The organism is Pseudomonas sp. 22082, assembly GCF_052046055.1.
Lineage (GTDB): Bacteria > Pseudomonadota > Gammaproteobacteria > Pseudomonadales > Pseudomonadaceae > Aquipseudomonas > Aquipseudomonas pharyngis.
Genome location: NZ_JBQEQB010000024.1, coordinates 57,672 through 115,342 on the forward strand (window position 1 = coordinate 57,672; position 57,671 = coordinate 115,342).

Sequence of the window (57,671 nt, forward strand, 5' to 3'; positions counted from 1 at the left end):
ACTGTTGTGATCGAGATTGCCGTAACGCACCACGGCTTCGGCGCCGTTGACGGGCATGATCTGCTTGATCAGCGGCAGGGTGGCGAGCACTGCGAGGTCGTCGAGGGTGATGATGCCCTGCGGTGCACGTGGGTGCGGAGGGACGCCACCCAGGTAAATGATGTTCGAACCGAAAGCGCCCATCTGCGCCATGACCTGACGCTTGCTGCCTTCGCCCACTGCGAGCATGACCACCACCGAGGCTACGCCGATGATGATCCCGAGCAGGGTCAGCGCCGTGCGAAAGCGGTTGATCCACATCACTCGCCAGGCGGCATGCAGAGCGTCCACCAGCTCGCCTTTCCAGGCACCGGAGGCTTGCGCACCTTCGCTCAGGCGCTTGCGCAGATCGACGGCTTGCAGGGCGCCGGGGTTGGCCGTGGCCTGGGCTTCGGGGTTGTCCCGGGCGCTGTCGCTGATGATCAGGCCGTCGCGGATCTCGATGATGCGCTTGGCCCGCGCTGCGACTTCGCGGTCGTGGGTGATCAGGATGACCACGTGGCCCTGGCTCGCCAGCTCGTCGAGCAACGCCATGACTTCCTTGCCGCTGTGGCTGTCGAGGGCGCCGGTGGGTTCGTCGGCCAGGATGATGTGGCCGCCGTTCATCAGTGCCCGGGCGATCGACACCCGCTGCTGCTGGCCGCCCGACAACTGATGTGGACGGTTGCCGGTGCGCGAGGCCAGGCCGAGGCGATCGAGCAGGGCGGCCGCGCGGGCGTGGCGTTCGGCGGCGGGGGTGCCGGCGTAGATTGCCGGCATCTCGACGTTCTCCTGGGCCGAGCCGGACGGAATCAGGTGATACCCCTGAAACACGAAACCGAAGGCTTCACGCCGTAGCCAGGCCAGTTCGTCGGTGTCGAGGCCGGCGACGTTTTCCCCGGCAAAACGGTATTCGCCAGAGGTGGGCCGGTCGAGGCAGCCGAGAATGTTCATCAGCGTCGATTTGCCGGAGCCGGAAGCGCCGACAATCGCCACGAACTCACCGGCGTGGATCGACAGGTCGATCCCGCGCAGCACATGCACTTCGGGGGCGTCGCCACCGCCGTAGGATTTGCGGATGTCCTGCAGGTCGATCAGGGGCGTCTGCATTCAGCCTCCGCTGCCGTCGGCCGGGCCGATCAACAGGTGATCGCCCTCGTTCAAACCTTCCAGCACCTGGACTTTCAAGCGATCGCTGATGCCGGTGTGTACTTCGCGGGACTGGATGTCGCCATTGGCGGCGATCACCTGCGCGGTCTGCCGGTTTGCCGTGGCAGTGCCTTGCAGGGCGGCAACCGGTGCGGTGAGAACGTCTTTTGCCTGACTGGCGACGAAGAATACCTGGGTGGTCATTTCCGCCATCAGTGCGTTGTCGGCGTTGTCGACATCCAGCAGCACGGTGTAGAGCACCACGCGGGCGCTGCCGCTTTTGCTGGAATTGGCAGGACTGCCGCCGCCCTGGCTGGTCTGGTCCAGCGGCTTGGGCGGCACCGGCAGGATTTGCCGCACGGTGCTGCTCCAGCGCCGCTGGCCGCCGCTGAGGGTGGTGAAGTAGGCGGTCATGCCCGGTTTGACGTGGCCGATGTCGGCTTCGGAAACCTCCGCCCACACGGTCATTGGCGACAGCTTGGCGATGCGCAGGATCAGCGGTGTCTGTTGTTGTGCGTTGAGGGTCTGGCCTTCGCGGGCATCGAGGGCCACCACGGTGCCGGCCATCGGCGCATAAATGCGGGTGTAGCCGAGTTCCGCCTGATCGCTGCGCAGGCTGGCTTCGGCCTGACGGATCTGGGCCTGGAACATGTCGATGCGTGCCTGGGTGGCTTTCAGTTCGGCGCGGGCGGTCTGCACGTCTTCTTCGCGGGTGGCGCCGCCAGCGGCGAGATGCTGCTGGCGCTGGTATTTCTGCTGCGCGAGTTCGTGCTGAGCTTTCTGTTCCTGTAATTGGGCCTTGAGGTTTTCGATGGAAAAACGCCCGGCGTCGAGTTTGGCTTTCTGGGTCGACGGATCGATTTCCACCAGCAGCTGACCTTCCTTGACCACGTCGCCGACCTCTACATGGATCTTGCGGATCTGCCCCGACGCCTGGGCGCCGACGTCCACATAACGCCGTGGTTGCAGGGTGCCCAGTGCGGTGACGCTGCTTTCGATATCGCCGCGGGTCACTTGTACGGTGGCGAACCTGTCCCGCCCGGGAGGCAGGATCTGCCAGGCGGCGTAGGCGATAACGGGGATCAAGCAAAGGACTACGAGCAGGGCGCGTCGGGCGGGGCGGGGACGTTTCATGCAGGGTTCCGGCCAGTGGAAATCGGCCCGTCGTTCAGAGGAGTGCGCGGGGTCAGGCACCGTTGAACGCTGCCGCAGGGCGCGACAGACACGGGGAGCTGTCCTGTAAACGAAGAAAGCGGAACGGAATTTAAGTGGCGACACAGGTTGTTACAGCAATCTGAAGTTATAGCCGGCCACTATTTGTCGGGCAACGACAAACACTACTTTAAATCTATATGAGAATTACTATAAATTACGCACCTCAAGTTGCCACTATCTTGCTACTGCCTCGGGCGGCTCGGCAGAACAGTGTGCTCAAGGACAAAACCCGCACTCGAGCGGCCGGGAGTCATGTTGGAAAACTACTATCGTGAGCTGGTGTGTTTCCTGAACGCCAGGCTCGGCAACCGACAGGTGGCCGAAGATGTGGTGCATGACGCTTATGTACGGGTCCTGGAGCGTTCCAGCGATACGCCGATCGAACAGCCCCGGGCCTTCCTTTATCGCACCGCGCTGAACCTGGTGATCGACGACCATCGGCGCAATGCCCTGCGTCAGGTCGAATCGCTGGAAGTGCTCGACAGCGAAGAGCGCTATTTCACGCCGTCCCCCCACAGCACCCTCGATCATGGCCAGCGCCTGGACATGTTGCAGCGTGCGCTGGCCGAGCTTTCGCCGCTGTGCCGCGAGAGTTTTCTATTGCGCAAGATCGAAGGCCTGTCGCACCCCGAGATCGCCGAGCACCTTGGTATTTCCAAGGCCCTGGTGGAAAAGCACATCGTCAACGCCATGAAACATTGCCGCCTGCGAATCAAACAATGGGATGCCCATTGAGCCGTCGCCGTTAAATTTTATTTCACTGTCCTCGTTCCTACTCAACAGACGATCTGCTGTCCTGCTCCGGGCCGGCCGGTCACCCAAGCTCTTCCTCCGCGCTGTTCGGGGGTTCATCCAGAGGACACTGGAAATGACACAGGCAATTGCATCGCCCATCGTTCACGACCTGATCGGCGTCGGTTTCGGCCCTTCGAACCTGGCGCTGGCCATCGCTCTGCAAGAGCGCGGCGCGACCCAGGGCGAGCTGGATGTGCTGTTCCTCGATAAACAACCCAACTACAGCTGGCACGGCAACACCCTGTCGACCCAGAGCGAGTTGCAGATTTCCTTTCTCAAGGATCTGGTCACCTTGCGCAATCCGACCAGCCCGTACTCGTTCGTCAACTACCTCAAGCACCACGGCCGTCTGGTGGACTTCATCAACCTCGGCACCTTCTATCCGTGCCGCATGGAGTACAACGACTATCTGCGCTGGGTGGCCGCGCAGTTCACTGAGCAGAGCCGCTACGGCGAAGAAGTGCTGACCATCGAGCCGGTGCTGCACAATCATCAGGTCGAAGCCCTGCGGGTGATTTCCCGCGGCACGGACGGCCAGCAGTTGGTGCGCACCGCGCGTTCGGTGGTGGTCAGCGCCGGCGGCACGCCGCGCATTCCCGAGGCGTTCAAGGCGCTGAAGGGTGACGCTCGGGTTTTCCATCACTCGCAATACCTGGCCGAGATGGCCAAGCAGCCGTGCATCAACAACCAGCCGATGAGCATCGCAATCATCGGTGGCGGCCAGAGTGCGGCGGAAGCCTTCATCGACCTGAACGATTCGTTCCCGTCGGTGCAGGTGGACATGATCCTGCGTGGCTCGGCCCTGAAGCCGGCGGACGACAGCCCGTTTGTCAACGAAGTGTTCTCGCCGGAGTTCACTGACCTGATCTTCCAGCAGAACAGCAGCGAGCGTGAGCGTCTGGTCAACGAGTACCACAACACCAACTATTCGGTGGTCGACATCGACCTGATCGAGCGCATCTACGGCATCTTCTATCGCCAGAAAGTCTCCGGCGTCGCACGTCATGCGTTCCGCACCCTGACCACGGTCGAGAAAGCCACCGCCACCGAACGCGGTATCGAGCTGACCGTGCGCAACAACGCCACCGGTGAAGTCACCGTGCGTGCCTACGATGCAGTCGTGCTGGCCACCGGTTACGAGCGTCAGATGCACCGCAAACTGCTGGCGCCGCTTCAAGAGTACCTGGGTGACTTCGAAGTTGATCGCAACTACAAACTGATCACCGACGAGCGCTGCAAGGCCGGTCTGTACATGCAGGGCTTCTGCCAGGCCAGCCACGGTCTGAGCGATACGCTGTTGTCGATCCTGCCGATCCGCGCGGACGAGATTGCCGGCTCGCTGTATGAGCATGGCAAGAACCGTGGGCACAGCCGTTCGGTGATGGACTTGTTGTTGGCGACTGCCAGCTAAGTTTCACGATCGCCATCGCGAGCAGGCTCGCTCCCACAATGAATCTGTAAATGCAGGAAAAATGTGGGAGCGAGCCTGGTCCGGGCGGCGATCCGACGATGACTCTTCCAGAGCACCGGAAGTTTCCAATCCTGAACCCTTCCTGAACACCCGCCACATTCCCCGACACACTTCCTTTCGCGGGTTTACTCTCCAGACATCGGGGCGTAAGCTTCGCGCGTTTTCATCAATAGCGGAGACCCACAGTGGGTACTTGTTCGAGTGACAGTTGTCGGCCGGTCCTTGTAACCGGCGGATTCTCGGCAAGATAACGCGCATTCCTTTGTGCCGTTGTCTCGCCGAACAGCGAGCAGCGGCATCCCGATCATGACCGGTCCCGGTCATGTCCCGACGTCCTTCTCATCGACACTGAAAAGCCTGTGAAGTCGACTTCATCGTCGTCATTGCAGCCCTATCGACACGCCTGTCTTTTCTGACCGGCGCGCCACGCCTTGCCGTGCCGGTTTTCCGGTGCCCAGGACGAGGACGTACCTGCTCGACGGTTTCCCGGCTGACCATAGGGGCAACAGCCATGAAACTTACGCTCAAGGAATTTTTCGCAGGCTTCCTGCGGACCCGCCACATCGCCCGGCACTTCCGTCGCCTGGCCTTGCTGGAAACCCTCAGCGACACCACGGTCAGCCGTGAAGTGCCGCCCACCCTGGCCAATACACTGGTGGACGCCGCCCATTGCGACAGCGGCGTGCTGTTGTCGAACCTCGGCACCCACACCGATGGCCTCACTGATTTCGAAGTCGATGTACTGCGTGCGCAGCACGGCCTCAACGAAGTCGAACACGAGCAACCGCTGCCGTGGTGGACCCACCTGTGGCACTGCTACAAAAACCCGTTCAACCTGCTGCTGACTCTGCTGGCGGTGATCTCCTGGCTGACCGAAGACCTCAAGGCCGCCATCGTGATTTTCTCGATGGTGGTGCTGTCGACGCTGCTGCGCTTCTGGCAGGAAAGCAAATCCAACCAGGCCGCCGACGCGCTCAAGGCGATGGTCAGCAACACCGCCACCGTGCTGCGCCGGGATGCGCCGCGCGCTGAACTGCCGATCAAGCAACTGGTACCCGGCGATCTGATCGTGCTCTCGGCCGGCGACATGATTCCTGCCGATTGCCGGGTGCTCAGCGCCAAGGACCTGTTCGTCAGTCAGGCGGCAATGACCGGTGAATCGATGCCGGTGGAAAAATTCCCGCGTCAGGCCAATCGCGACACGCGCAATCCGCTGGAACTCGAGAACATCCTGTTCATGGGCACCAACGTGGTGTCCGGCACGGCGGTGGCGGTGATTCTCACCACCGGCAACAGCACCTATTTCGGTGCACTGGCACAGCGGGTCGGGGCGACGGATCGTGCGGTGACTTCTTTCCAGCAAGGGGTGAACAAAGTCAGTTGGCTGTTGATCCGCTTCATGTTCGTCATGGCGCCGCTGGTGTTGTTCATCAACGGTTTCACCAAGGGCGACTGGACCGAAGCGCTGCTGTTCGCGCTGTCGATCGCCGTGGGCCTGACCCCGGAAATGCTGCCGATGATCGTCACCTCGACGCTGGCCAAGGGCGCGGTGTTCCTGTCGCGCAAGAAAGTCATCGTCAAACGCCTGGATGCGATCCAGAACTTCGGCGCCATGGACGTGCTGTGCACCGACAAGACCGGCACCCTGACCCAGGACAGGATCTTCCTGGCGCGTAATGTCGACGTCTGGGGCGAAGACTCCGATGACGTGCTGGAAATGGCTTACCTCAACAGCTACTACCAGACCGGCCTGAAAAACCTGCTGGATGTGGCGGTGCTGGAACACGTGGAAATCCACCGTGAGCTGAAGGTCGGTACGGCGTTTCGCAAGGTCGATGAAATCCCGTTCGACTTCAACCGCCGGCGCATGTCGGTGGTGGTCGAAGGGCGCGGCCAGCCGCATCAACTGATCTGTAAAGGCGCAGTGGAAGAAGTATTGGCGGTGTGCAGCCGGGTGCGTCACGGTGAAGTCGACGAAGCCTTGAGCGATGAATTGCTGGCGAAAATTCGTCAGGTCACCGCAGCATTCAACGCTGAAGGCTTGCGTGTGGTAGCAGTGGCGGCACGGTCGATGCCTGAAGGTCGCGACACTTACAGCCTGGGCGACGAGCAGGAACTGACGCTGATCGGTTACGTGGCGTTTCTCGATCCACCGAAGGAAAGCACCGCCCCGGCACTCAAGGCCCTGGCCGAGCACGGCGTGGCCGTGAAAGTGCTGACCGGCGACAACGAACTGGTGACCGCCAAGATCTGCCGCGAAGTGGGCCTGGCCCAGCAAGGCCTGTTGATGGGCAACGACATCGAACGCATGAGCGACGCCGAACTGGCGGTGGCGGTAGAAACCACCAACGTGTTCGCCAAACTGACGCCGTCGCACAAGGAACGCATCGTGCGCATCCTCAAGGGCAACGGCCACGTGGTCGGGTTCATGGGCGACGGCATCAACGACGCACCGGCGCTGCGCACCGCCGACATCGGAATTTCCGTGGACAGCGCGGTGGACATCGCCAAGGAAGCGGCCGACATCATCCTGCTGGAAAAGAGCCTGATGGTGCTGGAGGAGGGCGTGCTGGAAGGGCGTCGGACCTTCGCCAACATGCTCAAGTACATCAAGATGACCGCCAGTTCGAACTTCGGCAACGTGTTCTCGGTGCTGGTCGCCAGTGCGTTCATTCCGTTCCTGCCGATGCTGCCGATGCATCTGTTGGTGCAAAACCTGCTCTACGACATTTCGCAGATCGCGATCCCGTTCGACAACGTCGACGACGAGATGCTGAAACAGCCACAACGTTGGCAGCCAGGGGACGTCGGGCGCTTCATGCTGTTCTTCGGGCCGATCAGTTCGATCTTCGACATCACAACGTTCGCCTTGATGTGGTACGTGTTCGATGCCAACACCCCGGATCACCAGACCCTGTTCCAGTCCGGCTGGTTCGTGGTGGGGCTGCTGACCCAGACGCTGATCGTGCACATGATCCGCACGCCGAAGATTCCGTTCCTGCAAAGCCGCGCGGCGATGCCGCTGCTGGTGATGACCGCAATCATCATGGCCGTGGGCATCTTCCTGCCGATGGGGCCGCTGGCGCACTACTTCAAATTGCAGGCGCTGCCGTCGATGTACTTCGTGTTTCTGCCGGTGATCCTGCTGGCGTACATGGCGCTGACCCAGGCCGTCAAAGGCTTCTACATCCGCCGGTTCGGCTGGCAGTAACAGGCCAGATTCCCCCCTTGTGGGAGCAAGGGGGGCGGTTTCAAGGAGTTCGACATGCAAGCGATCAACAATCTCAACCTCAGCTCATTGCTCGATACCCTGGTCAGCCTCAGCGCGGCGTTCATTCTCGGCGGCCTGATCGGCTTCGAACGCCAGTACCGGCAGCGCACGGCGGGCTTGCGCACCAACGTGCTGGTGGCGGTCGGCGCGGCAATTTTCGTCGACATGGCCAACCGTCTCGCCGGGGCCGAAGGCGCGGTGCGGGTGGTCGCGTATGTGGTCTCCGGCATCGGTTTTCTCGGTGCCGGGGTGATCATGCGCGAAGAGGGCAACGTGCGTGGGCTCAACACCGCCGCCACGCTCTGGACCTCGGCGGCGGTTGGTGCCTGCGCCGGTGCCGACCTGCTGGCCGAAGCGGTGCTGGGCACCTTGTTTGTGCTGGCCGCCAATACCTTGTTGCGGCCGATCGTCAACAACATCAACCGTCAGCCGCTGGACGTGGTCTCGGCAGAAGTCACCAACATTGTTTATGTCATCGCTCGGCGTTCGCAGCAGAAAGCCGTTTTCGCCTTGCTCGAGGCCGAGCTGGAACGCAGCAATTACCCGGCCAGCGATGTCGATGTACATGCCTTCGGTGCCGATGAAATCGAGATCGAAGCGACGCTGGCCACCACCTCGGTGGACGGTGATGAACTGGATGCGCTGGTGGCGCGAATCTCGACGTCGACGCTGGTGGTGCAGGCGTTCTGGAGTCCGAGCACCACGGAGTAACTTTTTCAATCCCGATGAGTGACCGTGTTTTTCGGAAAAGTCCTACAGAGTGTATCCCGATGCTTGGGTAGTCTTGCCGCCACTTGAAGCGACTACCCGGACTTCCACATTGACCGACAAAACCCTGCGCATCCTGATCGCCGACTTGCAGCATTTTCAGCGGATGAAGATCGAGCGCCTGTTCAATGGCCTTGATTATTACCGCATTGCACCGGTGCAAAGTCTTGCCGAACTGTTGACCCTGGTCGATTACGGCTGTCAGCCGTTCGATGTCCTGGTGGTTAATGCCGAACTGGCGAGCGGGATCGCGGATCTGCCCGGTGTTCTGTTCGATCACCCACAAGTCCGACGGGCCCTGGTCTATGGTGAGCCGGCGGATTCCACAGGGGTTCCCGGGCATTTTGGGGCAAAGGTCATCACCAGCCCTGCAGCGCTGCCTTCATTCGACGAAATCGAACAGCTGATGACCTCGGTCGAGGCATCGCTTGGGCGGTCATCGCGTGCGCTATCACAGATCGGTCTGGCGCGCACCTGTCAGATCTGACAGGTGCTTCATCGTACAGTCTGTGCAACAGTTGTAGCGCAGCTACCAATAGTCCCGTTCATGCAAGATCGGTGGCTTCATCACTATGTAATCGCACCGGGAGTGGTCATGGGTCGAGTACTGCTTGCCGAAGATCACCCGGTGGTCGTCTCTGCCATCCATATGCTGTTGCATGGGTTGGGCTATAAGCAGATTCACGTGGTGTCGAGCGGCGTCGACGTCGTGCCGATGATTCGTGAACATGCGCCGGATCTGATGATTCTCGACCTGAACCTTGCAGGTATGGGCGGGCTGGATGTATTGGAGCGTATCAGGGCTATCGGGCTGGTTTGCAAAGTCGTGATTTTCACCTCGGCTCCCCGGAACAGTTTCCTGATGCGTTGCCGGCGTGCCGGAGCGATGGCCTTCGTGGAAAAGTCTGCCGACCTGAAACAGCTCGAGAATGCGATCAAGGCTGTGCGTTCGGGCTACACTTTTTTTCCTGAAATGCACGGTGTCAGTTCAGGACAACTCGATGCACTGAGTGATGAGCGGCAGTTGATTGATCGGCTGTCCGACCGCGAATTGCATATTCTGGTGCAACTGGCTCACGGCAAGTCCAACAAACTCATCGCCTTGGAAATGAACCTGAGTCACAAAACCATCAGCACCTACAAGACCCGATTGATGCTCAAACTGGGAATAACGTCCTCAGTGACGTTGCGAGAGCTGGTCGTGCGCAACGATCTGTTCTGAGAGGCTTTCCATGATGAGGCCGTTGCGGTTGGTTTTTCTCTTGGCACTGTTGTTTGCAGGCACAGCTCAGGCGGCGACGAGTGCGCAAAGACTGGAAATTGTTTCCCGCACCCGCCTGGAAGGCGTGCAGGTTCGCCTTGATGATCAGGATAAACAGTGGCTGAGCGCGCATCCGGTATTGCGCATCGGTGCCTCCTGGCCGGATTACCCGCCCTTTGAACTGACCCGCAAGCGCCATGAGCTGGAAGGCCTCACCGCCGATTACGCCGATGCGATTGCACAGGTACTCAATCTCGCCGTCGAAGTCTGGTGCTATCCCGACCGCGCAAGTGCGATGGCCGCGCTCAAGGCCGGTGATCTGGATTTGCTGGGCACGTCGAACAACTTCGAGATCGCCGACCCCGAACTGATGCTGTCCCGTGCCTACGCCGAAGATCAGCCGATGTGGGTGACCCGGCTCGACGAACCATTGCCCGACGATCTGGCCGGCAAGCGAATCGCCATGGTGGACGACTACCTGCCAGCCTCGACCATCGAGCAGGCTTACCCGCAAGCCTCCCTGCAGCGTTATCGCTCGATTCTCGATGCCCTCGGCGCGGTGGCGTTCGGTCGGGATGCGCTCTACCTTGGCGACTTCATCAGCGCCAGCTATCTGATCAACACTCATTTTTATAACGACCTGCAACTGGCGGGCCCCTCGGGCCTTGACGCCAACCCGTTCGGCTTCGCCCTGACCCGCAGCAACACGCGGTTGAAACGTCTGGTCGACAAGGCCCTGCTGGCGATTCCCATGGAGCAGCGCCTTGCGATGGAGCTGCGCTGGAGTGCCGGGCGCGCCGACAGGGCAGCGCAGTCGCGGGTAAGTCTGAGCGACAGCGAGCAGCAATGGCTGGATCAGCATCCGGTGGTGCGGGTCGGTGCTATCGACGATTTTGCGCCGCTGGCATTCTTTGATGCCGATGGCCGGTTCAGCGGCCTGACTGCACAACTGCTCAACCTGATCAGTCAGCGCAGTGGCCTGACATTCGAGGTGGTCCGAGGTCAGTCTCTGGATCGTCAGGTCGAGCAGCTCAGGAGCGGGGAGCTGGATCTGTTGCCGGTGCTGACACCGAGCCGCGAGCGTGAACTTGAAATGCGGTTCACCCGGTCGTACACCAACAGCCCCTTCGTCTTGATCACCGATTTGAAGGCACAGGCGCCGCGCAGTCTCGAGGAGATGGCGGGTAAACGTCTGGCGCTCTATCGCGGTAATCCGCTGCGCGAATATCTGTTGGAGCACGTGCCGCAGATCAGCCTGATCGAGTTGCCGAGTCCGGCGGACGGTACGCGGGCGCTGCTTGATGGTCGGGCTGATGCGACATTGAGCTCGTTGCTGGTGGCGCGTTATCAGATCGATCACCAGTACCGTGAGCGCTTGCGGATTGTCTCCACGCTGGGTGATCAACCGGCCCGGATTGCCATGGCCACGGCGCCCGATGCCCCGCAACTGCAATCGATTCTGAACAAAGCGCTGCTGGGCATTGCACCCCAGGAAATTGATGGCCTGGTCGCGCGCTGGAGTCGTAACGTGGTGTTGCAGGACAGCTATTGGCAGCGTCATAGAGAGCAAATCCTGCGCGGGTTTGCCATTGCCGCCGGGTTGCTGTTGCTGGCGTTGGGCTGGATCGCCTTTCAGCGTCGGCAGATCCGTCAGCGTCAACAATGGTTAAGACAGTTGCAGGAGGCCAAGGAGGCGGCCGATGAAGCCAATCGTGCCAAGAGCACGTTTCTGGCGACCATGAGCCATGAAATCCGCACACCGATGAATGCCCTGATCGGCATGCTTGAACTGGCCCTCAAGCGTGCCGATGAAGGCGTGACCGATCGCCAGGCGATCGAGGTGGCGTCCAGTGCCGGGCAGCAATTGCTGGCATTGATCGGCGATATTCTCGACATCGCGCGCATTGAGGCTGGGCATTTGTCGCTGGTTCCCGAACGGGTCAATCTGCGCGAGGTGGTGCAGTCGGTGTGTCGGATTTTCGAAGGCCTGGCCCGGCAGAAGCAATTGTTGTGGCATGTGGAGCTGGATGAACGCAGCAACGTCGAGGTGATGATCGATGCCCTGCGTTTCAAACAAGTGCTGTCGAATCTGTTGAGCAATGCCATCAAGTTCACCGATGACGGCGAGGTGAGCCTGCGCTTGCGCGTATTCGGCGAACAGGACGGGCTGATTGAAGTGGGTGTAGCCATTGAAGACAGTGGCCGGGGAATCAGCGCCGAGGATCAGCAACGCTTGTTCAGCCCGTTTGTGCAGGTCGGCGATCATCAGACTGCGGCGCAGGGCGGTTCTGGCCTGGGGTTGGTGATCAGCCGCAACCTGTGCCGGATGATGGGGGGTGATTTGTGGATGACCAGCGAGCCGGGCAGGGGCACTCAGGTCATGCTGCGACTGGAACTGCCAGTGCTGCAGCCGCTGGTGCAGGAGGCTGCACCGGCACCCGTGGCGACGGCGGTCAAGTCGCTGAACGTGCTGGTGGTGGATGACCATCCCGTGAATCGCCTGTTGTTGTGCCGACAGTTGAGTGAACTCGGCCATCGCCCCGTTGAAACCGAAGGTGGTGAGAGCGGGCTGGCGCTGTGGCGCAGGCACTCCTTCGATGCACTGATCACCGATATCAACATGCCGGGGCTCAATGGATATGAACTGACGCGCGCGGTGCGTCAGGAAGAAGCCGCAACGGGCAGGGGGCCCTGCCTGATCCTTGGATTTACCGCCGATGCGCGGATGGAACAGAAGCACCGATGCCGGGCGGCCGGGATGGACGATTGCCTGTTCAAGCCGGTTCTGCTGCGGGAATTGAGCCAGGCGCTGATGGTCGCCACATCCGGGGGAACGCAGGTCGAGAGTGTGGACGATCCGGCAGTGGCCGCGTTCGACCTGAGTGCGCTGTTACAAATGGCAGGCGCGGACAACCCGCTGATCGGGCAATTGCGTGAGGAGGTGCTGAGCAGTCTGCGCATCGACCTGAAGCGTCTGGATGAATCAGGCCGCAAAAATGACCGCGCCGATTTGCGTGATCTGGCGCATCACATCACGGGCGGGGCGCACATGATCGGTGCCGAGCGTGTGGTCTCGGCGTGTCGGCTGCTCGAACAGGCCTGCCGGGCCGATCAGCCCGAAGCGGCATTGATGGCCGCCATCGATTCGCTGCGCGAGGCCATGCACGACCTCGCGCAGCAGCTTCAGGCCTGATCGATCAGTCCCACTGCGGCGCGATGCCTTTGGGGCTGGTCAGGCGATGGCCGCGCTCCAGTGTGGCGATCAGCGCCATGTCGGCGTTGCTCAGGGTCAGCGCCGTGGCACCGAGGTTGCCTTGCAGGTTGGCGCGTTTGGTCGACGACGGAATCACCGCGTAACCCGATTGCATCGCCCACGCCAGCGTGACCTGCGCCGGGGTGGCATGCAGGCGCTCGGCGATCTGCACGATCAGCGGATCCTTCAGCACTTCGCCGTAGGCCAGGGTCATGTACGACGTGATCTGGATGCCCTGACTTTGCGCGAACTCGACGACCTTGCGGTTTTGCAGGTATGGGTGCAGTTCAATCTGGTTGGTGGCGATGTTTTGCGCACCGACCGCAGCAATCGCCTGTTTCATCAGGTCGATGGTGAAGTTGGACACGCCGATCTGCCGGGTCAGGCCCAGGCGTTTGGCTTCCAGCAACGCGCCCATGAATTCCTCCACCGGCACCTGATCTTCCGGCGACGGCCAGTGGATCAGCGTCAGGTCGAGGTAGTCGGTCTGCAGCTTTTGCAGGCTTTCCTTGAGGCTTTCGATCAGACGATCCCCGGCGAAGTTGGCGATCCAGATCTTGCTGGTGATGAACAGCTCTTCACGGGCAATGCCGCTGGCAGCGATGGCTGCGCCAACGTCGGCCTCGTTTTCGTAGATCTGTGCGGTGTCGATGACTCGGTAACCAAGTTCAAGGGCAGTGCTCACCGAATCGATGACCACCTGGCCTTGCAGGCGAAACGTACCAAGACCGAAAGCGGGAACAGACATGCAGGACTCCAGGGTTGCAGTGGGAATGGGCAGGAGTATCCGCGTCTGATTCCTTGGGAAAAACCGCTGTCGGGGCAAAGTACTGTTGACTGAAAGTCACGAATCACGCCAATCGGTCATTGTTCCATCAGTAGGACGATGAGGACGGTTTTGGCTGACTAGTACTAAATAGGTGGCGAATTTATGATTGGCCCATGATCAACCTGATGACGGAGTCCACCATGAAAAACCTGATCGGTATCTACACCAGCCCTCGCGGCCACTGGGTCGGCGATGGGTTTCCGGTGCGCACCCTGTTTTCCTACGACAATCTGGGCAAACACATCAGCCCGTTCCTGCTGCTGGATCACGCCGGGCCTACACAATTCACCCCGACTACTGAACGCCGCGGCGTGGGGCAGCATCCGCACCGTGGCTTCGAAACCGTGACCATCGTTTACGAAGGCGAAGTGCAGCACCGCGACTCCACCGGCAGCGGCGGTACCATCGGCCCGGGCGATGTGCAGTGGATGACGGCGGCTTCCGGCATCCTGCATGAAGAATTCCACTCGGAAAACTTCGCCAAAACCGGCGGCAACCTGGAAATGGTGCAACTGTGGGTGAATCTGCCGGCCAAGGACAAAATGGCCGCGCCGGGTTACCAGACCATTCTGGACAGTGATATTCCGCAAATCGCGCTCAAGGACGGTGCCGGCAACCTTCGTCTGATCGCCGGTGAGTTCGACGGCCACAAAGGTCCATCCCGCACGTTCACGCCTATTGATGTGTGGGATCTGCGACTGAACACTGGCAAGTTGCTCTCGCTGGATCTGCACGAAGGCCGCAACACGGCGCTGGTGGTGTTGAAGGGTTCGGTTCAGATCAACGGTGGGGAGTCGATGCGCGAAGGCCAGTTGGCGCTGTTCGAGCGTGATGGCGATCGCATCACCCTTGAAGCCAGCGCGGACGCGGTGGTGCTGTTGCTCAGTGGCGAGCCGATCGACGAGCCGATTGTCGGCCACGGCCCGTTCGTGATGAACACCGAGCAGGAAATCCACCAGGCTTTCGCCGACTTCCAGTCCGGCCGCTTCGGCCAGATGCACGGCTGAAAATCCCGGCAGGCGCCACGTGCGCCTGCCGGTTTTTTTTGAGCGCGCGCAGTGGCGCTCATCCCGCCAAATCAATTACTCCTACACTGAGGCCAATCTGTGCGATCTTCTCGCGACTGGCCCCTGTCGGAGTTGTTTGATGCTGTCTCTGCTCACCGATCATCCGTTGTTTTGCGCCTTGATCCTGATCCTGGTCGATCTCGGTCTGTGGCGCCTGATCAGCGCCCACGGCAGCGCGTGGAAACTGCTGGTGCGGGTGCTGATTTTTGCCCTGTTCAGCATCCTGCTGTTCAACGAAGGGCTCAATCCGATGGAGCCTGCGCCGTGGGCCGACAATGTACCGTTGCACCTGGCGGCGACCGGGTTGCAGATCGGCTGGTGGCTGTTCGGCGCGCGCACCCTGACGGTTCTGATTGGCGCGGTGATGATGCAGCGGGTCGGGCACACCGGGCGGCTGTTGCAGGATCTGCTCGGTGCGGTGATCTTCCTGATCGCCATTATCGCGGCGCTGGCCTACGTGCTGGATCTGCCGGTCAAGGGCGTGCTGGCAACCTCCGGGGCGCTGGCGATCATCGTCGGTCTGGCGTTGCAGAGCACCTTGAGCGACGTGTTTTCCGGGATCGTGCTCAACACCACCAAGCCTTATCAACTGGATGACTGGATTTCCATCGACGGCACCGAAGGCCGGGTCACCGACATCGACTGGCGCGCCACGCGCCTGCAAACCAGTCAGGGCAGCATGGCGGTGATTCCCAACTCGCTGGCGGCCAAAGCCAAGATCATCAACTTCAGCCGGCCGAGCAATATGTTCGGGGTTGCCGTCAGCGTGCAGGTCAGCCCCCATGCGCGGCCCAGTTCGGTGATCGAGGCCCTGGAGCGGGCGATGCAGGGCTGTCGCCAATTGCTGGAGAGTCCCGCGCCGAGCGTCGCACTGAAGAACTCCAACAGCGCCGGCGCCGAATATGAAATCAGCGGGTTCGTCGCCTCGATGAGCGAAAAGCGCGTGGTGCGCAATCAGCTGTTCGACCTGGCGTTCCGGCACTTGCAAGCGTCCGGGGTCAATCTGCTATCGAGCGATGAGCCCGGCGTGGCGAGCAATCTCTCGCGCCCTCGGGCGTTGCTCGACAGCTCGCCGATTTTCTCCACCCTGCGTCAGGAAGAGAAAGAAACCTTCAGCCAGAACATGACCCTGCAAACTTTCCGGGCCGGTGAGATGATCCTCGCGGGCGGCGAGGTCAGCGATCACTTGTTCATCATCGAGTCCGGTGTGGTCTCGGTGACGCTCAAGCGCCATGGCACGCCGTTCGAGTCTGGACGGATGGGGCCGGGTGAGGTGATCGGCGAGGCGGGGATTCTGTCCGATACGTCGTTGCCGGCCGACTTCTCCGCCAAGACCTTCTGCGCGCTGTATCGCATTGAAAAGTCTTATCTCAAGCCGTGCCTGGACGCTCGTCACGACATCAACGACGCGATGCAGGCGCTGCTCGATTTCCGCCTGCACAAGGCGCAATCCCTGACGGAAGAAACCCCGGTGCTGGCGCCGAAAAAAGGGTTCCTGCAATGGCTGCGCAATCGCGTCTGAGCCTTCAGCGCAGGCCGTAATCCGCCAGTTTGCGTTCCAGGTTCAGGCGCACCTGCGGCCATTCGTCATCGATGATGCTGAAGCGCACCGAGTTGCGCTTGCGGCCGTCCGGCATGATGCGTTCGTGGCGGACGATGCCTTCCTGCTGCGCGCCGAGCCGCAGGATCGCGTTGCGCGACTTCTGGTTGTTCTCGTCGGTGGTGAACTGCACCCGAACACAATCGAGTACTTCGAAGGCGTGGCGCAGCATCAGGTACTTGGCCTCGGTGTTGACGAAGGTCTTCTGAAAACGTGCCGAAATCCAGCTGCTGCCGATCTCCAGCTTGCGGTTGAGCGGGTCGATTTTCCAGAACCGGGTCGAGCCGATCAGCTCGCCGGTTTCCTTCAATACGATGACAAACGGCATGACCGTCCCGGCCTCACGGCCGTCGAGGGCCTTCTTCAGGTAAGCGTCGACGGTGGTCGCCGACGGCACCACGGTGACCGTGAGGTTCCACAGTTCACCGTCGGCGGCAGCGCGGAGCAGGGCATCGGCGTCGGCGTATTGAAGCGGGCGCAGGATGATTCCCTGGCCTTGCAGCGTGGTTTGCATGAGCGGGTTCTCGGCGAATCGGGCGAGGGCCCATTACGCCGCACGGGAAGGATCCGACGCAACCGTCGCAGTGGGCGGATGTCAGAGTTTTTATCGGTCAATGGCAGGAACCCCGACGATGAAAAAAATGCGCATTGCCACGTTCAACGTCAACGGCCTGCGGGCCCGACTGCCAAACCTGCTGGAATGGCTCAGGCGCGAGCAGCCGGACATCGCCTGTTTGCAGGAGCTGAAACTGGTGGACAGCGCGTTTCCCGCCGCCGATCTGGAGGCCGCCGGCTACGGCGCCATCTGGCACGGTCAGGCTTCATGGAACGGCGTGGCGATTCTTGCCCGCGATGCGCAACCGCTGGAGAGCCGGCGCGGTTTGCCCGGCGATCCCGACGATAAACACAGCCGCTACCTCGAAGCGGCGGTGCACGGGGTGTTGGTGGGATGCCTGTACCTGCCCAATGGCAATCCGCAACCGGGGCCGAAGTTCGACTACAAACTGGCCTGGTTCGAGCGCCTGATCAAATACGCCAAGGATCTGCAAAGCAGCGATCACCCGGTGGTGCTGGCCGGCGATTACAACGTGGTGCCCACCGATCTGGATATCTACAACACCCGTTCCTGGCTCAAGGATGCGTTGTTGCAACCGGAGAGCCGCGAGTGCTATCAGCGTCTGCTGGATCAGGGCTGGACGGACTCTTTGCGGCATCTGTATCCCGAAGATCGGCTGTACACCTTCTGGGACTATTTCCGCCAGCACTGGCAGAAGAACTCCGGGCTGCGGATCGACCATCTGCTGCTCAATCCAAAGCTGAGCCCTTATCTGCACGAGGCCGGTGTGGATGCCTGGGTGCGCAACGAACCGCATGCCAGTGATCACGCACCGACGTGGATTCGCATCGATTCGCGTAAAAGACGCTAGCCGGTGATTGGTTAATTCAATTGTCGATTCGAGGCCCGGATCCCGTATACATGGCGACCATCGGCGGAACGATCCGCGCCCCATGCAAAAGGACCCAGCCATGAGCGAGCCACGCCTGACGAATCTGAAACAGTATCTGCAACGCCTGGGATTCGATACGCCCCCGACACCGACCCTCGAAACCCTGCGCCTGTTGCAACTGCGCCATACCGGCGCCTTTGCTTTCGAAAACTTGTCGACGCTGAGTGGCGAACCTGTGCTGATCGATCTGCCCTCCATTGAGCGCAAGGTCCTGAACGACGCCCGTGGCGGTTACTGCTACGAGCTGAACAACCTGTTTCTGGCCTTGTTGCTGGAGCTGGGGTTCGATGCGCGGGGCATCAGCGGGCGAGTGGTCATGAATCAGCCCGAGGGCAGCTGGACGGCGCGCACCCACCGCTTGAGCCTGGTGACCATTGACGACGTGCGCTACATCACCGACGTCGGCTTCGGCGGCATGGTGCCGACCGCGCCGCTGGTGCTGGATACCGACGCCGAGCAATCCACGCCTCACGAACCGTATCGCATCGAAGTGCAGGCCGATGGCTACATGCTACGGGCCAAAGTCGCCGGCGAATGGCGGCCGATGTACCTGTTCGACCTGCAACGCCAGGAAGACATCGATTACACCCTCGGCAACTGGTACGTGTCGACCCACCCGGACTCACCATTCGCCCAGCGCCTGATGGTGGCGCGTACCGGCGACGGCTGGCGGCGTACGCTGAACAACGGCAGTTTCGCCATTCACCGCATCGGCGCCGAGAGCGAGCGGCGCGAAGTGACAGATGTCGATGAACTGATCGAATTGCTGGAACGGGAATTTGGCCTGCACTTGCCGCACCAGCCCGGTGCACGAGAGGCTCTGGCGCGCTTGATTCAGCCAGTTTGAACGCTACGGTTTGACGTCCGGTTCCAGCACCCGCCGGATCTCGTTCACGGCCGCCGACAGTTTTTTCTCAAGGCTCTTGAGGTCGGTGGCGGTGATGCCTTGCTTGAATTGCCCGCTGGAATGTTCGAGTTCATCGGTTGCGTCTCGGCTGTTAAGCAATGCGTGGCGCAGGGTGTTGTTGATTACCGTCTGATAGCCAAACCCTTCCTCTTCGGCGACCGCACGTGCCGCTTCGATGACCGCATCATCAAGCATGATGGTGATGCGCGTTTTGCCCTTGGTGGGCGCCAATGCGCCGCGTTTGCCCTGAGAGAAGTCGTACTCGTCTTTCATCGGTCAGCCTCCAGAAAATATTCGCGACGTTCACTCGGTGTAGCGACACGTGCGGAAATGATTCGAACGAAATTCGGTTCGCGGTAACTGTACGCAACAACCAACAAACGTCCTTTGCCGTCGTTGCCGAGTGTGATCCAGCGTTGCTCGTCATGGTCGTTGTCTTCAATGGTCAGTGCTCGGTCGTCGTAGAAGACCGGTTCGGCCTCGGCGAGGCTGATCCCTCTGTGCTTGAGTTTGTTGGCAGCATTCTTGCTTTTGTCGAACTGAATCTTGAATGACTTCATTATGCATACTTTATATGTATAAAAAAGAGTGCGGCCGCGCCGTCGGTCGCCGTGAACACTTCAGCCTAGGCGGATAAAGCGTGGACTCGATTGGGGATGTGTTGCCGAATTTGTGGGATGAAAGCAGCGGGATAGAAGGTTGGGTGGCTAGCTAACCATTATGTGACTGACAAGTTGTATACAAGTCTATGGACATTTGTCCTGACTCTTGCATACAGTGTGTGCATAACAAAAACCAGGGAACTCCCCCACCATGAAAACGCCCCATGTTTCACACCAACGGCCCGAGGACGAGAATCTCGGGGTCGGCGCGAATATGGCTTACGGCCTGCAACACGTTCTGACCATGTATGGCGGTATCGTCGCGGTGCCACTGATCATCGGTCAGGCCGCCGGGCTTTCGCCGGCGGACATCGGTCTGTTGATTGCTGCTTCATTGTTTGCGGGGGGACTGGCCACGTTGCTGCAAACCCTGGGTTTACCGTTTTTCGGCTGTCAGTTGCCGCTGGTGCAGGGCGTGTCGTTCTCTGGCGTTGCCACCATGGTGGCGATTGTCAGCAGTGGCGGGGAGGGCGGCTTCCAGTCGGTGCTCGGCGCGGTGATAGCCGCGTCGTTGATCGGTTTGCTGATCACGCCGGTGTTCTCGCGAATCACCAAGTTCTTCCCGCCGCTGGTAACCGGCATTGTGATCACCACCATCGGCCTGACGCTGATGCCAGTGGCCGCACGTTGGGCCATGGGCGGCAACAGTCACGCCCCTGATTTCGGCAGCATGCAGAACATCGGTCTGGCGGCGGTCACGCTGGTGCTGGTGTTGCTGCTGAGCAAGGTCGGCAGCTCGACCATCTCGCGTCTGTCGATCCTGTTGGCCATGGTGATCGGCACGGTGCTGGCGGTGTTCCTCGGCATGGCGGACTTCTCCAGCGTCACCCAGGGCCCGATGTTCGGCTTCCCGACGCCGTTCCATTTCGGCATGCCGACCTTCCACTTCGCTGCGATCCTGTCGATGTGCATCGTGGTCATGGTGACTCTGGTGGAAACCTCGGCGGACATCCTGGCGGTCGGTGAAATCATCGGCACCAAGGTCGACTCCAAGCGTCTGGGCAACGGCCTGCGGGCGGACATGCTATCGAGCATGTTTGCACCGATCTTCGGCTCGTTCACCCAAAGCGCCTTCGCCCAGAACGTCGGGCTGGTGGCGGTGACCGGGATCAAGAGCCGCTATGTGGTGGCGACCGGCGGTATCTTCCTGGTGGTCCTCGGCCTGCTGCCGTTCATGGGCCGGGTCATCGCAGCCGTGCCGACCTCGGTACTCGGCGGCGCCGGTATCGTGCTGTTCGGCACCGTGGCGGCGAGTGGCATCCGCACGCTGTCCAAGGTCGATTACCGCAACAACGTCAACCTGATCATCGTCGCCACCTCGATCGGTTTCGGCATGATCCCGATTGCCGCACCGAACTTCTATGATCACTTCCCGAGTTGGTTCGCGACCATTTTCCATTCGGGCATCAGCTCGTCGGCGATCATGGCGATCCTGCTGAACCTGGCGTTCAACCACTTCACAGCGGGTAACTCGGATCAGCAGTCGGTGTTTGCGGCGGCAGAAGAGCGGACCCTGCGTTATCGCGATCTGGCAGCGCTGCGTGAAGGCGACTACTTCAGCGACGGCAAGCTGCATGACTGCGACGGCAATGAAGTGCCGGTGATCGATCCGGATGCGGATCACGGTCATGGCGTACCGAAGGCACATGCCAAGAGCAGCGAGCACGTCTGACCGTTGTAGTTGAATGAAAAGGGCCGATCAGCTGGAAAACTGATCGGCCCTTTTTCTATGTCGCCGTTTTTTTCAGCGCCCACTAAAAAGCCCCTGAATCTTTCGATTCAGGGGCTCTGTATTTGGCTCCACAACCTGGACTCGAACCAGGGACCCAGTGATTAACAGTCACTTGCTCTACCAACTGAGCTATTGCGGAATTGGTGCGTATGTTACTGATTTAAAAAGACTAGTCAAGCGCGAGATGTAAATTTGTTGGAAAGGTCAGGACGGGCGGCGGTTTATCGGCGATTGGCGGTTACCAGAACTCCACCAGAGGTCTACCATGGCCGCCCGGAAGTGGTCACACGCGCTGCCGGCCATTCGCCGAAAAGGTACGCGCCATGAATAGTCCCATCCTCACCCATTGTCCTGTCGAGGTGTTCGCATGAGCACCGCGCAAATCAGCCTGCCCAAAGGCGTTGGCCCACATGCCGAAAAGCTTTACGACGCGATCACTCAGGCCGGTACGGCTGAAGAGCTGAACCGCGCAGGCGGCAAGGCCGAAGGTTTTGTCCTCGGCCTAGAAAGCACCAAGGCCATCAAGAGCCAGATCGCCGAATCGCTCTACGTCGTTTATGACGATGCGGCGACTCAGCGTGCAGCGGAACTGGCTTAACCGCCGAACGTGAAGGTGCCGAGCATCAGTTTGGCGTACAGCATCGTCGCACCCAGTTGCACCAGCCACAGCGCCAGCCCGCCGAGAAACACCCCGGCCGCGACTTGCAGCACCAGGTTGTTGCCGCGTTTGGCCGGGGCGCGGGGGATGAAGTCATCCAGATCGTCGCGGTCAGCGCGCAGGTCATCGTTTTTCATGTCGTCTCTCTGAAATATCGTTTGGGTGCAGTCTAGAGGGTGTAGCGGCTTTTCTTCAGACAAATAAAAAACGGGAAGCGCGAAGGCTTCCCGTTTTCAGTGCGGCGCCGGATCAGATGACCTGAACGATGGCGTCCGTCACGGCTTCGATGTTGCTCTGGTTCAGCGCAGCGACGCAGATGCGGCCGGTGTCCAGGGCGTAGATGCCGAACTCGTTGCGCAGGCGATGAACCTGTTCGGTGGTCAGGCCGGAGTAAGAGAACATGCCGCGCTGACGACCGACGAAGCTGAAGTCACGCTGCGGGGCTTTCTTGGCCAGCAGAGCAACCATCTGCTCGCGCATGCCGCGAATGCGCAAGCGCATTTCAGCCAGTTCGGCTTCCCACTGAGCGCGCAGTTCCGGGCTGTTCAGCACCGCGGCAACGATGCTTGCGCCATGGGTCGGCGGGTTGGAGTAGTTGGTGCGGATCACGCGTTTGACTTGCGACAGGACGCGGGCGCTTTCTTCTTTCGATTCGCTGATGATCGACAGCGCACCGACGCGCTCGCCGTACAGCGAGAACGACTTGGAGAACGAGCTCGATACGAAGAAGGTCAGGCCGGATTCGGCAAACAGACGCACGGCAGCGGCGTCTTCGGCGATGCCGTCACCGAAACCCTGGTAAGCCATGTCGAGGAACGGCACGTGACCTTTGGCCTTGACCGCTTCCAGCACGTTGTTCCAGTCCGTCGGGCTCAGGTCGACGCCGGTCGGGTTGTGGCAGCAGGCGTGCAGCACGACGATCGAGCCATTCGGCAGGGCGTTGAGGTCTTCGAGCAGGCCGGCACGGTTCACGTCGTGGGTGGCGGCGTCGTAGTAGCGGTAGTTCTGCACCGGGAAACCAGCGGTTTCGAACAGCGCGCGGTGGTTTTCCCAGCTCGGGTCGCTGATGGCCACAACGGCATTTGGCAGCAGTTGCTTGAGGAAGTCGGCACCGATTTTCAGTGCACCGGTCCCGCCGACGGCCTGGGTGGTGACAACGCGGCCAGCCGCCAGCAGTGGCGAATCATTGCCGAACAGCAGCTTTTGCACGGCCTGGTCGTAGGCCGCGATGCCGTCGATCGGCAGGTAGCCGCGCGAGGCGTGCTGAGCGGCGCGAAGGGTTTCGGCTTCGATGACGGCGCGCAGGAGTGGAATTCGCCCCTCTTCGTTGCAGTACACACCCACCCCGAGGTTGACCTTATTGGTCCGGGTATCGGCGTTGAATGCTTCGTTGAGGCCCAGGATTGGATCGCGGGGTGCCATTTCGACAGCGGAGAACAGGCTCATTTTTACGGCAGCTCTAATGGAGAGTGGAGGGACGTGTGGCGCTCCAGCCGAATGCACTAGAGCGGTGCACAAACGGGGAGCTAGTATAGAGGCCATCATCGATCAATGGCGACAGGCGAATCGGCTTTTAAGGTAAGTTTTTCCGATTATTTCTCGACCGTTAGTCGAATGGACTTGTCGGAGACTTTACCGGATGTAGGACGTTTGCCTTGAAAGGCGAGGCAATCGGCTCCACATTCAGCACAATCTTCGTTTTTTCTTGCGCGACATCGGTCGTTTGCGGTCATTCTCATGGTGCTGCGGTTTGCCAGCAGTGTCGTGATTCCAGAGGTGTTTATGTCTGAATTCCAGCTCGTCACCCGATTCGACCCTGCCGGCGATCAGCCTGAAGCCATTCGCCTGATGGTCGAAGGCATCGAAGCCGGGCTGTCGCACCAGACGCTGCTCGGGGTGACCGGGTCGGGCAAGACCTTCAGCATCGCCAACGTCATCGCCCAGGTGCAGCGCCCGACCCTGGTGCTGGCGCCGAACAAGACCCTGGCCGCGCAGTTGTACGGCGAGTTCAAGTCGTTCTTTCCGAACAACGCCGTCGAATACTTCGTTTCCTACTACGACTACTACCAGCCCGAAGCCTACGTGCCATCGTCCGACACCTTCATCGAGAAGGATGCGTCGATCAACGACCACATCGAGCAGATGCGCCTGTCAGCGACCAAGGCACTGCTCGAGCGCAAGGACGCGATCATCGTCACCACGGTCTCGTGCATCTACGGTCTGGGCAGCCCGGAAACCTATTTGAAAATGGTCTTGCACGTCGATCGCGGCGACAAGCTCGACCAGCGTGCGCTGGTGCGGCGCCTGGCCGACCTGCAATACACCCGCAACGACATGGATTTCGCCCGGGCGACCTTCCGGGTGCGCGGCGATGTGATCGACATCTACCCGGCGGAATCCGACCTCGAAGCGATCCGCATCGAGTTGTTCGATGACGAAGTGGAGAGCATTTCCGCGTTCGACCCGCTGACCGGCGAGGTCATCCGCAAGCTGCCGCGCTTCACCTTCTATCCGAAAAGCCACTACGTGACGCCTCGGGAAACCCTGCTCGACGCCATCGAGGGGATCAAGGTCGAGTTGCAGGAGCGCCTGGAGTATCTGCGCAACAACAACAAACTGGTGGAAGCCCAGCGCCTGGAGCAGCGCACCCGATTCGACCTGGAGATGATCCTCGAACTCGGTTATTGCAACGGCATCGAAAACTACTCGCGCTATCTGTCGGGTCGTCCGGCCGGTGCGGCGCCGCCGACGCTCTACGATTACCTGCCAGCCGACGCCTTGCTGGTGATCGACGAATCCCACGTCAGCGTGCCGCAGGTCGGCGCGATGTATAAGGGCGACCGCTCGCGTAAAGAGACCCTGGTGGAATACGGCTTCCGCCTGCCATCGGCGCTGGACAACCGGCCGATGCGCTTCGACGAGTGGGAAGGGGTCAGCCCGCAGACGATTTTCGTCTCGGCCACGCCCGGCAACTACGAAGCCGAACACGCCGGCCGGGTGATCGAACAGGTTGTGCGCCCGACCGGTCTGGTCGACCCGCAGGTTGAAGTGCGCCCGGCGCTGACCCAGGTCGACGATCTGCTCTCGGAAATCACCAAGCGCGTCGCGGTAGAGGAGCGAGTGCTGGTCACCACGCTGACCAAGCGCATGGCCGAAGATCTGACCGATTACCTGGCCGATCACGGCGTGCGTGTGCGTTATCTGCACTCGGACATCGACACCGTCGAGCGGGTGGAAATCATCCGCGACCTGCGTCTGGGTACTTTTGATGTGCTGGTGGGGATCAACCTGCTGCGTGAAGGTCTGGACATGCCGGAAGTGTCGCTGGTGGCGATTCTCGACGCGGACAAGGAAGGTTTCCTGCGTTCCGAGCGGTCGCTGATCCAGACCATCGGCCGGGCGGCGCGTAACCTCAATGGCCGGGCGATTCTCTACGCGGATCGCATCACCGGTTCGATGGAGCGGGCCATCGGCGAAACCGAGCGTCGTCGCGACAAGCAGATCGCCTTCAACCTGGCCAACGGCATCACGCCGAAGGGCGTGTTCAAGGACGTCGCTGACATCATGGAAGGCGCCACCGTGCCCGGTTCGCGCAGCAAGAAGCGCAAAGGCATGGCCAAGGCCGCCGAAGAAAACGCCAAGTACGAAGCCGAACTGCGCTCACCGAGCGAGATCACCAAGCGCATCCGTCAACTGGAAGAGAAGATGTATCAGTTGGCCCGCGACCTGGAATTCGAAGCGGCAGCACAGATGCGCGACGAAATCGCCAAGCTGCGTGAGCGGCTGTTGGCCGTTTGACGGATCGTTCCCACGCTCTGCGTGGGAATGCAGCCCTGGACGCTCTGCGTCCGCTCAAGGTTAATGTGCCTCGCCGGCCTTCAGTCCGGCGGGCAATTTCTTGGTCAGCAAAATCGCCAGCATGCTGATCCCCAGCGCAATCCCGACAAAGTGAAACGCATCGTTGTAGGCCATGATCAGCGCCTGCTGATGGACGATTTCGCTCAATTTTCCCAGCGCCGCCGTGTCACTGCCGAACCGATCAGTCATCGACGCCAGGCGTTCGGCCACCTGCGGGTTGGTCGGCACCACCGCTTCACGCAGGTAATCGAAGTAGGTCTTGGTGCGCGCATCCAGCAGGGTGGCGAGCAGGGCGATGCCGATGGCGCCGCCGAGGTTGCGCAGGATGTTGAACAGGCTCGATGCCGAACCCGCGTCCTGCGGCAGGATATATGCTGTGGCGATCAGCGAAATGGTCACCATGATCAGCGGCTGGCCCAGCGCGCGGATGATCTGGATCTGGTTGAACTGCGGCCCGGCGAAATCCGGGTTGAGCACCCCGGATGAAAAACTCGCCAGCCCGAACAGGCCGAATCCGATCGTGCACAGCCATTTCGGCGAGACGAATTTCATCAGTTTCGGCACCAGCGGAATCAGAAACAGCTGCGGCACGCCCATCCACATGATCACTTCGCCGATCTGCAGGGCGTTGTAGTTCTGGATCTGCGCCAGATACAGCGGCAGCAGATAGATCGAACCGTACAGCCCAACGCCCATGCCGAGGCTGGAAATACTCGACAGCCCGAAATTGCGGTTGCGCAGGATACCCAGGTTGATCAGCGGATTGGGCTTGGAAATCTGCACGATCACAAAGGTGATCAGGCTCAGCAGGGCGATGCTGCCCAACGTCACGATCAGGCTCGACTCGAGCCAGTCCTTGCGATGGCCTTCCTCAAGAAAAACCTGCAGGCAACCGAGGCCGATACCCAGGGTGAGAATGCCGGTGTAATCGGTGCTTTTCAGCAGCTCCCAGTGCGCTTCTTTCTTCTCCAGCCCGTACATCAGCCCGGCGATCATGATCAGCCCCGGCGGGATGTTGATATAGAAGATGTATTCCCAGCCCCAGTTCTCCGTGAGCCAGCCGCCGAGGGTCGGTCCGATGGACGGGGCGAAGGTAGCGGTCATGGCAAACATCGCCATGCCTTTGGCGCGGTGATGTTCGGGGAGTTTGATCAGGGTCAGGGTGAATGCCAGCGGGATCAGCGCGCCGCCGGTGAAGCCCTGCATGGCGCGAAACACGATCATGCTCTCCAGGCTCCAGGCCATTGAGCACAGCAGCGACGAAATCAGAAACCCCAGCGACACCCACACCGCCAGCCGCCGTGCCGACAGCAACTGCACCAGCCAGGCGGTCAGCGGGATCATGATGATTTCCGCCACCAGATAAGACGTCGAAATCCACGAGCCTTCTTCCAGCGTCGCCGACAGGGCGCCCTGAATATCCTTGAGCGAGGAGTTGGTGATCTGGATGTCGAGCACCGCCATGAAGGCGCCGAGCATCACGCTCATCACCGCAATCCAGTCCCGCCGGGTCGGTTCGCCGACCGGGCGGATCAGTGAATCACCGGCCATTGTCGGCGGCGTCTTTGATATTCACGGTGGCGGTGACGGACATGCCCGGACGGATCTTGCCGTGCAGCGGGTTATCGGCCTTGAAGGTCAGCTTGACCGGAATCCGCTGCACGACCTTGGTGAAGTTGCCGGTGGCGTTGTCCGGCGGCAACAGGCTGAACTGCGCGCCGGAGGCGGCGAACAGGCTGTCGACCCGGGCCTCGATCGGCGTATCGCCGTAGGCATCGAAAAGCAGCTCGGCTTTCTGGCCCGGCTGCATGTGACCGATCTGGGTTTCCTTGAAATTGGCCTGCACCCAGATGTCTTCGTCCGGAACGATTGAAAGCAGATAGGCGCCGGCCTGCACCACCTGACCATTGCGCGCGGCACGCTGGCCGATCAGGCCGCTGATCGGTGCGTGGATTTCGCTGCGGGTCAGGTTCAGTTCGGCCTGGGCGAGGTCGGCGCGGGCGTTGGCAATCTGCGCATCGAGGCGTTTGATCTCGGCGGTCAGCGCGTTGACCTGCTGGCGCTGGCTCTGGGCATCGGCCTGGGCCTTGGCCACTTGCGAGCGAGCGATGTGGGCGTCGGCGGAGAGGGTGGTGACCCGCTCCTCGGAGACGTAGCCGGGTTTACGCAGGGTTTCTGCCCGCGACAAATCCATCTGCGAGCGCCCGAGGGTGGCTTGTGTGGTTGCCACTTGTGCATCGCTGGCGGCGATCAGGCTCGATTGCTGAGTTAATTTGCTCTGGGCCTGCAGGCGTTCGGCTTCGCGGGTGGCGAGGGCGGCATTGGCGCGATCGACGGCGAGGCGGAAATCATTCGGTTCGAGACGAATCAGCAACTGGCCTTTTTCCACATGCTGGTTGTCCTGCACCAGCACTTCCTCGATGCGTGCGCTCAACTGGCTCGACACGCGGGTGATTTCACCCTGGACATAGGCGTTGTCGGTGCTTTCATAAAAGCGTCCCTTGAAAAACCAATGGGCCAAAAAGCCCCCGGCAATCAGCAGGACCAGCAACAGGAAAATGAACAGACGACGCTTGAGTTGGGCAGGCATGGGCAAACTGTAGTCGAGGAATTGTAAGGAAAGTTATCAGCAGGCGAATCTGGCACACAGCCGATGAGCGGTAAATGCCGTCTGTTGATATTCGGCCATTCACCACGGCCAACGGGCGTTCCAGACGCAACCTTGGCTTAAATGCCCTGCCCGCTGGAGCGGGGCGGGTGTCGCCTGTTACCATTCGCCGCTTGATCGTTCTTTGCTTTTCATTCTTTTCGAGACATGCCATGACCACCGTCCGCACTCGCATCGCGCCATCGCCTACCGGGGATCCCCACGTAGGTACCGCTTACATCGCACTGTTCAACTACTGCTTTGCCAAGCAGCACGGCGGTGAGTTCATCCTGCGGATCGAAGACACCGATCAGTTGCGTTCGACCCGCGAGTCCGAACAGCAGATCTTCGACGCCCTGCGCTGGCTGGGTATCGACTGGAGCGAAGGCCCGGACGTCGGCGGTCCGCACGGTCCTTACCGTCAGAGCGAGCGCGGCGATATCTACCAGAAGTACTGCCAGCAGCTGGTCGACATGGGCCACGCCTTCCCGTGCTTCTGCACCGCTGAAGAACTGGACCAGATGCGCGCCGAGCAAATGGCTCGCGGCGAAACCCCGCGTTACGACGGCCGGGCGCTGTTGCTGTCCAAGGAAGAAGTCGCCCGTCGCCTGGCTGCCGGCGAGCCGCACGTGATCCGCATGAAGGTGCCGAGTGAAGGCGTCTGCGTGGTGCCGGACATGCTGCGTGGCGATGTCGAGATCCCGTGGGATCGCATGGACATGCAAGTGCTGATGAAGACCGACGGCCTGCCGACGTACTTCCTGGCCAACGTGGTCGACGATCACCTGATGGGTATCACCCACGTGCTGCGTGGCGAAGAATGGCTGCCGTCGGCGCCGAAACTGATCCTGCTTTACGAGTATTTCGGCTGGGAACAACCGGAACTGTGCTACATGCCGCTGCTGCGTAACCCGGACAAGAGCAAGCTGTCCAAGCGCAAGAACCCGACTTCGGTGACGTTCTACGAGCGCATGGGCTTCATGCCTGAGGCGATGCTCAACTACCTGGGCCGCATGGGCTGGTCGATGCCGGACGAGCGCGAGAAGTTCTCGCTGCAGGAAATGGTCGACAACTTCGACCTCAAGCGCGTGTCGCTGGGCGGGCCGATTTTCGACATCGAGAAACTGTCGTGGCTCAACGGCCAGTGGCTGCGTGATCTGCCGGTGGAAGAGTTCGCCGCTCGCGTACAGAAGTGGGCGTTCAATTCCGAATACATGATGAAGATCGCGCCGCACGTTCAGGGCCGCGTCGAAACCTTCAGCCAGGTTGCACCGCTGGCCGGATTCTTCTTCGCCGGTGGCGTGAACCCGGATGCCAAGCTGTTCGAATCGAAAAAGCTGTCGGGCGATCAGGTTCGTCAACTGATGCAGTTGATCCTGTGGAAGCTTGAGAGCCTGCGTCAGTGGGAGAAGGACAGCATCACCGCGACGATTCAGGCGGTGGTTGAATCCCTCGAGCTGAAGCTGCGTGACGCGATGCCGCTGATGTTTGCTGCAATCACCGGGCAGGCGAGTTCGGTGTCGGTGCTCGATGCGATGGAAATCCTTGGGCCGGACCTGACCCGTTTCCGTCTGCGCCAGGCGATTGACCTGCTTGGCGGCGTGTCGAAAAAAGAAAACAAAGAGTGGGAAAAGCTGTTGGGCGCCATCGCCTGATTGCGTTTGACTCTGCAGGACGCGCCGAAGGTCATGATCTTTTGATCATGTCCTTCGGCGTTTTCCCCCGAATTTACGGGGGGAGGGCGGTAAGTGATTGTAATGCCGACAAAAAATTTTGAATTTTTTCAAAAATAAGTTTGACAGCCTTTCGATACGCCCTTAAGATTCGCCCCGTCCTCAGCGATGACATCAACGATGAGGGGCTATAGCTCAGCTGGGAGAGCGCTTGCATGGCATGCAAGAGGTCGACGGTTCGATCCCGTCTAGCTCCACCAATTTACACTTCGAAGCCTGGCCACACCGGCTTCGAAGCGATCAACACTCAGCGTTGATCAGTTGTATAGAAGGGTTTGCGTCCCCTTCGTCTAGTGGCCTAGGACACCGCCCTTTCACGGCGGTAACAGGGGTTCGAGTCCCCTAGGGGACGCCAGTTTTACAGAAGCGATGTTGCAAGATGTCGCTCCGCCGAGAGGCGAAAAATCCGGGGCTATAGCTCAGCTGGGAGAGCGCCTGCATGGCATGCAGGAGGTCAGCGGTTCGATCCCGCTTAGCTCCACCAATTTACAGTTCAAGGTCTGGCCACACCGGCCTTGAATCGATCAGTACTCAGCGCTGATCAGTTGTACAGAAGGTTTGTGTCCCCTTCGTCTAGTGGCCTAGGACACCGCCCTTTCACGGCGGTAACAGGGGTTCGAGTCCCCTAGGGGACGCCACGATTACCCGCTCTGCGGGATTTTATAAGGGTCATTCAATTATTGAATGGCCCTTTTGTTTGTCTGGCGTTTGGCCAAATCCTCTTTTTCCTTAACACTGTGCTTCAGACCAGCGGTCACGCGTGTGACTTGCGGAATATTATTATGAGAATAATATTGCTATCGTAATATTCGGAGGCGACGATGAACGACAAGAAAGCTCAAACCCGCGAACGCATTCTCAAGGCCGCCAGTGCTGCACTGATCCAGCGCGGTCCGGCTGAACCGAGCGTGGGCGAAGTGATGGGTGCGGCGGGCCTGACCGTCGGCGGCTTCTATGCCCACTTCGAAAGCAAGGACGCCATGATGCTTGAGGCGTTCAAGCAATTGCTCGGTCGCCGTCGCGACCTGATTGCCGACATGGATAGCGAGCTGACTGGTGAAGAGCGCCGCGCTCTGGTAGCCGCGTTCTATCTGTCGCGCAAGCATCGCGATTCCAGCGATTCGGCCTGCCCGATTCCGGCCTCCATTGGTGAGCTGGGCCGTCTGCCGGAGGCCTTTCGGATCGCGTTGAACGAACACTTGGAATTGATGATTGCGCAGTTGGCCGCAGCGCCGGAAGACACCGACAAAGCGTTAGCCGACGTGGCCTTGATGGTGGGTGGCCTGGCGCTCGCGAGGGCGTTGGGTCCTGGGGATTTATCCGATCGATTGCTGCGCGCCGCCAAGTCGGCGGTGCGTTGACCTGAAGGCTACAAGCCCGGGGAGAGAGCGATGAGCACGTTGAAGTGGGTTCGCGGCGTTAATGGCACCTTGGGCTGGTTCGCACCGAAACTGGTGGCGAGCAAAATGCGGTTGGCGTTCATGACGCCGCGCGTGAATAAACCGAGGGACTGGGAATTGCCGCTGCTGGCGAAATCCGAACGCATCACCTTGCGCTTCGGTCTTTCGGCCCTGCGCTGGGGGCAAGGCCCGACTGTTTTGCTGATGCACGGCTGGGAAGGGCGGCCCACCCAGTTTGCCGCGTTGATCACCGCGCTGGTTGAAGCGGGTTACACCGTTGTCGCGCTTGATGGCCCGGCCCACGGTCGCTCGCCGGGGCGTGAAGCCAACGTGGTGCTGTTCGCTCGGGCGATGCTTGAAGCCGCTGCCGAATTGCCCCCGTTGCAGGCTGTCATCGGTCACTCCATGGGCGGCGCCAGCGCCATGCTGGCGGTGCAATTAGGATTGCGCACCGAAACCCTCGTGAGCATTGCCGCTCCGGCGCGGATTCTCGGGGTGTTGCGCGGGTTTGCCCGTTATGTCGGCATGCCGCCCAGGGCTCGCTCGGCGTTCATTCGTCAGGTCGAACAGGACGTCGGCATGCGCGCCGCCACCCTTGATGTCGCCCACTATCAACTGGATATGCCAGGCCTGATCGTGCATGCCGAGGACGACACCTTCGTTTCGGTCAAGGAATCCCAATTGATCCACGAATCCTGGTTCGACAGTCGCCTGCTGCGCCTGGAAGCCGGCGGCCATCAGCGCGTGCTGGCCGACCCCCGAGTGATTGATGGCGTGTTATCACTGCTGGCCGGGCGCAGCCTTCAGGCGCGGCAATCGGCGTAGTCATCCGTTACACTGCCCCGGTTGAATCATCTGACCGGGAGTAGGGCATGGGCTGGGATCGGGCAACGCCATTTACCATTGATCTGCAAGTGGGCGCCGAGGACATCGACGGGCTGGGCCACGCCAACAACGCGGTCTACGTGACCTGGCTCGAGCGTTGTGCCTGGCGCCACTCGCAGCGCCTGGGCCTGGATCTGGTCGAGTACCGGCGTCTGGATCGGGCGATGGCCGTGGTGCGACACGAAATCGATTACCTGGCCGCTGCCTACGAAGGCGATGAACTGCAACTGGCGACCTGGATCGTCGATTGGGATCAGCGCCTGAAAATGACCCGTCACTTCCAACTGATCCGCCCCAGCGACAACGCCACGCTGCTGCGCGCCCAGACCACCTTCGTCTGCATCGAGCTGTCCACCGGCAGGCCCAAGCGCATGCCTGCCGAGTTCATCGAGGGCTACGGCCCGGCCATACAGGCGGCAGACATGGGTTTAACCCGCGAAACCCAGTAAACTGCCGCACGTTTTTCCTTGAGTGTGTGTTTCCCATGCAAATTGCTCTGGCGCCGATGGAAGGGTTGGTCGATGACATCCTGCGCGATGTCCTGACCCGTGTCGGCGGTATTGACTGGTGCGTGACCGAGTTCATTCGGGTCAACGACCAGTTGCTGACCCCGGCCTATTTCCACAAGTTCGGCCCTGAACTGCTCAACGGTGCGCGTACCGCCTCCGGTGTGCCGCTTCGTGTTCAGCTGCTGGGTTCCGATCCGGTGTGCCTGGCGGAAAACGCGGCGCTGGCCTGTGAGTTGGGTTCTGAGGTGATCGACCTGAACTTCGGCTGCCCGGCCAAGACCGTCAACAAATCGCGCGGCGGTGCGGTGCTGCTCAAGGAGCCGGAGCTGCTCAACCAGATCGTCGAGCACGTGCGTCGCGCCGTGCCCGCACACATTCCCGTCACCGCCAAGATGCGCCTGGGTTTCGACAGCCCGGACGGCTCGCTGGTCTGCGCCACGGCGCTGGCCGAAGGTGGCGCCGAGCACATCGTGGTTCACGCCCGCACCAAGGTCGACGGCTACAAGCCGCCGGCGCATTGGGAGTGGATCCCGCGCGTGCAGGACGTGGTCAAGGTGCCGGTGTTCGCCAACGGCGATATCTGGAGCGTCGAAGACTGGCGCCGCTGCCGGGAAATCAGCGGCGTCGAAGACATCATGCTCGGTCGTGGTCTGGTGTCGCGCCCGGATCTGGCCCGTCAGATCGCCGCCGCCCGTGCTGGCGAGGAAGTCGTCGAGATGACCTGGACCGAACTGATGCCACTGATCCAGGACTTCTGGCTGCAAGCCAAAGCGCAAATGACCGCGCGCCAGTCGCCGGGCCGTTTGAAGCAGTGGCTGGCCATGCTGACCCGCAATTACCCTGAGGCCGTCGAGCTGTTTACCGTGCTTCGGCGTGAAACCGAGCCGGATCAAGTCTCGCGTTTACTGGGTTTGCCGGTCGCTGAAGCGGCCTGAAAAAAATCTGCAAATACGCTCTTGAAAACAAAACGCAGGTCCCTATCTAAGGGTTGCGCGATGCCGAATTCGGGTCGCGGAGACAAAAAAACTTGCTGATTGTTTTCAGGAGATTTGAATCATGAGTACTGCATTTTCCCTCGCTCCACTGTTCCGTTCCTCGGTGGGTTTCGACCGTTTCAACGACCTGTTCGAAACCGCCCTGCGCAACGAGCCAGGCAGCACCTATCCGCCTTACAACGTGGAAAAACACGGTGACGATCAATACCGCATCGTCGTGGCGGCGGCCGGTTTCCAGGAAGAAGACCTGGAACTGCAAGTCGAAAAAGGCGTGCTGACCATCAGTGGCGGCAAGCGTGATGCCAACGAAGGCGTCACGTTCCTGCACCAGGGCATTGCCCAGCGTGCATTCAAGCTGTCCTTCCGTCTGGCCGATCACATCGAGATCAAGGCCGCCGGCCTGAGCAACGGTCTGTTGAGCATCGACCTGTTGCGCGTGATTCCGGAAGAGGCGAAAGCCAAGCGCATCCCGATCAACGGGGCGCAGCCGGCTCTGCAACACTGAGTCACTTGCAGAAACAAATCGTCTGAACGGGCGATAAGCCGCTGAATGAAGGCCCCGATACGTCGGGGCCTTTTTTATGTGCGCAAGAAACGGCTGTTCGACTTTGCCCCCAGCGACGGTTTCTCTACAATCCGCCGCAGTTTTGCCGACCCCATCCTAATCGGTCGGCCTGGAGCCTTTTTTCATGGACGATATTCAACAGCGCTGGCTGTGCGCCCTTTCTGCGCCAATGGCAGCGCTCAACACCGGCGCCGGGTACGACGACCCCGCTTTCTGCGACGACCGCTACATCGATCTGAAAGACAGCTGGGGTATCGATGACCGGCGGCAATTGTTCGACATGCTCCAATGGATGACGGACGACGGACATGCCAAGCACCTGAGTGGAGCCTACTCGGCATGGCAACGTTGTCTGCCGAGTGAATGGCAACGCCTGCTCGAAGGGCTGAGCCCTCGCGATCGTGTTCTGCATGAGTTTGCCAGTCGCACTTTCGGCGGTTGTGGTCCCGGGGGAATTTTGTCCTGGGACTACGGGCGGATGGGATTTCTCCTGCGTTGCGCGGTGCGCAATCAGTGGATTGATCTGGCCGAAAGCAACTGGCTGCACAGTCGTTTGGCCGTCAGGGCGCAGTTTCACTACGGTAACTGGATGTCCTACTTCAATGGCTTTGTTGTGGGTCGCAGCTTTTGGTGCTGCCTGAACACAAGCGATGACGAGTTGGCCTGGGAGCTGGAACGGCAGGGTGACAGTGCTCATAACCTGCGGATCACCCGCGGCCTCGCCCGGAACATCCCGCATTTTCTGGCCGACCTGCCCTGGCACATGGAGATTGATCTGCTGCCCCGCCCTGCATCGCTCAAGGAGTTCGACTGGTCATGAGTTGCTGGATTCGACTGGGCATCGAGCCCACCTCCGACGAAGCCCGGATTCGTGATGCCTACCGCGCACGTTTGCCGTCGCATCATCCGGAAACCGATCCGGAAGGTTTTCAGGCGCTGCGCATGGCCTACGAAAATGCCTTGCGCCTGGCGCGTGAAGACGAGCAAGAAGTGCTCGAGGAAGAAACTGAAGAGTCAAAGCAGGAGGTTGTCGAGATCCCGCAGGCGTTCGCGGATTTCTGCGAGTTGCTTGACGATCCCGCGCGGCGGTTCAATGTCGCGGCATGGCAGGCATTTGTCCGGGCGCTTGATGAGCTGTCGCTGGAGCAGCTTGATGAACTCAGTTGGGGGCTCTACCACCGGATGGCCGACGCCGGTCCGCTGTCCTGCCGCTGCGCGAATCTTTTGGCCAGGCGAATGGCCTGGGATCAGCAGTTGCTGGATCTGGAATTCGAAGACGCACAGCGGATTGAAGCCTTTCTGCAACGAATTGAAACGCCTGACCCGTTCGATACCGATCTGATGAGCGCTTGGTCAGAGGCTGCGCAGACCGAAACACTCTGGTACGCACGCAGCCTCGACTTCATTTTCGCCAAGCGTCCACTCCATGAGTTTGCCGACTTCGCCGGTCAGCACACCTGTCTGCCGTTGCCGGATGATGCTGCGTTCATCAAGCGTTTGCTGGTGCAGTTCACTCAGGCGGGCATCGGTGCATCGACATTTTTGCAGTGCTGCGTCGAAAAGCAGCTGGAAGCACCTGATGACGTGGACTGGCTTTACCTGTTGGCGTGTCAGAGCAGTCTGCTGGGGCGGGACGATCAGGCATTGCCTTGCTGGATCCGACTGTGGAACGAGTTCCGCCATCCGATGGCCGAAAGTCGTCTGTTGGAATTGTGCGTCAAGCGGCAACCGACTTTTCTGCCCCTGCTGATTCAGGCGTTCGATTGTCTGGACGAGTTTTCTGACTGGCCTGCGGATCTCGGGGATGACGCCCAGGTATACGGCAGTCCGTCACAACGCCCCGAGACGCTGAACCGTTGGTTGGGTGTCGGGCGGTTGAAGCTTGATAGCCTGGCGCAGAGCTTTGTCGATTGGCGCATGACAGGCGATGAGCTCCCGTTGCTTGCCCAACTGCTGGGTGAGAATGCCGACAGCCGGCTGCTGCAACTGTACCGGCATGCCTGGGCGCTGCATCGCGGTGATGCGGTCTTGCTGCAGCGGATTCTGGATCAGCCGCTCCCGGTCGATGCGCTCGAATGCCTGGTGTTGAGCGGGTTCAAAGTTCAGGCCGGGCAGCATCTGCGCTGGTTGGCGAATGCGCCGATTGCACAGGCGATGAGCGCCTTCAGCGAAGCGGATTCAACATCGCAGCAATTGCCGCAGGAGCTGACAAAAGGCGAGCTGCACAAGGTCTGTCGCCTGTGGCTGCGTCGCTTGCGGCCGTACAATGACACCGCCCTGGAGCGCATCGCCGAAGCGTTCAGGTTGGGTGCCGTCAAAGACGACTGTGACCTGTCCGAACTCGATCTGCTTTTTCAGTTGAGCCGTCGCGGGATCGGGTTGCCGTCGGTCGGGCTGGGGGAGGCAGTGTGGGAGTGGCACGCTCAAACCATGTTTTTGCTGGCGTTGCTGGATCAGCCGGAACGTTGTCTGCAATTGATAGATGGGCAGTGCCTGGAGCGTCTGCCGTTCAATCCGGCTCATCCCTTGAGCCGATTGCAGCCACTGTTGCGCCGTTTGCAACGCGAGCAAGGCAATTGCGACGGTTTGCTGGGCTGGCTGCAAGGCAATGATCCGGTACACGGCTTGTTGGTGCAGCAATTGTTCAGCGTTCAGCAGGCCCTCGATAGTTCCCGATTGCCTTCCAATACCCTGCTTTACACCTGCATCGAAAGCGATCGCGCTGCATGTGGCGACGACCTGCTGGGTTTGTTGATGTTCTGGGGCGTGCTCTATCACGACCCGAGCCTGAGCGCCGAGCAGCATCGTGCCTTGCTGCAATCCATCGCGGCGGTCAGTTGCGAAGACGACTGGTTCGAAGGGTTTCGTGACGGCTTGATCAAGGGCGAGCCAGTGTGGCCGCCGCGCAAGTTGTTGACGGATTTCGGGGTCGACAAACTGTTGGCGTACGAGGCCCTCGATTCGCTCAAGGCCATGGTTCGCTATGGCGCTGCCGGAGTGCCGAAAACGCGAGTACTGCGCCAATTGCAGCAGGGCAAGGATGACGTGCAGAACAGTATCGGCTTGCGCCTGGCGCTGTGCGCCTTGCTGTCCTGGTCGGAGCGTTTGATGTTGGCCAAAAGTGATATTCAGCCGGTGCCGGCAGGGGCGATCTGGCGCCTGGGGTCGCGGCTGGGGCGCAAGGCTTTTATCGCTCAGGTTCTGGGGTGTGTAGTGATTGCGCCGGTGGCAGGATTGGTCAGTGGTACTACATTTTTTGGCGCTCTGATCCTGTTACTGGGTGTTCTGGTGTTATTCGGCGCCACTCTGCGCCGTTTGCATGATATGGGGCGAGGCCTGCCCACATTGCTGATATTCATGGCCTTGTCGCCGATCTTGCCGTTCCTGCCGCTGCTGCTGTTCGGCTTTCCCGGTGACAAGTTGCCCAACCGATATGGCGTGCCACCGGACAGCGGCGCTGGCGAGATGCTGTCCGGTGGTCTGCAGGCTGCTCTGCGGCGGCTCAACGGTTAGAGGCGCAGTTGGTCCAGCGCCTTGTTGAGTTCTGAGCGGTGGCTGGCGATCTCTGCCGGCTGCTGTCCGGCGAGTACCGTGGTGAAGTTGTGCAGCCACTCGGCAATGTGTTCGCGCTGCGTGCCCAGACTTTGCATCCATGCCCGCTCCAGACGGGCCAGCAGTGTGCGGTTGGGCAATGCGTCGCGTGGATGGACCTTCAGCGTCGACAGTCGGTTATGGCTGTCTCTGCGCGCTTGTTCATTCAGCCCGGTGGGACTGCGGTCGATGCTGTGGCTGTGGCGTTCGCCGGTCTCGAGCAGCGTGACGTCTACTTCGAGCAAACCGTTGATGTCGTAACTGAAGCGTACGTCCAGCTCCTGAATGTTATCGGTGGGCGTCAAGGTGACATCGAAAGCGTCAATGAGGATGTTGTCACGTACCCACGGCCGCTCACCCTGATAAACGGCAATGCGCAGCAGCTCCTGTCGGGGGTGGGTTGTGTGGTAGCGCTCGACCCGTGACGTCGGAATGATGGTGTTGCGTTCGATGATCGGCGAAAAGGCGCCGTCGATGCCTTTGCCACGCATGGTTGCGATGCCCAGCGTATACGGGCAGACATCGGTCAGAATCAGTTCTTCGATCGCGCCATCGCGCGCCTTGCAGGCCGCTTGCGTGGCTGCACCCAGTGCAACGAGGGTGTCGGGATCAAGATGCCGGTAGGGCAGGCGTCCGAACAGGGTCGCGACCATCTGTTGTACCGCAGGCATCCGCGTTGCCCCACCAACCAGCACCAGACTGTCGAGATCCCGTGGTTTCAGGCGCGCATCGCGCAGGGCCTGCTCGATCGGCGCGCGCAATCGTGCCAGCAACGGTTCCCAGATCTTCACGGCAGCGGCTTCGTCCAGCGACCATTCGTGCAGTTTGTCGGCATGGTGCCAGCTCAAAGATTGAGTGCCTTCGCCGAGTTTGCATTTGAGTTGTTCCAGGGCATCGCCCAGGCTGGCCATGCCTTGCGGATCAATCATCGACGGAGTCAGTCGCCAGTTTTTCAGACAGGCATTCAGCAGTGCAGCGGTAAAGTCCTCCCCACCCAAAAAGTTGTCGCCGGTGGACGCATGCACTTCAATCAGCGGCAATGCATATTCCAGCACCGTGACATCGAACGTCCCGCCGCCCAGATCGAAGATCAGCGTGCGTTCGAATTTTTGTTCGTGCAGCCCGTACGCCATTGCAGCGGCGGTTGGCTCGTTGATCAGTCGGGAAACCTTCAGGCCTGCCAGTTCGGCGGCAAACAGGGTGCGTTTGCGTTGTTCGTCACTGAAATACGCCGGCACGGAAATCACCGCTTCAGCCACCGGGTGGCCGAGAAAAGCCTCGGCGTCCTGCTTGAGAGAGCCAAGTACCAATGCCGATAACTCTTCCGGGCTGAAGCTTTGTGTGCCGAGGTCGATCTGCCTGTCGCTGCCCATGAAACGCTTGAACGCGGCGGCGGTGCGTTCCGGGTGGGTTGTCAGGCGTGCGCGTGCAGCCTTGCCTACCAGAATGGTCCCGTCTTCATCGAGGCTGACCACCGACGGGGTCAGCACCTCGCCGAGGGCGTTGGGGATCAATCGGGCCTGACCGTCCTGCCAGACGGCGATCAAACTGTTGGTGGTGCCAAGGTCAATGCCCAGCAGGGCCGGGCGGGGGAGGGATGCATCCTGCATGATCGATCTCGAAACAGCGCGAAAAAACGCGACCCTACAGGTTGCCGCCAACCCTGGCAATTACCGGCCTGGCGACAATGCCTGTGGTAAGCGACTGCAGGTGTCTGGTCATTCCAGCAATCCTTTTAACCCTTCCAGCGGCAACGGCCGACTGTGCAAATATCCTTGATACAAATGGCAGCCCAACCCTTGCAGGAAGGCCAGCTGTTCCGGGGTTTCCACGCCTTCGGCGATCACTTCCAGCTCCAGGCTGCGGGCCATGGCGACGATGGCGCGGATGATTTCGGCGTCGTTGGGGTCGGTGGTGGCGTCGCGGATGAATGACTGATCGATCTTCAGCGTGTCCACCGGCAATCGTTTCAGGTACGTCAGCGATGAATAGCCGGTGCCGAAATCGTCCATGGCAAAACTCACGCCGAGTTTTTTCAGGCGGCGCATTTTGCTGATGGTGTCTTCCAGGTTCTGGATGACGATGCCTTCGGTGATTTCCAGTTTCAACAGCGAGCAAGGCAGGCCGTGGCTGCTCATGCTGTGTTCGATGCGCTCGACGAAGTCGTTCTGGCGGAACTGCCGGGGGCTGATGTTCACACACAGGCTGAAGGCCAGAGGATCGATCAGCTTTTCGGCGATCAATTGCTTGAAGGCTTCGCACGCCTCGTCGAGGATCCAGGTGCCGACCTCCAGAATCAGCCCGCTGTCCTCCAGCACCTTGATGAATTCGGTGGGTGATTGCGCGCCGAGTTCCGGGTGATTCCAGCGTACCAGGGCTTCGGCGCCGATGATGCGGTTGTCCTGGGCGTCGATCTGCGGTTGGTAATGCACGTCGAATTCCCCCCGGGCCAGCGCCAGACGCAGGTCGGTCTCCATGCGCAGCCGTTCGCTGGCCGCTTTCTGCATGGTGTTGTGATACATCTGCGTGGTGTTGCGCCCCGAATCCTTGGCGCGGTACAGCGCAATGTCGGCGCGCTTGAGCAGGTCGGTCGGGGTCGAGCCGTGATCGGGAATCAGCGCCACGCCGATGCTCGGCGTCACTTGCAGACGCTGGCCGTCGAGGAACATCGGCTCCGACAGCAACTCGCGAATGGTGTCGGCCAGCTCGCGCACCTGAACGCTGACGTCATTGCGCGTGCCCTCCAGGCCACTGAGCAGCACTACGAATTCATCGCCACCGAGCCGCGCCACGGTGTCTTCCATGCGCACACTGGCCTCAAGCCGCGCAGTGATGATTTTCAGCACCGTGTCGCCGACCGGGTGACCCAGCGAGTCGTTGATGTGCTTGAAGTGATCCAGGTCGAGAAACAGCAGCGCCCCGCGCAGGTTGTGGCGCTTGAGCAGGGCGATCTGCTGGCTGAGGCGATCCATCAGCAGTGCGCGGTTAGGCAGGTTGGTCAGCGGATCGTGATACGCCAGATGGCGGATCTGCGCTTCGGCGTTCTTCAGCAGGCTGACGTCCCGTGCGGTCAACAGCAGACAGGCGGTTTCGTTGAGAGTGATCGGTTCGACCGAGACTTCCACCGTCAGGATCTCGCCGCGCTTGTTGCGCCCGAGCATTTCCTGATGGTGCACACGGCCTTTGATCTGGAGCTCGGCCAGCAGTGCCGAACGCTGTTTTTCCTCGGCCCAGATACCGACCTGATACACGGTTTTGCCCACCACTTCGTCGGCACGGTAGCCGGTGAGGCGACAGAAACCGTCGTTGACCTCCAGATAGCGCCCGGTATCGCGCTCGGTGATGGTGATCGCATCGGGGCTGGAGTGGAACGCCTTGGCGAATTTCTCTTCGCTGGCTTTGAGCGCCGCTTCCGAGCGCTGTTGCTGGGTGATGTCGCGCAGCGTGGTGACGATGCACGGCTGGTTGCCGACGCTGATCTGGCGGCTGGAAATCACGCAGGTCAGCGACTGGCCGTCCTTGTGCTGGACGATGATCGCGACATTGCTCAGGCCCTGTTCGCGGATCACCCGTTCAATGCGTTGCAGGCTTTTCGCCGAGGCGTCCCACAGGCCGATTTCTTCGGCGGTGTGGCCAATCACATCGGCGGCACTCCAGCCAAAGGTCTGGGAGAAACTGGAGTTGATCTCGATGAATTCCCCGGTTTCCTGGCGCGTGACGCAGATCGGGTCGGGGCTGACCTGGAACAGCGTGGCGAATTTCTCTTCCGAAGCCACCAGCCGTTGTTCGCGTTCGACCTGATCGGTGATGTCCAGCAGGGTGCCGGCCATCCGCAGCGGCACGCCGTTGTCGTCGCGATAGAGGCGGGCGCGGCTTTCCAGATAACGCGAGCTGCCGTCGGGCAGTTGTACGCGGTAAGTCAGCTGGTAATTGCCGGCCGGGCCTTCGCGCAGGCTGCGATAGGCGTCGCGCATGCTGTCGCGCTCTTCACCGGGGACGCCCTCGAAGAACTCTTCGAACGACTCATGGAACGGTTTTGGCTCCAGACCGTGTAATTGCGCAGCGCGGGCCGAGCCGTAGAGCATGCCGCTGGGAATGTGCCAGTCCCAGGTGCCGAGTTGCGCCGAATCCAGCGCCAGGTCGAGGCGTTCCTGGCTGTCTTTCAGGGCATGTTCGGCGGCTTTGCGTTCGGTGGTGTCGAGAAAGGTGCTGAGCAGGTAAGGCTGGCCTTCGAGTTCAACCTTTTGCGCGCTGAGGATGCCGTCGTGGATCTGGCCGTTGCTGGCGCGGAACTGCACCTCCATGCTGACCAGTTCACCCTTGGCCTTGGTCTTCTTGACCAGTTCCGCCCGTTGCTCGGGATGCACCCACAGGCCCAGTTCCAGGGTGGTGCGCCCGATGGCGCTTTGTACCGGCCAGCCGAACAGGCTTTCGAAATACTGGTTGGCCTCGCTGATCAGGCCGTCTTCCTGGCGGGTCAGCAGCACCATGTTCGGGCACAGATGAAACAGTGTCGCAAAACGTTTCTCCGAACTGCTGAGCGCCTGTTCCCGTTGCCGCTGGTGGGTGATTTCGCGGATCACCCCGATCATTCGGGGGCGGCCGTGTTTGTCGGGGAGCAGGCTGCCGTTGATCTCCAGCCAGTGCAGGCTGCCGTCGGGCCAGCGGATGCGGTGGTGCATCGCCTGTTCCAGCGGTGCGCCGGCAATCACCGCGTGGAAGGCGCGGATGGTTTTCGCCCGGTCTTCCGGCGGCAGCAGATCGAGGTATTCCAGGTCTTCGGGCAGCGGTTGCCGCGGATCAAAGCCGAACAAGGCCTGAGTGCCGCGTGACCAGCTGATCTGCCCGCGCTCGATGTCCCAGTACCAGGCGCCGAGCCGGGCACCGTTGAGCGCCGCGAGCAATTGCGGCGCGCTCTCCCAGCTCTGCTCGGATCGCCGTGGATCAATGGCCTGGATACGCGGCATCGGCGGAATACGGTCAACAGATTTCGGCATTGTTAAGGGGCCTTGAGCTGATTTGGGCGTTTGGCACAGGGGCGGCAGCTCTATAGGAGTAGCACAAGTTAGCCGAGAGTCCCTGGCAGATCGATTTGAGCGTCCAGCAGGGCCATAAACGCCCGTGCAGCATTCGACAGCGTCCTTTCAGTGTGCAGGATATAGCCTAGCTGGCGACTGAGCTGTATGCCCGGTAAAGGTATGCGCGCCACCTGTTCATCGAGCATGGTGCGCGGCAAAACGCTCCAGGCCAGGCCGATCGACACCATCATCTTGATGGTTTCCAGGTAGTTGGTGCTCATGGCGATGTTCGGCGTCAGGCCCTGAGCCTCGAACAGCCGCTGCACAATATGGTGGGTAAAAGTGTTGCCGCCGGGGAAAACCGCCGGATGACCGGCAATGTCCGCCAATGTGACGGCGCCGTTGCTGATCAATGAATGTTCCGGGGCCACCACGAAATCCAGCGGGTCATCCCAGACTGGCGTGGCCTTGACCAGCGTATGCGGCTCCGGCGCCAGGGTGATGACTGCCAGTTCTGCCCGGCCGTGGAGAATTTCCTCGTAGGCCACTTCCGAATCGAGGAACTGAATATCCAGCGCCACCTGTGGGTAGCGGCGGGTGTATTCCCTCAATAAGGGCGGCAGACGGTGCAGGCCGATGTGGTGACTGGTGGCCAGCGTCAGGCGGCCGGTGACTTCGCCGGTCAGGTTGGTCAGGGCGCGGCGAGTGTCGTCGAGCACGTTGAGAATCTGGTAAGCCCGTGGCAGCAGGGCCCGACCAGCCTCGGTCAGGCCCACTTCACGACCGAGCCGGTCGAACAGCCGCACATTCAATTGCTGCTCCAATCCGGCGATGCGTTTGCTGATGGCCGGTTGCGTCAGGTGCAGCCGTTCGCCGGCGCCGGAGAAGCTTCCGGTCTCGGCAATCGCGATAAAAGCATTGAGGTTGGCCAAGTCCATGTTCGTATTCCAGTTGGTTATCCAAAGCATAAAAAATATGAATTTGAGTTATTTAATCTAACCCCATAGGATCGGCCTCACAAGCCAAAGGGTTATTGATAAGCCCAGGGCATAGAAACAAGCTGATGAGGAACCGTCTGATGGCCGGCAAAACGCTCTACGACAAGCTCTGGGATTCGCATTTGGTCAAACAGCGCGACGATGGCTCGGCGCTGATCTATATCGATCGTCACATCATCCACGAAGTGACCTCGCCGCAAGCCTTCGAAGGCCTGCGTCTGGCCGGGCGCAAGCCGTGGCGCATCGATGCCAACATTGCCACCCCGGACCACAACGTACCGACCACCCCGGAGCGCAAGGGCGGCATCGAAGCCATTGCCGACCAGGTCTCGCGTTTGCAGGTTCAGACCCTCGACGACAACTGCGATGAATACGGCATCGTGGAATTCAAGATGAACGACGTGCGCCAGGGCATCGTTCACGTGATCAGCCCGGAGCAGGGCGCGACCTTGCCGGGCATGACCGTGGTCTGCGGCGACTCGCATACCTCGACCCACGGCGCGTTCGGCGCTTTGGCTCACGGGATCGGCACTTCCGAGGTCGAGCACGTGCTCGCCACCCAGTGCCTGGTCGCCAAGAAAATGAAGAACATGCTGGTGCGCGTCGAAGGCCAATTGCCGTTCGGCGTGACCGCCAAGGACATCGTCCTCGCGGTAATCGGCAAGATCGGCACCGCCGGCGGTAACGGCCATGCCATCGAATTCGCCGGTAGCGCGATCCGCGATCTGTCCATCGAAGGCCGCATGACCATCTGCAATATGTCCATCGAAGCCGGCGCCCGCGTGGGTCTGGTGGCGGCGGACCAGAAGACTGTGGATTACGTCAAGGGTCGTCCGTTCGCACCGAAAGGCGCCGAGTGGGATTTGGCTGTCGAGTCCTGGAAAGACCTGGTGTCCGACGCCGACGCGCATTTCGACACCGTGGTCGAGCTCGACGCCACACAGATCAAGCCGCAGGTCAGCTGGGGCACTTCGCCGGAAATGGTGCTGGCCGTTGATCAGAACGTGCCGGACCCGGCTAAAGAGATGGACCTGGTCAAGCGCGACTCGATCGTCCGCGCCTTGAAATACATGGGTTTGACCGCCAATCAGGCGATCACTGACATTCAGCTCGACCGCGTATTCATCGGCTCCTGCACCAACTCGCGGATTGAAGACTTGCGCGCTGCGGCGGTGATCGCCAAGGGTCGCAAGGTTGCGTCGACCATCAAGCAGGCCATCGTCGTGCCGGGCTCGGGTCTGGTGAAGGCGCAGGCCGAGGCCGAAGGTCTGGACAAGATCTTCCTCGAAGCCGGTTTCGAATGGCGCGAGCCGGGTTGCTCGATGTGCCTGGCGATGAACCCGGACCGTCTGGAGTCCGGCGAGCATTGCGCCTCGACCTCCAACCGTAACTTCGAAGGCCGTCAGGGCGCCGGTGGCCGTACCCACCTCGTCAGCCCGGCCATGGCCGCTGCGGCGGCGGTGAACGGTCGTTTCATCGACGTTCGTGAATTGATCTAAAGGAGCGCAGTATGAAAGCTTTTACCCAGCACACTGGTCTCGTCGCGCCTCTGGATCGTGCCAACGTCGACACCGATCAGATCATTCCGAAGCAGTTTCTGAAGTCGATCAAGCGCACCGGTTTCGGCCCGAACTTGTTCGACGAATGGCGTTACCTCGATGTGGGGCAGCCGTATCAGGACAACTCCAAGCGCCCGCTGAACAAGGAATTCGTGCTCAACGCCGAGCGTTATCAAGGCGCCAGCGTACTGCTGGCCCGCGAGAACTTCGGTTGCGGTTCCAGCCGTGAACACGCGCCGTGGGCGCTGGAAGAGTACGGTTTCCGCAGCATCATCGCACCGAGCTATGCCGACATCTTCTTTAACAACAGCTTCAAGAACGGTTTGCTGCCGATCATCCTGAGCGACGCCGAAGTCGACGAGCTGTTCAAACAGGTCGAGGCCGAACCGGGCTATCAGTTGCAGATCGATCTGCACGAGCAGACCGTGACCAGCCCGAACGGCAAGGTCTACCGCTTCGAGATCGACGCCTTCCGCAAACACTGCCTGCTCAATGGCCTGGACGACATCGGCCTGACCTTGCAGGACGGCGATGCGATTGCTGCGTTTGAAGCCAAGCATCGCGCGAGCCAGCCGTGGTTGTTCCGCGACGCGTGAATCTGAAAGGTTGAAACCCAGAAAAGGACGTACCCATGACCAGCACCGCCCACAGTCAGGTTGTACAGAAGCAATTCGGTGAACAGGCCGCCGCCTACCTGAGTAGCGCCGTTCACGCTCAAGGCACTGAATTTGCGCTGCTGCAGGCTGAGTTGGCGGGGCAGGGCGAGGCGCGGGTGCTGGACCTGGGTTGCGGCGCCGGGCACGTGAGTTTTCACGTCGCCCCGTTGGTGAAGGAAGTGGTGGCCTACGACCTGTCGCAGCAGATGCTCGACGTGGTCGCCGCCGCTGCGGTTGATCGCGACTTGAGCAATGTGTCCACGGTCAACGGCGCCGCCGAGCGCCTGCCGTTCGCCGATGGCGAGTTCGACTTCGTGTTCAGCCGTTATTCGGCGCACCATTGGAGCGATCTCGGCGTGGCCTTGCGCGAAGTGCGCCGGGTGCTGAAACCGGGCGGCGTGGCGGCGTTCATCGATGTGCTGTCGCCGGGCAGCCCGCTGTTCGACACCTATTTGCAGAGCGTCGAAGTGCTGCGCGACACCAGCCATGTGCGCGATTATTCGGCCGGTGAGTGGTTGCGCCAGGTCAGCGAGGCCGGTCTGCACACCCGCAGCACTACGCGCCAGCGCCTGCGTCTGGAGTACAACAGCTGGGTCGAGCGTATGCGCACACCCGAAGTGATGCGCGCCGCGATCCGCCAGTTGCAGCAGTCGATGGGCAACGAAGTGCGCGAATATTTTGAGATTGAGGCCGATGGTTCGTTCAGTACAGATGTACTGGTGCTCTGGGCTGAAAAGTAAGTTTCGAACGACAAGCATTTTTCCCGGCGCGCCCGTCGACGGCGCACCGACTGAAGACACGAGGAAAGCATGAGCAAGCAGATTCTGATTCTCCCAGGCGACGGTATTGGTCCGGAAATCATGGCCGAAGCGGTCAAGGTGCTGGAGCTGGCCAACGACAAGTACAGCCTGGGCTTCGAGCTGAGCCATGACGTGATCGGTGGCGCCGCCATCGACAAGCACGGCGTGCCGCTGGCCGATGAAACCCTCGATCGCGCCCGTGCCGCCGACGCCGTGCTGCTGGGCGCCGTCGGCGGCCCGAAATGGGACACCATCGAGCGTGACATCCGCCCTGAGCGCGGTCTGCTGAAAATCCGTGCGCAACTGGGCCTGTTCGGCAACCTGCGTCCGGCGATCCTGTACCCGCAACTGGCCGAGGCTTCGAGCCTGAAGCCGGAAATCGTTGCCGGCCTGGACATCCTGATCGTCCGTGAGCTGACCGGCGGCATCTACTTCGGCGCACCGCGCGGCACCCGCACCCTGGAAAACGGCGAGCGCCAGTCCTACGACACCCTGCCGTACAGCGAAAGCGAAATCCGCCGTATCGCCCGCGTCGGTTTCGACATGGCCCGCGTGCGTGGCAAGAAGCTGTGCTCGGTGGACAAGGCCAACGTGCTGGCGTCCAGCCAACTGTGGCGTGAAGTGGTCGAGCAGGTGGCCAAGGATTACCCGGACGTTGAACTGAGCCACATGTACGTCGACAACGCCGCCATGCAACTGGTGCGTGCACCGAAGCAGTTCGACGTGATCGTCACCGACAACATGTTCGGCGACATCCTGTCCGATGAAGCGTCGATGCTCACCGGCTCCATCGGCATGCTGCCGTCGGCCTCGCTGGACGCCAACAACAAGGGCATGTACGAGCCTTGCCACGGCTCGGCACCGGACATCGCCGGCAAAGGCATTGCCAACCCGCTGGCGACCATCCTGTCGGTGTCGATGATGTTGCGTTATAGCTTCAACCTGCACGAAGCCGCCGACGCCATCGAGAAAGCGGTCAGTGTGGTGCTGGATCAAGGTCTGCGCACCGGCGACATCTTTTCGACCGGTTGCACTAAAGTCGGTACGCAGGAAATGGGTGACGCAGTAGTCGCCGCGCTGCGGAATCTGTAATCTCTCGGGCCCGCTGCGAAATTCAAGACAAAGCAGCGGCCCACTTTTCAAGAAGGTGTAGTTGCGATGAAACGTGTAGGTCTGATCGGTTGGCGCGGCATGGTCGGTTCCGTGCTCATGCAGCGGATGCTGGAAGAGCAGGATTTCGATCTTATCGAGCCGGTGTTTTTCACCACTTCCAATGTCGGTGGCCAAGGCCCGTCCGTGGGCAAGGACATTGCTCCGCTCAAGGACGCTTACAGCATTGAAGAGCTGAAAACCCTCGACGTGATCCTGACCTGCCAGGGCGGCGACTACACCAGCGAAGTATTCCCGAAGCTGCGCGAAGCCGGCTGGCAGGGTTACTGGATCGACGCGGCCTCGAGCCTGCGGATGAACGACGACGCCGTTATCATCCTCGATCCGGTCAACCGCAAGGTCATCGACCAGCAGCTCGATGCGGGCACCAAGAACTACATCGGCGGCAACTGCACCGTCAGCCTGATGCTGATGGGGCTGGGCGGTCTGTTCGAAGCCGGTCTGGTCGAGTGGATGAGCGCCATGACCTATCAGGCGGCGTCTGGTGCCGGTGCACAGAACATGCGTGAACTGATCAAGCAGATGGGCGCGACCCACGCCGCTGTCGCCGATCAACTGGCCGATCCTGCCAGCGCGATCCTCGACATCGACCGCCGTGTGGCCGAAGCCATGCGCAGCGACGCATACCCGACCGAAAACTTCGGCGTACCGCTGGCCGGCAGCCTGATCCCGTGGATCGACAAGGAACTGCCGAACGGCCAGAGCCGCGAAGAGTGGAAGGCCCAGGCCGAGACCAACAAGATCCTCGGTCGCTTCAAGAGCCCGATCCCGGTCGATGGTATCTGCGTGCGCATCGGCGCCATGCGCTGCCACAGCCAGGCGCTGACCATCAAGCTGAACAAGGACGTGCCGATCGCCGATATCGAAGGGCTGATCAGCCAGCACAACCCTTGGGTCAAGCTGGTGCCGAACAACCGTGAAATCAGCATGCAGGAGCTGAGCCCGACGAAAGTCACCGGCACCCTGAACGTACCGGTTGGTCGTCTGCGCAAGCTGAACATGGGTTCGCAGTTCGTCGGTGCCTTCACCGTCGGCGACCAACTGCTGTGGGGCGCGGCCGAACCGCTGCGCCGCATGCTGCGGATTTTGCTTGAGCGTTGATCGCTTGATGCAATGAAAGAACCCGCGCCTTGCAAGAGGCGCGGGTTTTTTTGTACCTGTTGATCGTTCCCATGCTCTGCGTGGGAATGCAGCCATGGACGCTCTGCGTCCGCTCTTCGCGGCGGGCGCGAATTGCCTGCGTGCGACTCACCCGGTAAAGTGCCGCTCCCCCCGTTTCGCCAGAGGTAGCAACATGACCCAGACCCTTGATATTGCCGTGATCGGCGCCACCGGTACTGTCGGCGAAACCCTTGTGCAGATTCTCGAAGAGCGCGACTTCCCGGTCGGCACGCTGCACCTGCTGGCCAGCAGTGAATCCGCCGGCAGCTCGGTGCTGTTTCGCAACAAGAACGTGCGCGTGCGTGAAGTCGACGAGTTCGATTTCAGCAAGGTCAAACTGGCGTTCTTCGCCGCCGGCCCGGCCATCACCCTGAGTTACGCCGCCCGCACTCACGCGGCGGGTTGCTCGCTGGTCGATCTGTCCGGCGCCTTGCCGGCGGATCAGGCGCCGCAAGTGGTGCCGGAAGCCAATGCCGATGTGCTGTCCGGTTTGAAAGTGCCGTTCCAGGTCAGCAGTCCAAGCCCGTCGGCCACTACTTTGGCCGTGGTGTTGGCGCCGCTGCTCGATCTGATCGAACTGCAATACGTGCATGTCACCGCCAATCTGGCGGTTTCCGCCCAGGGCCGCGAAGCCGTGACCGAGCTGGCGCGCCAGACCGCCGAGCTGCTGAACATGCGTCCGCTGGAGCCGACATTCTTCGACCGGCAGATGGCTTTCAACCTGCTGGCCCAGGTCGGCACACCGGATGCGCAAGGTCATACGCTGCTGGAAAAACGCCTGGTGCGCGAGCTGCGTCAGGTGCTGACCAAGCCTTTATTAAAGATTTCCGCAACTTGTGTTCAAGCCCCGGTGTTTTTTGGCGATAGCTTTAGCGTGACCTTGCAGTCAGCGAGCGCGGTGGACCTGGAAAAGGTTAACGCCGCGCTTGAAGAGGCCGAGGGCATCGAGCTGGTCGAAGCCGGTGATTATCCGACCGCCGTCGGTGACGCGGTGGGGCAGGACGTGGTCTACGTCGGGCGGGTACGTGCCGGTGTCGACGAACCGTCGGAACTTAATCTGTGGCTGACGTCAGATAACGTACGCAAAGGTGCGGCCCTCAACGCCGTGCAGGTCGCCGAGTTGTTGATAAAAGACCTGCTGTAAAAGATACTTGGCAACAATTTGTCGACTGATTCTAGCCGGGCGCTATGCTTGGCCGGAGCAGTTGGCAACGTGTCACCCTCCGGGACTTTCCGGGGCATCAAAGAAATGATCGCGCGCGGCATGCTGTCGTCGTCGCGCGCAATGCCTTACGGCAGCGACTATCAACATCTTCTCGCTGGCCGAGGAACGTTCAAACAAAGGAAGAGGCTATGGTTCAAGTTCGCAAACTGGTGTTAGCAATAGCGGCCGCCTCGGCGCTGTCCTCCGGTATGGCGCATGCCCTCGGGCTCGGGGAGCTGACCCTGAAGTCGACCCTGAACCAGCCGCTGGTAGCGGAAATCGAGCTGCTCGATGTCAAGGATCTGACCGCTGCCGAAGTGGTGCCGAGCCTGGCCTCGCCGGAAGATTTCGCCAAGGCCGGGGTCGATCGCCAGGCCTTCCTCAATGATCTGACGTTCACCCCGGTGCTTAACGCCAGCGGCAAAAGTGTGCTGCGCGTTACCTCGAGCAAACCGCTGTCGGAACCGATGGTGAAATTCCTCGTGCAGGTAATGTGGCCGAACGGCCGCCTGCTGCGTGACTACAGCGTGCTGCTGGATCCGTCGAAGTTTTCGCCGCAGACCGCCGATGCCGCCGCTCAACCCGCGCCAGCGCAAACCATTACCGCACCGACCACCGGCGCCACCCATTCGACCCACACCACCACGCCGCGCGACACCCTATGGGAAATCGCCGCGAAGGCGCGCACCGGCGGTTCGGTGCAGCAGACCATGCTGGCGATCCAGGCCTTGAACCCGGACGCGTTCATCGGTGGCAACATCAACCGCCTGAAAACCGGTCAGGTGCTGCGTCTGCCGGACCAAGTGCAAAGCACCGCACTGCCGCAGTCCAAAGCGATTGCCGAAGTGGCCGCGCAGAACGAAGCCTGGCGTCAGGGCCGTCGTTATGTGGCCAAGCCGGGCACCGGTCAGCAGCAACTCGATGCGACCAATCGTGGCCGCGCCAATACCGGCGCTGCGCAAAACGCCAAGGACAACCTGAGCCTGGTGTCCGCCGAAAGCGCCAAGGCGCGTGGCAAGGGTCCGGCCGGCGACGCCAAGGCCCTGAGCAACAAACTGGCGGTGACCCAGGAGAGTCTCGACACCACCCGCCGTGACAACGAAGAGCTGAAAAGCCGCATGGCCGATCTGCAAAGCCAGCTGGACAAGCTGCAGCGCCTGATCGAGCTGAAGAACAATCAACTGGCGAAAATGCAGGCCGAAGGCTCGGGCGCTGCTCCCGCGACCGCCGCCACTGCGCCAGTGGTGCCGGCGATCACCGCGGAACTGGCGGCCACGCCGCCGGCCACTCCGGCAGAGGCTGCTCCGGGCGCACCTGCGCCTGAAGCCGCCGCTCAGGCACCAGTCGAGCCGGTTGTCGAGCCTGTGGTTGAAACCACGCCGGCCGCCGATGACGAGAAAACCTTCAACGAACTGCTGACCAATCCGATCCTGCTGGGTCTGGTCGGTGGCGGTGCGGTGGTTCTGCTGCTCCTGCTGTTGCTGCTGGCCCGCCGCCGCAAGGCGCAGCAGGAAGCCGAAAAACACCTGCGCATGGCCCGTGCCCTGGAGGAGCAATCCTTCTCCCAGGATCTCGATCTGCCTGAAAGCAGCTTCGAAGGTCTGGAAGTGCCAGCCGCCAGCGTCAAGCTGAACCCAGCCCCAGCCCCAGCCCAAGCCCCAGCCGCTGCTGCTGTAGTGGCGCCAGTCGTGATGGCCGAGCCGATCGCCGCGCCGTTGGTGGCGCCGGCCGCCGAGCGTTCCGACGACGTGCTGGACAAGGCGCAGTCGCACATCGACGGCGGTCGTCTGAATCAAGCCGCCGCGTTGCTGGAGGAGGGCGTGAGCCTGGAGCCGCAGCGCAGCGATCTGCGTCTGAAACTGATGGAAGTCTACGGTCGTCAGGGTGATCGCGATGCGTTCGTCGGTCAGGAGCGCCAATTGGTCGCCAATGGCGACAACTTCGCCAAGGTCGAAGAGCTGAAAAGCCGCTTCCCGGCCATGGCGGTCGTCGCGACCAGCGGCCTGGCGGCTGCGGCCATGGCTGCCGAGCTGGACGCGGAATACGTCAAGGAGCTGCTGCTCGACGAGCCTGAAGCGCCTGCCGCGGCAGATGCTGAACTGGACAGCGCTTTCGACCTGAGCCTCGACGATCTGGATAACATCACGCCAGTAGAGCCTCTGGCGACTGTCGAGCCGGAAGCGCCAGTCGAGCTGGATGCGTTCCCGACTGACGACGACCTGAGCTTCGAGTCCGTGCTGCAACAGCAGACCGACATCAAGGAAAACCTCGACGACCTGTCGGATTTCGACCTGGATATGGATCTCGGTGCCGACCCTGCGCCTACGCCGGTCGAGCTGGCAGACGATGATTTCCTGCTGGATCTGGACGAAGGCGTGAAGGATCTGCCGCTGGTCGAAACTCCAACCGTGGCCGACGTGCCGCAGGATGATCTGGAGCTGCCAGCCGATTTCGACCTGTCCCTGGCTGACGAAATGGACGCGGCGCCCGCCGAGCCGGATGCGTTCGCCGCCGAACTGGACGACGTCAACGCCGAGCTGGATCGCCTGTCGGGCAGCATCAACGAGCCAAGCTTCACCGAGGCCGATGCCGCGCTGGGTGATGATCTGGGGGAGGATGACTTCGACTTCCTGTCCGGTACTGACGAAGCCGCGACCAAGCTCGATCTGGCGCAGGCCTACATCGACATGGGCGACAACGACGGCGCGCGCGATATCCTCAATGAGGTCATCAGTGAGGGGAACGACAAGCAGAAGAGCGAAGCGAGCGAAATGCTGTCGCATCTGGCCTGAGTCGGCATTCAGCGGTAAACAAAACGGCAGCCCATGAGGCTGCCGTTTTTGTTTGGGTCTGGTTTCCCCGTCCCGCCGCCTTATAATGCCCGCCTTTGTAGATCAGCAGGCTGTACCGACTTGGCAAACATAGATAACCCGGCCGCCGAAATGGCACCCGAAGGCTTTTTCCGCGTCGCGCTGGGCGTTGAATACAAGGGCTCGCGCTACAGCGGCTGGCAGCGCCAGTCCACCGGTGTGCTCACCGTGCAGGAAACCCTGGAAAAAGCCCTGTCGAAGGTCGCCGACTCGCCGATCTCACTGCAATGTGCCGGGCGCACCGACGCCGGTGTGCATGCCTGCGGGCAGGTGGTGCATTTCGACACCCAGGTCGACCGTTCGCTGAAAGCCTGGGTCATGGGCGCCAACATCAATCTGCCCCACGACATCAGCGTCAGTTGGGCGAAGGTCATGCCGGCGCATTTCCATGCGCGATTCAAGGCGATTGCCCGGCGTTATCGCTACGTGATCTACAACGATCAGATCCGCCCGGCGCATCTCAACGAAGAAATCACCTGGAATCACCGTCCTCTGGACGTCGAGCGCATGGCCGAAGCCGCGCAGTACCTGATCGGTACTCATGATTTCAGTGCCTTCCGTGCCGGCCAGTGCCAGGCCAAGTCGCCGATCAAGAAGATGCATCACCTGCGCGTGACCCGTCACGGCAAAATGATCGTTCTGGACATCCGCGCCAACGCGTTCCTGCATCACATGGTGCGCAACATCGCCGGCGTGCTGATGACCATCGGTGCCGGCGAGCGGCCGGTAGAGTGGATGAAAGAAGTGCTGGAGAGCCGCGAGCGGCGTTCCGGCGGGGTCACGGCGCATCCGTTCGGCCTGTATCTGGTGCAGGTCGAGTACCACGACGAGTTTCCGTTGCCCGAGCGTTTCATCGGGCCACATTTCCTTACGGGTTTCGCGGAACTTGACGGCTGACGCCCTCGAACGCATTTGTTACCATCCGGGACTTTCTCGGATTTGCCTTGGGGTTTTTATCGACATGTCAGCCGTTCGCAGCAAGATTTGCGGGATTACCCGCATAGAAGATGCGTTGGCAGCCGTCGAGGCCGGGGCCGATGCCATCGGTTTTGTGTTCTACGCTAAAAGTCCCCGGGCCGTGACCGTACAGCAGGCGCGGGCGATCATCGCTGCATTGCCGCCGTTCGTGACCACGGTCGGGTTGTTCGTCAATGCCAGCCGCTGCGAGCTCGGGGAAATCCTCGATGCCGTGCCGCTGGATCTGTTGCAGTTCCATGGCGACGAGACCGCCGCCGAGTGTGAAGGCTGGCACCGGCCGTACATCAAGGCCTTGCGGGTCAAGGCGGGCGATGACATTGCCGCTGCCTGCGATGCCTACCCGAGCGCCAGCGGCGTGCTGCTCGACACTTATGTCGAAGGCGTGCCCGGCGGAACCGGCGAGGCGTTCGACTGGTCATTGATTCCGCAAGGCTTGAGCAAGCCGTTGATTCTGGCCGGCGGCCTGACGCCGGAGAACGTCGCCGATGCGGTCGCCCGGGTGCGGCCGTATGCCGTGGATGTCAGCGGCGGGGTAGAGGCGAGCAAGGGCATCAAGGATCACGCAAAGATTCGTGCATTCATCAACGCCGTACGCTGATGTGACGGCTGGCAGACTGCCGCCGTCCACAGCTCTGTAGAAAAGAGGCTGAGGGTCTTTTCGGGGTGTACGCAGGTCAGTTCCGCTGACCCGGCAGCCCGGACGATCATCGCCACACATGAATTTAGCTGAAGGGCATACGCGGGGCCGCGAACCAGAGCGTTCGGGCCGCCGGTACTGGAGAAAGAAAGCATGAGCAACTGGTTGGTAGACAAGCTGATCCCTTCGATCATGCGTTCCGAGGTCAAGAAGAGCTCGGTCCCTGAGGGTCTGTGGCACAAATGCCCGTCCTGCGAGGCTGTGCTGTATCGTCCGGAGCTGGAAAAGACCCTGGACGTTTGCCCTAAATGCAACCACCACATGCGCATCGGCGCACGGGCGCGCATCGACATCTTCCTGGACGCCGAAGGCCGTGCCGAACTGGGTGCTGACCTGGAGCCGGTTGACCGTCTGAAATTCCGTGACGGCAAGAAGTACAAGGACCGTCTGGTCGCTGCCCAGAAGCAGACCGGCGAGAAGGACGCACTGGTTTCCATGAGCGGCACCCTGCTGGGCATGCCTGTCGTGGTTTCGGCGTTCGAGTTCAGCTTCATGGGCGGTTCCATGGGCGCCATCGTCGGTGAGCGCTTCGTGCGCGCCGCCAACTATGCACTGGAAAACCGTTGCCCGATGGTCTGCTTCTCCGCCTCCGGTGGTGCGCGGATGCAGGAAGCCCTGATCTCTCTGATGCAGATGGCCAAGACCTCGGCGGTGCTGGCGCGTCTGCGTGAAGAAGGCATTCCGTTCATCTCCGTGCTGACCGACCCGGTCTACGGCGGCGTTTCCGCCAGTCTGGCGATGCTGGGCGACGTGATCGTTGGCGAGCCTAAAGCGCTGATCGGTTTCGCCGGTCCACGCGTGATCGAGCAGACCGTGCGTGAAAAACTGCCGGAAGGCTTCCAGCGCAGCGAGTTCCTGCTGGAGCACGGCGCCATCGATTTGATCATCGACCGTCGCGAACTGCGCCCGCGTCTGGGTAACCTGCTGGCGCAACTGACCGGCAAGCCGACGCCTAAATTCGTTGCTGCGCCGATCGAGCCGATCGTCGTTCCGCCGGTGCCTGCCAACGTATGACCGAGCGCACCCTTGGCGAGTGGCTCGCCTACCTTGAACAGTTGCATCCATCGGCCATCGACATGGGGCTGGAGCGTTCGCAACAGGTAGCGTCCCGCATGGGACTGGGCCAGCCGGCGCCACGGGTGATTACGGTCACCGGCACCAACGGCAAGGGTTCGACCTGCGCTTTCGTGGCTTCCTTGCTGCGGGCACAGGGCCTGAACGTCGGTGTCTACAATTCTCCGCACCTGCTGCGTTACAACGAGCGGGTGCAGCTCAATGGCGTCGAAGCCACTGATGCGCAGCTGTGCGAAGCCTTCGCGGCGGTCGAAGCGGGGCGCGGCGACACTTCCCTGACTTACTTCGAAATGGGCACCCTGGCGGCGTTCTGGCTGTTTCAACAGGCCGGGCTCGACGCGGTGGTGCTGGAAGTCGGGCTGGGCGGGCGTCTGGACACGGTCAACGTGGTCGATGCCGATATCGCGCTGGTCACCAGCATTGGTGTCGACCACGCCGAATACCTGGGCAATACCCGCGAATCCGTGGCCTTCGAGAAGGCCGGGATTTTCCGTCAGGGCAAACCTGCACTGTGCGGCGATCTGAATCCTCCACAACCCCTGCTGGACAAGGCGCACGAGCTTGCTTGCCAGTTCTTCCTGCGCGGGCGCGATTTTGATCTCGGCATCACTGATCAATTCTGGCAGTGGCGCGGCACTAATGCTGACGGTCAGGTCGTCGAGCTGCGTGATTTGCCGCTGCTTGATCTGCCGATGGAAAACGCCGCGTTGGCGTTGCAGGCTTATCTGCTGCTCGGTTTGCCATGGGAGGCCGGGCAGATTGTTGCGGCGCTGCAGGCAACTCGCGTGGTCGGTCGCCTCGATCGTCGCTCCTTCGAATGGAACGGCAAACGTCTGAACCTGCTGCTGGACGTTGGCCACAACCCGCATGCGGCGGAGTATCTGGCCCGGCGTCTGGCTGCTCGTCCACCGGTCGGCAAGCGTCTGGCGGTGTTCGGCCTGCTGGCGGACAAGGATCTGGACGGTGTCATCGGTGAGTTGAATGCCAGCGTCCAGCACTGGGCGGTGGCGCCACTGGATTCGCCACGTGCGCGTCCGGTGGATGAATTGAATCAGGCATTGCAGAACCTTGGCGCCTCGGTCACGTCTTATGACAGCGTGGCGGCCGCTCTGGAAGGGCAGTGTGCAGTGGCCACCAGC

General features: G+C 61.0%; 46 protein-coding genes and 5 tRNA genes (2 of these 51 cut by a window edge). 37 read left to right on the forward strand and 14 right to left on the reverse strand.

Annotation, left to right across the window (positions count from 1 at the left end; all coding sequences use genetic code 11):
- Together ACTJK9_RS24220 and ACTJK9_RS24225 are read right to left on the reverse strand one after the other, a co-directional pair.
- On the reverse strand, window positions 1-1,128 hold the 5' portion of the coding sequence (locus ACTJK9_RS24220) for a MacB family efflux pump subunit (protein WP_085612859.1). The gene continues 846 nt to the left of window position 1, outside the view; only the first 1,128 of its 1,974 coding nucleotides appear in the window; it begins with the start codon at window positions 1,126-1,128; the stop codon falls past the left edge of the window.
- The gene (locus ACTJK9_RS24225) at window positions 1,129-2,301 is read right to left on the reverse strand and encodes an efflux RND transporter periplasmic adaptor subunit (RefSeq protein ID WP_085612857.1); all 1,173 of its coding nucleotides are present in this window, start codon (window positions 2,299-2,301) and stop codon (window positions 1,129-1,131) included.
- A 333-nt stretch (window positions 2,302-2,634) separates the two neighbouring features.
- On the opposite strand from ACTJK9_RS24225, the gene ACTJK9_RS24230 reads away from it, so the two are divergent.
- The 7 genes from ACTJK9_RS24230 (at window position 2,635) to ACTJK9_RS24260 (ending at window position 13,141) form a co-directional block, all read left to right on the forward strand.
- The gene (locus ACTJK9_RS24230) at window positions 2,635-3,117 is read left to right on the forward strand and encodes a sigma-70 family RNA polymerase sigma factor (RefSeq protein ID WP_085612855.1); all 483 of its coding nucleotides are present in this window, start codon (window positions 2,635-2,637) and stop codon (window positions 3,115-3,117) included.
- Window positions 3,118-3,250: 133 nt separating this feature from the next.
- Window positions 3,251-4,588 carry a lysine N(6)-hydroxylase/L-ornithine N(5)-oxygenase family protein gene (locus tag ACTJK9_RS24235; RefSeq protein ID WP_221399128.1) on the forward strand — a complete coding sequence of 446 codons (1,338 nt, stop codon included), beginning with the start codon at window positions 3,251-3,253 and terminating at the stop codon, window positions 4,586-4,588.
- A 571-nt stretch (window positions 4,589-5,159) separates the two neighbouring features.
- Window positions 5,160-7,859, forward strand: a complete 2,700-nt coding sequence (gene mgtA / locus ACTJK9_RS24240) for a magnesium-translocating P-type ATPase (RefSeq protein WP_440816798.1) — start codon at window positions 5,160-5,162, stop codon at window positions 7,857-7,859.
- Between the two features lie 54 nt (window positions 7,860-7,913).
- Window positions 7,914-8,630: an MgtC/SapB family protein gene (locus ACTJK9_RS24245; RefSeq protein ID WP_085612851.1), complete on the forward strand. Its 717-nt coding sequence runs from the start codon at window positions 7,914-7,916 to the stop codon at window positions 8,628-8,630.
- A gap of 109 nt (window positions 8,631-8,739) precedes the next feature.
- A complete protein-coding gene (locus tag ACTJK9_RS24250) occupies window positions 8,740-9,174 on the forward strand; it encodes a chemotaxis protein CheY (RefSeq protein ID WP_440816802.1) in 435 nt (144 codons plus the stop codon).
- Between the two features lie 108 nt (window positions 9,175-9,282).
- A complete protein-coding gene (locus ACTJK9_RS24255; RefSeq protein ID WP_440816805.1) occupies window positions 9,283-9,909 on the forward strand; it encodes a response regulator in 627 nt (208 codons plus the stop codon).
- Window positions 9,910-9,919: 10 nt separating this feature from the next.
- Complete coding sequence (locus ACTJK9_RS24260; protein WP_440816808.1) at window positions 9,920-13,141, forward strand: ATP-binding protein; 3,222 nt, start codon at window positions 9,920-9,922, stop codon at window positions 13,139-13,141.
- 4 nt (window positions 13,142-13,145) lie between these two features.
- On the opposite strand, the gene dkgB is transcribed toward ACTJK9_RS24260, so the two are convergent.
- Window positions 13,146-13,949 carry a 2,5-didehydrogluconate reductase DkgB gene (gene dkgB / locus ACTJK9_RS24265; protein WP_440816810.1) on the reverse strand — a complete coding sequence of 268 codons (804 nt, stop codon included), beginning with the start codon at window positions 13,947-13,949 and terminating at the stop codon, window positions 13,146-13,148.
- Between the two features lie 221 nt (window positions 13,950-14,170).
- On the opposite strand from dkgB, the gene ACTJK9_RS24270 reads away from it, so the two are divergent.
- Both ACTJK9_RS24270 and ACTJK9_RS24275 read left to right on the forward strand, forming a co-directional pair.
- Complete coding sequence (locus tag ACTJK9_RS24270) at window positions 14,171-15,037, forward strand: pirin family protein (RefSeq protein WP_440816812.1); 867 nt, start codon at window positions 14,171-14,173, stop codon at window positions 15,035-15,037.
- 139 nt (window positions 15,038-15,176) lie between these two features.
- Window positions 15,177-16,619, forward strand: coding sequence for a mechanosensitive ion channel domain-containing protein (locus ACTJK9_RS24275; protein ID WP_440816815.1), 1,443 nt, complete (start codon window positions 15,177-15,179; stop codon window positions 16,617-16,619).
- Between the two features lie 4 nt (window positions 16,620-16,623).
- On the opposite strand, the gene ACTJK9_RS24280 is transcribed toward ACTJK9_RS24275, so the two are convergent.
- Window positions 16,624-17,211 carry a GNAT family N-acetyltransferase gene (locus ACTJK9_RS24280; protein ID WP_221399134.1) on the reverse strand — a complete coding sequence of 196 codons (588 nt, stop codon included), beginning with the start codon at window positions 17,209-17,211 and terminating at the stop codon, window positions 16,624-16,626.
- Window positions 17,212-17,329: 118 nt separating this feature from the next.
- On the opposite strand from ACTJK9_RS24280, the gene xth reads away from it, so the two are divergent.
- Together xth and ACTJK9_RS24290 are read left to right on the forward strand one after the other, a co-directional pair.
- Window positions 17,330-18,124: an exodeoxyribonuclease III gene (gene xth, locus ACTJK9_RS24285; protein ID WP_085612840.1), complete on the forward strand. Its 795-nt coding sequence runs from the start codon at window positions 17,330-17,332 to the stop codon at window positions 18,122-18,124.
- A gap of 100 nt (window positions 18,125-18,224) precedes the next feature.
- Window positions 18,225-19,052 (forward strand): arylamine N-acetyltransferase family protein, encoded by an 828-nt coding sequence (locus ACTJK9_RS24290; RefSeq protein ID WP_085612838.1) that lies wholly within the window; start codon window positions 18,225-18,227, stop codon window positions 19,050-19,052.
- Between the two features lie 3 nt (window positions 19,053-19,055).
- Here ACTJK9_RS24290 and ACTJK9_RS24295 read toward each other — a convergent pair whose 3' ends face one another.
- Together ACTJK9_RS24295 and ACTJK9_RS24300 are read right to left on the reverse strand one after the other, a co-directional pair.
- Entirely contained in the window at window positions 19,056-19,385 is a 330-nt protein-coding gene (locus ACTJK9_RS24295) for a BrnA antitoxin family protein (RefSeq protein ID WP_085612837.1), read from the reverse strand.
- A complete protein-coding gene (locus ACTJK9_RS24300) occupies window positions 19,382-19,672 on the reverse strand; it encodes a BrnT family toxin (RefSeq protein ID WP_085612835.1) in 291 nt (96 codons plus the stop codon). The genes ACTJK9_RS24295 and ACTJK9_RS24300 overlap by 4 nt, the downstream gene beginning before the upstream one ends.
- A gap of 253 nt (window positions 19,673-19,925) precedes the next feature.
- On the opposite strand from ACTJK9_RS24300, the gene ACTJK9_RS24305 reads away from it, so the two are divergent.
- Window positions 19,926-21,446: a nucleobase:cation symporter-2 family protein gene (locus tag ACTJK9_RS24305; protein ID WP_085612833.1), complete on the forward strand. Its 1,521-nt coding sequence runs from the start codon at window positions 19,926-19,928 to the stop codon at window positions 21,444-21,446.
- 123 nt (window positions 21,447-21,569) lie between these two features.
- Here the strand turns inward: ACTJK9_RS24305 and ACTJK9_RS24310 are convergent.
- A tRNA-Asn gene (locus tag ACTJK9_RS24310) sits at window positions 21,570-21,645 on the reverse strand.
- Between the two features lie 228 nt (window positions 21,646-21,873).
- Between ACTJK9_RS24310 and ACTJK9_RS24315 the strand changes: the two genes are divergently transcribed.
- Entirely contained in the window at window positions 21,874-22,104 is a 231-nt protein-coding gene (locus ACTJK9_RS24315) for a hypothetical protein (RefSeq protein ID WP_039770137.1), read from the forward strand.
- Here the strand turns inward: ACTJK9_RS24315 and ACTJK9_RS24320 are convergent.
- Entirely contained in the window at window positions 22,101-22,301 is a 201-nt protein-coding gene (locus tag ACTJK9_RS24320) for a hypothetical protein (protein WP_007956421.1), read from the reverse strand. The two genes, ACTJK9_RS24315 and ACTJK9_RS24320, sit on opposite strands and share 4 nt — an antisense overlap.
- A 112-nt stretch (window positions 22,302-22,413) precedes the next feature.
- Window positions 22,414-23,610, reverse strand: a complete 1,197-nt coding sequence (locus tag ACTJK9_RS24325; protein WP_085612831.1) for an amino acid aminotransferase — start codon at window positions 23,608-23,610, stop codon at window positions 22,414-22,416.
- Between the two features lie 336 nt (window positions 23,611-23,946).
- Between ACTJK9_RS24325 and uvrB the strand changes: the two genes are divergently transcribed.
- On the forward strand, window positions 23,947-25,962 hold the full coding sequence (gene uvrB, locus ACTJK9_RS24330) for an excinuclease ABC subunit UvrB (protein WP_011333338.1): 2,016 nt from the start codon (window positions 23,947-23,949) through the stop codon (window positions 25,960-25,962).
- A 60-nt stretch (window positions 25,963-26,022) separates the two neighbouring features.
- Here uvrB and ACTJK9_RS24335 read toward each other — a convergent pair whose 3' ends face one another.
- Together ACTJK9_RS24335 and ACTJK9_RS24340 are read right to left on the reverse strand one after the other, a co-directional pair.
- A complete protein-coding gene (locus tag ACTJK9_RS24335; RefSeq protein WP_170844900.1) occupies window positions 26,023-27,513 on the reverse strand; it encodes an MDR family MFS transporter in 1,491 nt (496 codons plus the stop codon).
- A 49-nt stretch (window positions 27,514-27,562) separates the two neighbouring features.
- Complete coding sequence (locus ACTJK9_RS24340; RefSeq protein ID WP_440816823.1) at window positions 27,563-28,612, reverse strand: HlyD family secretion protein; 1,050 nt, start codon at window positions 28,610-28,612, stop codon at window positions 27,563-27,565.
- A 230-nt stretch (window positions 28,613-28,842) separates the two neighbouring features.
- Between ACTJK9_RS24340 and gltX the strand changes: the two genes are divergently transcribed.
- The 12 genes from gltX to ACTJK9_RS24400 all read left to right on the forward strand — a co-directional run bounded on the left by gltX (window position 28,843) and on the right by ACTJK9_RS24400 (window position 38,269).
- Window positions 28,843-30,324 (forward strand): glutamate--tRNA ligase, encoded by a 1,482-nt coding sequence (gene gltX, locus ACTJK9_RS24345; protein WP_007956429.1) that lies wholly within the window; start codon window positions 28,843-28,845, stop codon window positions 30,322-30,324.
- 202 nt (window positions 30,325-30,526) lie between these two features.
- Window positions 30,527-30,602: transfer RNA gene (locus ACTJK9_RS24350), tRNA-Ala, on the forward strand.
- Window positions 30,603-30,681: 79 nt separating this feature from the next.
- Window positions 30,682-30,757, forward strand: a tRNA-Glu gene (locus ACTJK9_RS24355).
- A gap of 53 nt (window positions 30,758-30,810) precedes the next feature.
- Window positions 30,811-30,886 (forward strand) — tRNA-Ala (locus tag ACTJK9_RS24360).
- Window positions 30,887-30,964: 78 nt separating this feature from the next.
- Window positions 30,965-31,040 (forward strand) — tRNA-Glu (locus ACTJK9_RS24365).
- 183 nt (window positions 31,041-31,223) lie between these two features.
- Window positions 31,224-31,763 carry a TetR/AcrR family transcriptional regulator gene (locus tag ACTJK9_RS24370; RefSeq protein ID WP_039770145.1) on the forward strand — a complete coding sequence of 180 codons (540 nt, stop codon included), beginning with the start codon at window positions 31,224-31,226 and terminating at the stop codon, window positions 31,761-31,763.
- Between the two features lie 30 nt (window positions 31,764-31,793).
- Window positions 31,794-32,627 (forward strand): alpha/beta fold hydrolase, encoded by an 834-nt coding sequence (locus ACTJK9_RS24375; RefSeq protein ID WP_085612829.1) that lies wholly within the window; start codon window positions 31,794-31,796, stop codon window positions 32,625-32,627.
- Window positions 32,628-32,674: 47 nt separating this feature from the next.
- Window positions 32,675-33,136, forward strand: a complete 462-nt coding sequence (locus ACTJK9_RS24380; protein ID WP_440816827.1) for an acyl-CoA thioesterase — start codon at window positions 32,675-32,677, stop codon at window positions 33,134-33,136.
- 35 nt (window positions 33,137-33,171) lie between these two features.
- Window positions 33,172-34,131: a tRNA dihydrouridine synthase gene (locus ACTJK9_RS24385; protein WP_210709337.1), complete on the forward strand. Its 960-nt coding sequence runs from the start codon at window positions 33,172-33,174 to the stop codon at window positions 34,129-34,131.
- A 121-nt stretch (window positions 34,132-34,252) separates the two neighbouring features.
- Window positions 34,253-34,696 (forward strand): Hsp20 family protein, encoded by a 444-nt coding sequence (locus ACTJK9_RS24390; RefSeq protein ID WP_011333344.1) that lies wholly within the window; start codon window positions 34,253-34,255, stop codon window positions 34,694-34,696.
- A 184-nt stretch (window positions 34,697-34,880) separates the two neighbouring features.
- Window positions 34,881-35,576 (forward strand): DUF1266 domain-containing protein, encoded by a 696-nt coding sequence (locus ACTJK9_RS24395; RefSeq protein ID WP_236189388.1) that lies wholly within the window; start codon window positions 34,881-34,883, stop codon window positions 35,574-35,576.
- Window positions 35,573-38,269, forward strand: coding sequence for a DUF805 domain-containing protein (locus ACTJK9_RS24400; RefSeq protein WP_440816830.1), 2,697 nt, complete (start codon window positions 35,573-35,575; stop codon window positions 38,267-38,269). Before ACTJK9_RS24395 ends, ACTJK9_RS24400 begins: the two co-directional genes overlap by 4 nt.
- Here ACTJK9_RS24400 and ACTJK9_RS24405 read toward each other — a convergent pair.
- The 3 genes from ACTJK9_RS24405 to ACTJK9_RS24415 all read right to left on the reverse strand — a co-directional run bounded on the left by ACTJK9_RS24405 (window position 38,266) and on the right by ACTJK9_RS24415 (window position 44,303).
- Window positions 38,266-39,957 (reverse strand): Hsp70 family protein, encoded by a 1,692-nt coding sequence (locus tag ACTJK9_RS24405; RefSeq protein ID WP_440816833.1) that lies wholly within the window; start codon window positions 39,955-39,957, stop codon window positions 38,266-38,268. The two genes, ACTJK9_RS24400 and ACTJK9_RS24405, sit on opposite strands and share 4 nt — an antisense overlap.
- Before the next feature lie 108 nt (window positions 39,958-40,065).
- Entirely contained in the window at window positions 40,066-43,344 is a 3,279-nt protein-coding gene (locus ACTJK9_RS24410) for a PAS domain S-box protein (RefSeq protein ID WP_440816835.1), read from the reverse strand.
- Between the two features lie 68 nt (window positions 43,345-43,412).
- Window positions 43,413-44,303, reverse strand: a complete 891-nt coding sequence (locus ACTJK9_RS24415) for a LysR family transcriptional regulator (RefSeq protein ID WP_007956444.1) — start codon at window positions 44,301-44,303, stop codon at window positions 43,413-43,415.
- 140 nt (window positions 44,304-44,443) lie between these two features.
- Here ACTJK9_RS24415 and leuC point away from each other — a divergent pair, with 140 nt between their 5' ends.
- The 11 genes from leuC to folC form a co-directional block, all read left to right on the forward strand.
- Window positions 44,444-45,862 carry a 3-isopropylmalate dehydratase large subunit gene (gene leuC, locus ACTJK9_RS24420; RefSeq protein WP_011333350.1) on the forward strand — a complete coding sequence of 473 codons (1,419 nt, stop codon included), beginning with the start codon at window positions 44,444-44,446 and terminating at the stop codon, window positions 45,860-45,862.
- An 11-nt stretch (window positions 45,863-45,873) separates the two neighbouring features.
- Complete coding sequence (leuD, locus tag ACTJK9_RS24425; protein WP_064594825.1) at window positions 45,874-46,518, forward strand: 3-isopropylmalate dehydratase small subunit; 645 nt, start codon at window positions 45,874-45,876, stop codon at window positions 46,516-46,518.
- 35 nt (window positions 46,519-46,553) lie between these two features.
- Window positions 46,554-47,318, forward strand: a complete 765-nt coding sequence (locus ACTJK9_RS24430; RefSeq protein WP_440816840.1) for a class I SAM-dependent methyltransferase — start codon at window positions 46,554-46,556, stop codon at window positions 47,316-47,318.
- Between the two features lie 69 nt (window positions 47,319-47,387).
- Entirely contained in the window at window positions 47,388-48,470 is a 1,083-nt protein-coding gene (gene leuB / locus ACTJK9_RS24435) for a 3-isopropylmalate dehydrogenase (protein ID WP_039770158.1), read from the forward strand.
- Window positions 48,471-48,536: 66 nt separating this feature from the next.
- Complete coding sequence (gene asd / locus ACTJK9_RS24440; protein ID WP_011333354.1) at window positions 48,537-49,649, forward strand: aspartate-semialdehyde dehydrogenase; 1,113 nt, start codon at window positions 48,537-48,539, stop codon at window positions 49,647-49,649.
- 193 nt (window positions 49,650-49,842) lie between these two features.
- Complete coding sequence (locus ACTJK9_RS24445; protein WP_440816844.1) at window positions 49,843-50,853, forward strand: aspartate-semialdehyde dehydrogenase; 1,011 nt, start codon at window positions 49,843-49,845, stop codon at window positions 50,851-50,853.
- 209 nt (window positions 50,854-51,062) lie between these two features.
- A complete protein-coding gene (locus ACTJK9_RS24450; protein ID WP_440816847.1) occupies window positions 51,063-53,705 on the forward strand; it encodes a FimV/HubP family polar landmark protein in 2,643 nt (880 codons plus the stop codon).
- A 150-nt stretch (window positions 53,706-53,855) separates the two neighbouring features.
- Window positions 53,856-54,680, forward strand: coding sequence for a tRNA pseudouridine(38-40) synthase TruA (gene truA / locus ACTJK9_RS24455; RefSeq protein WP_039771597.1), 825 nt, complete (start codon window positions 53,856-53,858; stop codon window positions 54,678-54,680).
- A 64-nt stretch (window positions 54,681-54,744) separates the two neighbouring features.
- A complete protein-coding gene (locus ACTJK9_RS24460; RefSeq protein ID WP_039771595.1) occupies window positions 54,745-55,359 on the forward strand; it encodes a phosphoribosylanthranilate isomerase in 615 nt (204 codons plus the stop codon).
- Between the two features lie 192 nt (window positions 55,360-55,551).
- On the forward strand, window positions 55,552-56,472 hold the full coding sequence (accD, locus tag ACTJK9_RS24465) for an acetyl-CoA carboxylase, carboxyltransferase subunit beta (RefSeq protein WP_064378840.1): 921 nt from the start codon (window positions 55,552-55,554) through the stop codon (window positions 56,470-56,472).
- Window positions 56,469-57,671, forward strand: the 5' portion of a protein-coding gene (gene folC / locus ACTJK9_RS24470) for a bifunctional tetrahydrofolate synthase/dihydrofolate synthase (protein ID WP_440816850.1). Its footprint extends 105 nt past the window's final position; the window shows 1,203 of its 1,308 coding nt (coding positions 1-1,203); its start codon is at window positions 56,469-56,471; the stop codon falls past the right edge of the window. The genes accD and folC overlap by 4 nt, the downstream gene beginning before the upstream one ends.

Bases quoted from the DNA above. Each gene is read 5' to 3' on its own strand.
- ACTJK9_RS24225 (WP_085612857.1), bottom strand. From the start codon at position 2,301: ATGAAACGTCCCCGCCCCGCCCGACGCGCCCTGCTCGTAGTCCTTTGC.
- ACTJK9_RS24230 (WP_085612855.1), top strand. From the start codon at position 2,635: ATGTTGGAAAACTACTATCGTGAGCTGGTGTGTTTCCTGAACGCCAGG.
- ACTJK9_RS24235 (WP_221399128.1), top strand. From the start codon at position 3,251: ATGACACAGGCAATTGCATCGCCCATCGTTCACGACCTGATCGGCGTC.
- mgtA (WP_440816798.1), top strand. From the start codon at position 5,160: ATGAAACTTACGCTCAAGGAATTTTTCGCAGGCTTCCTGCGGACCCGC.
- ACTJK9_RS24245 (WP_085612851.1), top strand. From the start codon at position 7,914: ATGCAAGCGATCAACAATCTCAACCTCAGCTCATTGCTCGATACCCTG.
- ACTJK9_RS24255 (WP_440816805.1), top strand. From the start codon at position 9,283: ATGGGTCGAGTACTGCTTGCCGAAGATCACCCGGTGGTCGTCTCTGCC.
- ACTJK9_RS24260 (WP_440816808.1), top strand. From the start codon at position 9,920: ATGATGAGGCCGTTGCGGTTGGTTTTTCTCTTGGCACTGTTGTTTGCA.
- dkgB (WP_440816810.1), bottom strand. From the start codon at position 13,949: ATGTCTGTTCCCGCTTTCGGTCTTGGTACGTTTCGCCTGCAAGGCCAG.
- ACTJK9_RS24270 (WP_440816812.1), top strand. From the start codon at position 14,171: ATGAAAAACCTGATCGGTATCTACACCAGCCCTCGCGGCCACTGGGTC.
- ACTJK9_RS24275 (WP_440816815.1), top strand. From the start codon at position 15,177: ATGCTGTCTCTGCTCACCGATCATCCGTTGTTTTGCGCCTTGATCCTG.
- ACTJK9_RS24280 (WP_221399134.1), bottom strand. From the start codon at position 17,211: ATGCAAACCACGCTGCAAGGCCAGGGAATCATCCTGCGCCCGCTTCAA.
- xth (WP_085612840.1), top strand. From the start codon at position 17,330: ATGAAAAAAATGCGCATTGCCACGTTCAACGTCAACGGCCTGCGGGCC.
- ACTJK9_RS24290 (WP_085612838.1), top strand. From the start codon at position 18,225: ATGAGCGAGCCACGCCTGACGAATCTGAAACAGTATCTGCAACGCCTG.
- ACTJK9_RS24295 (WP_085612837.1), bottom strand. From the start codon at position 19,385: ATGAAAGACGAGTACGACTTCTCTCAGGGCAAACGCGGCGCATTGGCG.
- ACTJK9_RS24300 (WP_085612835.1), bottom strand. From the start codon at position 19,672: ATGAAGTCATTCAAGATTCAGTTCGACAAAAGCAAGAATGCTGCCAAC.
- ACTJK9_RS24305 (WP_085612833.1), top strand. From the start codon at position 19,926: ATGAAAACGCCCCATGTTTCACACCAACGGCCCGAGGACGAGAATCTC.
- ACTJK9_RS24315 (WP_039770137.1), top strand. From the start codon at position 21,874: ATGAGCACCGCGCAAATCAGCCTGCCCAAAGGCGTTGGCCCACATGCC.
- ACTJK9_RS24320 (WP_007956421.1), bottom strand. From the start codon at position 22,301: ATGAAAAACGATGACCTGCGCGCTGACCGCGACGATCTGGATGACTTC.
- ACTJK9_RS24325 (WP_085612831.1), bottom strand. From the start codon at position 23,610: ATGAGCCTGTTCTCCGCTGTCGAAATGGCACCCCGCGATCCAATCCTG.
- uvrB (WP_011333338.1), top strand. From the start codon at position 23,947: ATGTCTGAATTCCAGCTCGTCACCCGATTCGACCCTGCCGGCGATCAG.
- ACTJK9_RS24340 (WP_440816823.1), bottom strand. From the start codon at position 28,612: ATGCCTGCCCAACTCAAGCGTCGTCTGTTCATTTTCCTGTTGCTGGTC.
- gltX (WP_007956429.1), top strand. From the start codon at position 28,843: ATGACCACCGTCCGCACTCGCATCGCGCCATCGCCTACCGGGGATCCC.
- ACTJK9_RS24370 (WP_039770145.1), top strand. From the start codon at position 31,224: ATGAACGACAAGAAAGCTCAAACCCGCGAACGCATTCTCAAGGCCGCC.
- ACTJK9_RS24375 (WP_085612829.1), top strand. From the start codon at position 31,794: ATGAGCACGTTGAAGTGGGTTCGCGGCGTTAATGGCACCTTGGGCTGG.
- ACTJK9_RS24380 (WP_440816827.1), top strand. From the start codon at position 32,675: ATGGGCTGGGATCGGGCAACGCCATTTACCATTGATCTGCAAGTGGGC.
- ACTJK9_RS24385 (WP_210709337.1), top strand. From the start codon at position 33,172: ATGCAAATTGCTCTGGCGCCGATGGAAGGGTTGGTCGATGACATCCTG.
- ACTJK9_RS24390 (WP_011333344.1), top strand. From the start codon at position 34,253: ATGAGTACTGCATTTTCCCTCGCTCCACTGTTCCGTTCCTCGGTGGGT.
- ACTJK9_RS24395 (WP_236189388.1), top strand. From the start codon at position 34,881: ATGGACGATATTCAACAGCGCTGGCTGTGCGCCCTTTCTGCGCCAATG.
- ACTJK9_RS24400 (WP_440816830.1), top strand. From the start codon at position 35,573: ATGAGTTGCTGGATTCGACTGGGCATCGAGCCCACCTCCGACGAAGCC.
- ACTJK9_RS24405 (WP_440816833.1), bottom strand. From the start codon at position 39,957: ATGCAGGATGCATCCCTCCCCCGCCCGGCCCTGCTGGGCATTGACCTT.
- ACTJK9_RS24410 (WP_440816835.1), bottom strand. From the start codon at position 43,344: ATGCCGAAATCTGTTGACCGTATTCCGCCGATGCCGCGTATCCAGGCC.
- ACTJK9_RS24415 (WP_007956444.1), bottom strand. From the start codon at position 44,303: ATGGACTTGGCCAACCTCAATGCTTTTATCGCGATTGCCGAGACCGGA.
- leuC (WP_011333350.1), top strand. From the start codon at position 44,444: ATGGCCGGCAAAACGCTCTACGACAAGCTCTGGGATTCGCATTTGGTC.
- leuD (WP_064594825.1), top strand. From the start codon at position 45,874: ATGAAAGCTTTTACCCAGCACACTGGTCTCGTCGCGCCTCTGGATCGT.
- ACTJK9_RS24430 (WP_440816840.1), top strand. From the start codon at position 46,554: ATGACCAGCACCGCCCACAGTCAGGTTGTACAGAAGCAATTCGGTGAA.
- leuB (WP_039770158.1), top strand. From the start codon at position 47,388: ATGAGCAAGCAGATTCTGATTCTCCCAGGCGACGGTATTGGTCCGGAA.
- asd (WP_011333354.1), top strand. From the start codon at position 48,537: ATGAAACGTGTAGGTCTGATCGGTTGGCGCGGCATGGTCGGTTCCGTG.
- ACTJK9_RS24445 (WP_440816844.1), top strand. From the start codon at position 49,843: ATGACCCAGACCCTTGATATTGCCGTGATCGGCGCCACCGGTACTGTC.
- ACTJK9_RS24450 (WP_440816847.1), top strand. From the start codon at position 51,063: ATGGTTCAAGTTCGCAAACTGGTGTTAGCAATAGCGGCCGCCTCGGCG.
- truA (WP_039771597.1), top strand. From the start codon at position 53,856: ATGGCACCCGAAGGCTTTTTCCGCGTCGCGCTGGGCGTTGAATACAAG.
- ACTJK9_RS24460 (WP_039771595.1), top strand. From the start codon at position 54,745: ATGTCAGCCGTTCGCAGCAAGATTTGCGGGATTACCCGCATAGAAGAT.
- accD (WP_064378840.1), top strand. From the start codon at position 55,552: ATGAGCAACTGGTTGGTAGACAAGCTGATCCCTTCGATCATGCGTTCC.